General features: G+C 55.5%; 38 protein-coding genes and 1 pseudogene (1 of these 39 cut by a window edge). 24 read left to right on the plus strand and 15 right to left on the minus strand.

Annotation, left to right across the window (positions count from 1 at the left end; all coding sequences use genetic code 11):
• The 5 genes in view from AB1462_RS15710 to npdG are tightly spaced (at most 39 nt apart) and all read right to left on the minus strand, a layout consistent with a single transcriptional unit that may run on beyond the window.
• Positions 1–193 carry the 5' end (the start) of a glucose 1-dehydrogenase gene (locus AB1462_RS15710; protein WP_367247208.1) on the minus strand. The gene continues 554 nt to the left of window position 1, outside the view, so the window shows 193 of its 747 coding nt (coding positions 1–193); its start codon is at positions 191–193; the stop codon falls past the left edge of the window.
• Between the two features lie 39 nt (positions 194–232).
• Positions 233–2,629, minus strand: coding sequence for a 5-amino-6-(D-ribitylamino)uracil--L-tyrosine 4-hydroxyphenyl transferase CofH (gene cofH, locus AB1462_RS15715; protein ID WP_367247210.1), 2,397 nt, complete (start codon positions 2,627–2,629; stop codon positions 233–235).
• Positions 2,617–3,345 (minus strand): 2-phospho-L-lactate guanylyltransferase, encoded by a 729-nt coding sequence (gene cofC / locus AB1462_RS15720; protein ID WP_367247211.1) that lies wholly within the window; start codon positions 3,343–3,345, stop codon positions 2,617–2,619. Before cofC ends, cofH begins: the two co-directional genes overlap by 13 nt.
• The gene (gene cofD, locus AB1462_RS15725; protein WP_367247212.1) at positions 3,329–4,282 is read right to left on the minus strand and encodes a 2-phospho-L-lactate transferase; all 954 of its coding nucleotides are present in this window, start codon (positions 4,280–4,282) and stop codon (positions 3,329–3,331) included. Before cofD ends, cofC begins: the two co-directional genes overlap by 17 nt.
• Before the next feature lie 37 nt (positions 4,283–4,319).
• Positions 4,320–4,988 (minus strand): NADPH-dependent F420 reductase, encoded by a 669-nt coding sequence (gene npdG, locus AB1462_RS15730; protein WP_367247214.1) that lies wholly within the window; start codon positions 4,986–4,988, stop codon positions 4,320–4,322.
• Positions 4,989–5,506: 518 nt separating this feature from the next.
• On the opposite strand from npdG, the gene AB1462_RS15735 reads away from it, so the two are divergent.
• The 7 genes from AB1462_RS15735 to AB1462_RS15765 all read left to right on the plus strand — a co-directional run bounded on the left by AB1462_RS15735 (position 5,507) and on the right by AB1462_RS15765 (position 12,422).
• Positions 5,507–5,902 carry a putative quinol monooxygenase gene (locus AB1462_RS15735; RefSeq protein ID WP_216642217.1) on the plus strand — a complete coding sequence of 132 codons (396 nt, stop codon included), beginning with the start codon at positions 5,507–5,509 and terminating at the stop codon, positions 5,900–5,902.
• Positions 5,903–5,970: 68 nt separating this feature from the next.
• Entirely contained in the window at positions 5,971–6,483 is a 513-nt protein-coding gene (locus AB1462_RS15740; RefSeq protein ID WP_367247216.1) for an SRPBCC family protein, read from the plus strand.
• A gap of 69 nt (positions 6,484–6,552) precedes the next feature.
• A complete protein-coding gene (locus AB1462_RS15745; protein WP_367247218.1) occupies positions 6,553–7,476 on the plus strand; it encodes an LLM class flavin-dependent oxidoreductase in 924 nt (307 codons plus the stop codon).
• A 97-nt stretch (positions 7,477–7,573) separates the two neighbouring features.
• Entirely contained in the window at positions 7,574–8,959 is a 1,386-nt protein-coding gene (locus tag AB1462_RS15750) for a DUF1329 domain-containing protein (protein ID WP_367247219.1), read from the plus strand.
• 144 nt (positions 8,960–9,103) lie between these two features.
• A complete protein-coding gene (locus AB1462_RS15755; RefSeq protein ID WP_367247220.1) occupies positions 9,104–10,513 on the plus strand; it encodes an FAD-dependent oxidoreductase in 1,410 nt (469 codons plus the stop codon).
• Positions 10,514–10,528: 15 nt separating this feature from the next.
• Positions 10,529–10,957: a nuclear transport factor 2 family protein gene (locus AB1462_RS15760; protein ID WP_367247221.1), complete on the plus strand. Its 429-nt coding sequence runs from the start codon at positions 10,529–10,531 to the stop codon at positions 10,955–10,957.
• Between the two features lie 76 nt (positions 10,958–11,033).
• Positions 11,034–12,422: a DUF1329 domain-containing protein gene (locus tag AB1462_RS15765; protein WP_367247223.1), complete on the plus strand. Its 1,389-nt coding sequence runs from the start codon at positions 11,034–11,036 to the stop codon at positions 12,420–12,422.
• 65 nt (positions 12,423–12,487) lie between these two features.
• On the opposite strand, the gene AB1462_RS15770 is transcribed toward AB1462_RS15765, so the two are convergent.
• Complete coding sequence (locus AB1462_RS15770) at positions 12,488–13,393, minus strand: TIGR03619 family F420-dependent LLM class oxidoreductase (RefSeq protein WP_367247224.1); 906 nt, start codon at positions 13,391–13,393, stop codon at positions 12,488–12,490.
• 174 nt (positions 13,394–13,567) lie between these two features.
• On the opposite strand from AB1462_RS15770, the gene AB1462_RS15775 reads away from it, so the two are divergent.
• From AB1462_RS15775 to AB1462_RS15795, 5 genes are all read left to right on the plus strand, one after another.
• Entirely contained in the window at positions 13,568–14,011 is a 444-nt protein-coding gene (locus tag AB1462_RS15775; protein WP_367247226.1) for an SRPBCC family protein, read from the plus strand.
• A gap of 226 nt (positions 14,012–14,237) precedes the next feature.
• The gene (locus AB1462_RS15780; RefSeq protein ID WP_367247228.1) at positions 14,238–14,555 is read left to right on the plus strand and encodes a 2Fe-2S iron-sulfur cluster-binding protein; all 318 of its coding nucleotides are present in this window, start codon (positions 14,238–14,240) and stop codon (positions 14,553–14,555) included.
• 1 nt (position 14,556) lies between these two features.
• Positions 14,557–15,807 (plus strand): NAD(P)/FAD-dependent oxidoreductase, encoded by a 1,251-nt coding sequence (locus AB1462_RS15785; protein ID WP_367247230.1) that lies wholly within the window; start codon positions 14,557–14,559, stop codon positions 15,805–15,807.
• A gap of 70 nt (positions 15,808–15,877) precedes the next feature.
• The gene (locus tag AB1462_RS15790; RefSeq protein ID WP_367247232.1) at positions 15,878–17,119 is read left to right on the plus strand and encodes a cytochrome P450; all 1,242 of its coding nucleotides are present in this window, start codon (positions 15,878–15,880) and stop codon (positions 17,117–17,119) included.
• A gap of 7 nt (positions 17,120–17,126) precedes the next feature.
• Positions 17,127–18,590 carry a phosphotransferase family protein gene (locus AB1462_RS15795; protein WP_367247234.1) on the plus strand — a complete coding sequence of 488 codons (1,464 nt, stop codon included), beginning with the start codon at positions 17,127–17,129 and terminating at the stop codon, positions 18,588–18,590.
• A 620-nt stretch (positions 18,591–19,210) separates the two neighbouring features.
• Here the strand turns inward: AB1462_RS15795 and AB1462_RS15800 are convergent.
• From AB1462_RS15800 to AB1462_RS15830, 7 genes are all read right to left on the minus strand, one after another.
• On the minus strand, positions 19,211–20,677 hold the full coding sequence (locus AB1462_RS15800) for an MFS transporter (protein WP_367247235.1): 1,467 nt from the start codon (positions 20,675–20,677) through the stop codon (positions 19,211–19,213).
• A gap of 120 nt (positions 20,678–20,797) precedes the next feature.
• Positions 20,798–21,979, minus strand: coding sequence for an OprD family porin (locus AB1462_RS15805; protein ID WP_367247237.1), 1,182 nt, complete (start codon positions 21,977–21,979; stop codon positions 20,798–20,800).
• A 296-nt stretch (positions 21,980–22,275) separates the two neighbouring features.
• Complete coding sequence (locus tag AB1462_RS15810; RefSeq protein WP_367247239.1) at positions 22,276–23,127, minus strand: MaoC/PaaZ C-terminal domain-containing protein; 852 nt, start codon at positions 23,125–23,127, stop codon at positions 22,276–22,278.
• 10 nt (positions 23,128–23,137) lie between these two features.
• Positions 23,138–24,049 (minus strand): SDR family NAD(P)-dependent oxidoreductase, encoded by a 912-nt coding sequence (locus tag AB1462_RS15815; RefSeq protein WP_367247241.1) that lies wholly within the window; start codon positions 24,047–24,049, stop codon positions 23,138–23,140.
• A 42-nt stretch (positions 24,050–24,091) separates the two neighbouring features.
• Complete coding sequence (locus AB1462_RS15820) at positions 24,092–25,384, minus strand: acetyl-CoA hydrolase/transferase family protein (RefSeq protein WP_367247242.1); 1,293 nt, start codon at positions 25,382–25,384, stop codon at positions 24,092–24,094.
• Positions 25,384–26,586 (minus strand): acetyl-CoA acetyltransferase, encoded by a 1,203-nt coding sequence (locus AB1462_RS15825; RefSeq protein WP_367247244.1) that lies wholly within the window; start codon positions 26,584–26,586, stop codon positions 25,384–25,386. The genes AB1462_RS15820 and AB1462_RS15825 overlap by 1 nt, the downstream gene beginning before the upstream one ends.
• A 17-nt stretch (positions 26,587–26,603) precedes the next feature.
• Positions 26,604–28,064 (minus strand): 3-oxoacyl-[acyl-carrier-protein] synthase III C-terminal domain-containing protein, encoded by a 1,461-nt coding sequence (locus AB1462_RS15830; protein ID WP_367247246.1) that lies wholly within the window; start codon positions 28,062–28,064, stop codon positions 26,604–26,606.
• 259 nt (positions 28,065–28,323) lie between these two features.
• Here AB1462_RS15830 and AB1462_RS15835 point away from each other — a divergent pair, with 259 nt between their 5' ends.
• The 7 genes from AB1462_RS15835 to AB1462_RS15865 all read left to right on the plus strand — a co-directional run bounded on the left by AB1462_RS15835 (position 28,324) and on the right by AB1462_RS15865 (position 35,268).
• The gene (locus AB1462_RS15835) at positions 28,324–28,785 is read left to right on the plus strand and encodes a MaoC family dehydratase (RefSeq protein WP_367247248.1); all 462 of its coding nucleotides are present in this window, start codon (positions 28,324–28,326) and stop codon (positions 28,783–28,785) included.
• 103 nt (positions 28,786–28,888) lie between these two features.
• On the plus strand, positions 28,889–30,043 hold the full coding sequence (locus AB1462_RS15840; protein ID WP_367247250.1) for an acyl-CoA dehydrogenase family protein: 1,155 nt from the start codon (positions 28,889–28,891) through the stop codon (positions 30,041–30,043).
• Positions 30,040–30,921: a CoA ester lyase gene (locus AB1462_RS15845; protein ID WP_367247252.1), complete on the plus strand. Its 882-nt coding sequence runs from the start codon at positions 30,040–30,042 to the stop codon at positions 30,919–30,921. Before AB1462_RS15840 ends, AB1462_RS15845 begins: the two co-directional genes overlap by 4 nt.
• A 155-nt stretch (positions 30,922–31,076) precedes the next feature.
• Positions 31,077–31,892 carry an enoyl-CoA hydratase/isomerase family protein gene (locus AB1462_RS15850; protein ID WP_367247254.1) on the plus strand — a complete coding sequence of 272 codons (816 nt, stop codon included), beginning with the start codon at positions 31,077–31,079 and terminating at the stop codon, positions 31,890–31,892.
• A 248-nt stretch (positions 31,893–32,140) separates the two neighbouring features.
• The gene (locus tag AB1462_RS15855; protein ID WP_367247255.1) at positions 32,141–33,730 is read left to right on the plus strand and encodes a class I adenylate-forming enzyme family protein; all 1,590 of its coding nucleotides are present in this window, start codon (positions 32,141–32,143) and stop codon (positions 33,728–33,730) included.
• Between the two features lie 108 nt (positions 33,731–33,838).
• On the plus strand, positions 33,839–34,627 hold the full coding sequence (locus tag AB1462_RS15860) for an SDR family oxidoreductase (protein WP_367247257.1): 789 nt from the start codon (positions 33,839–33,841) through the stop codon (positions 34,625–34,627).
• Positions 34,628–34,755: 128 nt separating this feature from the next.
• Entirely contained in the window at positions 34,756–35,268 is a 513-nt protein-coding gene (locus AB1462_RS15865; RefSeq protein ID WP_367247258.1) for an SRPBCC family protein, read from the plus strand.
• Positions 35,269–35,875: 607 nt separating this feature from the next.
• Here AB1462_RS15865 and AB1462_RS15870 read toward each other — a convergent pair.
• Both AB1462_RS15870 and AB1462_RS15875 read right to left on the minus strand, forming a co-directional pair.
• Positions 35,876–36,724 (minus strand): NAD(P)-binding domain-containing protein, encoded by an 849-nt coding sequence (locus tag AB1462_RS15870; RefSeq protein ID WP_367247260.1) that lies wholly within the window; start codon positions 36,722–36,724, stop codon positions 35,876–35,878.
• A gap of 2 nt (positions 36,725–36,726) precedes the next feature.
• Positions 36,727–37,413, minus strand: coding sequence for a TetR/AcrR family transcriptional regulator (locus AB1462_RS15875; RefSeq protein ID WP_367247262.1), 687 nt, complete (start codon positions 37,411–37,413; stop codon positions 36,727–36,729).
• A gap of 441 nt (positions 37,414–37,854) precedes the next feature.
• Between AB1462_RS15875 and AB1462_RS15880 the strand changes: the two genes are divergently transcribed.
• From AB1462_RS15880 to AB1462_RS15900, 5 genes and pseudogenes are all read left to right on the plus strand, one after another.
• The gene (locus AB1462_RS15880; protein ID WP_367247263.1) at positions 37,855–39,528 is read left to right on the plus strand and encodes a DUF1302 domain-containing protein; all 1,674 of its coding nucleotides are present in this window, start codon (positions 37,855–37,857) and stop codon (positions 39,526–39,528) included.
• Between the two features lie 229 nt (positions 39,529–39,757).
• Complete coding sequence (locus AB1462_RS15885; protein WP_367247264.1) at positions 39,758–40,714, plus strand: WD40/YVTN/BNR-like repeat-containing protein; 957 nt, start codon at positions 39,758–39,760, stop codon at positions 40,712–40,714.
• Between the two features lie 48 nt (positions 40,715–40,762).
• Complete coding sequence (locus AB1462_RS15890; protein WP_367247272.1) at positions 40,763–43,189, plus strand: RND family transporter; 2,427 nt, start codon at positions 40,763–40,765, stop codon at positions 43,187–43,189.
• A gap of 118 nt (positions 43,190–43,307) precedes the next feature.
• Complete coding sequence (locus AB1462_RS15895; RefSeq protein WP_367247265.1) at positions 43,308–44,489, plus strand: acetyl-CoA C-acyltransferase family protein; 1,182 nt, start codon at positions 43,308–43,310, stop codon at positions 44,487–44,489.
• A pseudogene (locus AB1462_RS15900) lies at positions 44,476–44,767 on the plus strand (hypothetical protein); the annotation flags it as partial. The gene AB1462_RS15895 and the pseudogene AB1462_RS15900, both read left to right, overlap by 14 nt.

Raw genomic sequence — 44,767 nt, forward strand, 5'->3', positions numbered from 1 at the left:
CATTGGTGACGTCGTGATGCATGTAGCGAGCCTGGTCGCCCAGTGCGGCTGCCGTTGCCTGGCCTTCGGCGTCCAACACGTCGGTGAGCATAACCCTTGCCCCTTGCTCGACCAGTTGGCGTGCGTGAGCTGCGCCCAGGCCCCGCGCTGCGCCCGTGACGATTGCCACTTTCCCGTTCACTCTTCCCATCATAATTTCCTTGTTTTTATATGTGTGGTTCGGACCGCGTTGTCAGATCAGCGCGAACAATGCGATGCGTTGGGATGTCTGGTTTGCGCTCAGGCGTTCGACCGAGGGCGTTTCGTAAAGAGTGGTGCGCTGTCTGGCAACACGCTGATGGCTTTCGATAAGGGCCGACAGTTCATCTCGACTCATTTCCTGGCCATGCACGGCACCCGCGCTGCGGGTTATCGACTCGTTCATCAATGTGCCGCCAACGTCGTTCACGCCAGCGTACAAAGCGGCTTGAACACCGCTCGGGCCAAGTTTTACCCAGGAGGCTTGTACGTTGCGGATATGCGGATGCAACACGAGTCGTGCAACGGCATGCATTAACAGCGCTTCGCGGAAAGTTGGGCCTTTACGAGCTTTGCCGCGGGTGAATAGCGGTGACTCCATATGCACGAACGGCAAGGGTACGAACTCGGTAATACCGGCGGTCTCCGCCGCAAGTTCACGTACGCGCATCAGGTGGCGCGCCACATGCTCCAGCCGCTCCAGGTGGCCGAACATGATGGTCGCGGTGGTGCGGATGCCCAAACCGTGCGCGCAGCGCATCACCTCCAACCATTGTTGCGTGTTGATCTTGTCTGGGCACAGCGTTGCGCGCACCTCGTCATCAAGGATTTCCGCCGCAGTGCCCGGTAAGGTCCCCAGCCCGGCTTCCTTCAGTTGCGATAGATAGTCGTTGAGCGTCAGCCCTAGCGTCTGCGCACCTTGCCAGATCTCCAGTGGCGAAAAGGCATGAATATGGATCAGAGGAGCGGCTGCCTTGACTGTTCTGAGGATGCGCAGATAAGTCTCGCCGGTATACGACGGATGAATGCCTCCCTGCATGCAAACCTCAGTCGCGCCCTGGTCCCAGGCCTCACGCACGCGCTGGGCTATTTCCTCGCTATCGAGGTCGTAGGCCGATCCTCGGTGGCTGCGTTTTCCGCCTTTCGAAAAGGCGCAGAACGAACAACTGAACGTGCATATGTTCGTGTAATTGATGTTGCGATTGACCACGAAGCCTACGCTTTCACCGCATTGTTGCGAACGTAGTTTGTCGGCGCTGTAGCAAACTTGGGTGAAATCTTCGCCGCGTGCCTGTAGCAGGCGCACGATTTCCTTTTCGCTCAAGAGTTGGCCAGCGGTCGCCTGCCGTAGAATCTCAGTAATGTCTGGCGAGACAAGTGCAGGTTGTGGTGCACGCAGGCGGCTGATTTCCGCCGTCGGCGGTTGAAGTGCACCGCCAGCGTTCCAGTTGTCGGTGCGGGCCAGGCCTTCGGCGTCGATGCTGTGCAGGATGGCGACACGCAGGCCAGGGTCAACCCAGCGTGCCGTGTCGGCTGCGTAGCAAGGGTAAATCGTCAACCGTTCCTGCAGATGCTTTCCGGCTGCTCGAGTATCGCGCTCCAGTTGTTCAAGGTGCGGCCATGGTGCTTCGGGATTGACGAAGTCGGCGGTCAGCGGCGAAATCCCGCCCCAGTCGTTGATGCCCGACGCGACGATTTTCTGAAGCCCTTGAGGTGACAGGTTCGGCGGCGCCTGGATGCCCATGTCGCTACCGAACACAACTCTGGCCATGGCGATAGTCCAGCACAAGTCGTCGAGTGAGGGTTCGTGTTTGTCGGCCATGAGGGTGCCAGGCTTGGCGCGGAAGTTCTGCACGATAATTTCCTGCAGATGGCCGTGACGAGCGTGGATGTCACGTAACGCCAGCAGTGCTTCGATACGTTCGAGCCGGGTTTCACCTATTCCGATCAGGATACCCGAGGTCATTGGCACGTTGAGGCGCCCTGCGGCCTCCAGTGTCGCGAGGCGTGGCGCTGGATGTTTGTCCGGGCTGCCGTGGTGAGGCATACCGGGCTCGCAAAGGCGCTCCGACGCCGACTCAAGCATCAAACCCATTGATGCGGCCACCGGCCGAAGTTTGGTCAGCTCCTCCTCTGTCAGGCAGCCAGCGTTAATGTGAGGCAGTAGGCCGGTCTCGCGGTGCACGGTTTCTGCCGCGTGCACGACGTAGTCGATGGTGGAGGCAAATCCGAGGCGAGTCAGGGCTTCGCGTGCCGCTTTGTAACGCAGTTCAGGTTTTTCTCCGAGCGTGAACAGGGCCTCCTTGCAGCCCAGGCGGGCGCCCTGATGGGCAGTCTCGAGCATCTGTTCCAGCGTCAAATAGGCAGAATCGACCGAGGGCGATTGTCGAGAAAAAGTGCAGTAATGACAGACGTCCCTGCACAGCCGTGTCAGTGGTAAAAACACCTTGCGCGAATAAGTCACGACGTTTCGTGATCCGCGATCACGGATGCTGGACGCGACGGCCATCAGTTCGGGCATGTCGTCGTAATCAGCGAGCGCCAAAGCCTGCTCGGACGTAGGCAGAACGCCGGACGCGGCTGCCTGGAGGATCTGTGTCAGTTCATGCATAGCGCAGGCTCCATCGCGTGCATCGATTTGAAAGGGTAGAGCGCAGCAATAACGGCGGTGGTGTGCGGCCCACAGCGCCCAGCCTGCGCGGCAAGGCGCAAGAGCTCAAAGTCGTCTGGTGTATCGATGTCCAAGACTGTTGGAAGCTGCTCAATAGTGGCGATGGTGTGCTCTAGACGGGCGCACTCAGCACGGTGCAAAGCGAAGCTGCCGGCCCCGAACTGATAAGCGAATGATTTCGCATGATTTACCAGGAGAACACTGGTGCCGCCGTCTTTTGAGCGCGCCAATACGGCCCGCCGCGAGGCAGGCAGCGAGTGCCAGGTTTGCATGACGTTTACCAGTGCGGTCGCGTTGAGCAACGGCAAGTCTGAGTGAACGACCATGACGGTATCGGCCCCTTTTGCATGCGCTAATTCTGCTACGCCCACGATTGCAGCATTGAGGCTTGGTATTGTTGCGACTTGTCGGTCCAGCAACGCTAAGGCTCCGTACCGCTTTGCGAGCTCGTCAATCGCCGGTGAGCAGCAATCTGTGAGAATGCAAAGCTGGTCCGCCACGCCTGAAGCGCGGATCGCGCGGAGCACATCGTCGGCCATTGCACACGCCAGTCGTTGGCGGTCATCAGACGTCAGCAAAGAAGAAAGACGTGTTTTGGCTTGAGAAAATGATTTGATAGGCACCACGGCCCAGACGGCTTCAGTGGATGAGTTCATTGCAATACTCCACAACAGACTTGGCCAGCAGGGTTCGATCGTTATCGTCTTTCATCAGGGTCGGCATTGCCCGACAATCGAAGCCTAGGTCGCGTATATCTTGGGCTTGGTCACGATCATGATGATCAATTACCCAGGCCGTCACGGTGCCTCGATAGTGCTCGGCAAGTGCGGCGTTAGTCACCGGCATGCCGAGCTCCTGCATCATTTTTGCTGCCGGGCCTTTGACGGCCTTGCCATCGATAAACGGGGAAACTGCCACTACTGGCACGCTCGACTGTGCGAGAAGTTCGCGCATTCCATGCAGTTCCAGGATAGGGCCGACGCTGACAAATGGATTGGATGGGCACAGGATGACCGCGCGCAGCTCGGGCGAGGCTAGTGCTGCCCGCAAGTCGGCCTGAATTGCAGCCTGTTGGGTCCCGACGAAGCTGAATGAAGTCACACGCGGAGCGCAGCGTTGGCGGACGAAGTAGTCCTGGAAATTCAACGTCCCTGAATCTGTCTCAACAAATGTTGATACTGGATCGTCGGACATTGGAACCACGTGATGTTTGATGCCCAATGCTCGGGTCAGCGCTTGCGTGACTTGCGTCAGCGAAGCGCCTGCGCGCAGCTTTAGCGTGCGCATCACATGGGTGGCAAGATCGCGGTCGCCCAGCGCAAACCATGTTTCGCCATTGAGCTGAGCCAGGGCTTCCATGAAATTCCAGCTTTCACCTTCGATACCCCATCCCTGTGTACGATTCTCGCATCCGGCGAGTGCATAGGTAATCGAGTCGAGGTCTGGACATACCCGCAGACCAAGGTGCTCGAAGTCGTCACCCGTGTTGGCGACAATCAGCAGTTGCTCCGGAGGAAGCTCGCGTGCCAGGCCAAAGGCAAGCTTGGCGCCGCCTACACCCCCTGACAGAGCGACGTACTTGGGCGCAATCATCGAGACATCTCCACATGGGCGTTCATGTACCGACCCTCTACACGCCAGTGAGTCGGATGCCAGAGTGACATTTGAACTGGCGGTTAATGGTGATCAGTAGCGAGGTTAGAGCCTCAGCCGCAGCGGCATTCTGAATCGGCCCCGCCTGGAAACCTCTCGTGCCGCAAGCCTCAACGAGCTTGACTACCGCTGCCCGAGCCTCGGGATCGTTACCACAAACTAAAACGTCACATTCGAGGTCATGCGCAGACTTCAGATGATCGGCTGCGACGTTCTGAAAAGCGGAAACTACTCTCACGCTATCCCCGAGGAAATTCTGCGCGGTCTGGGCCGCGGAACCTGCTGAGGGCAGCTGCACGGTGCCGACTTTGGGCGGCATCAGCGGAACGGTTACGTCGATGAGGATTTTCCCGGCGAGCTGCTCTTTGACTTCTGCAAGAGTGGACTGCTGGTGACTGAACGGGACTGTCAGCACCACGATGTCGGCAGCCGCCGCTGCGCCGGCGTTATCCATGTCGCTGAGCAGTGATGCGTCTACGTAACGCTCGGCAAGGATCGAGCACAGCTCGCTGCAGGTTGCCGTGGCTTTCTGGCGTTCGCGTGAGCCGATGATGACCCGGTATCCGGCAGTGATCCAGCGTAGAGCGAGGCCTGACCCGAGGTCGCCGGTGCCGCCAAGAATCGCCAACAAAGGTTTGGTTTCCATATGTGCTAAGGCTCTTTGGTTGAAGTCAATCGGCAGTGCGCCGGGATCGTTGTAAAGCTGGTGAGTGAATGTGGATTTTCAGCCAGCGGTGCTCCGTACGGCGCGCTATAGAGCGCTTGTAACGCATGAGTTGTCGTGGTGCATGCGCCTGTCACAACCGCAGCAGGCCTGCACGCCAGGTCGGGGGAGGAGCGCTCAACTTCACCTCGTTCTCGGGCTGGCTTTTTTTCATGTCTGCTTAAGTGATTAGTACCATAGCATATTTTACTTGACGTAATGCAATGCCAAAAAACCCTTATAAGGGGCTTTGTCTTGGTTTGGCTTATCGCCCACTAAATAGGCCTATTTACGCACCTTACGGCTCAGTACGCGGCAATGGAGAGCTCCATTAACCTATGAGAATTAAATGTTGTACGCAGGCATACCATATGGTAAGTTTTTTTCAATTTAGCGGATTTCAATATCGTGAATGACTGAGCGGGGACTGTTGTCGCTGCCAGATTGAAAGGAGTATTTCGATGGGTAAGTGGGTACGTGATGCGAACTGTTTTCTCTCGCGCTTCACTGTCGATCCTGCGCGACGCGACGACTTTATTGCTGCGCTCGAGGAGTTGGCGAGAAACGCGGAGCCTTGGTACGAGGAAGGCTGCAATTTCGCTTTCCATGGTTGGGCGCGCAATCCTAATCAGTGGGTGGCGATCGCCTCTTGGAAGTCTGAAGATTTCGTCAATCGGATGCGCCAGACCGATTGGTACAAAGACACTCAGCAACGCATGCTGGATTGCAGTAGCGACGCCATGGTCATGGAGCAGTTCAGCGGTATGAATGTCGATCGCAGCGTTTTCGAGCAGTACCCGGCGGGTAGCTCGCAGGTGCATATGAAGACGAAGACGCTGGATGTGACCTTTCTCTAATGATGGATTCTGAGCTGGCTCCAGGCGTTCTGGGGGCGGTTGATTCTGCGATTCTGGAGGCAAGCCGTATGCGCAAGTTCAAACGAGGCCACGCCGAGGTGCGAGGTATTGTCGACGCTCCGATCGATCAAGTTTGGGAGCTTTTGACCGACTGGGCCGGTCTGCTGCGATGGTGGGTGAAGCCGGAAGATGGCGGCCGTCCCGGGCCGGATCTTGCCAGTGTCGAATTGGTAGGCGGACCCGAGGATGTACCGCGCACGCGAGTCGTTCGTCACGTGACCGGTTCGATGGTCGACGAGACCCTGTTGTTGCAGAACAACGAGACCCGACGCATCTACTACGACATGGTTTACCGCCCGAATCCGGGGGGGGCGGTATTGCGCAGCGAGTTCGAAAATTATCTGGCGACGACCGTGCTCGACACGCTGCCCGATGGTAAGACGCTGATGACATTCAAAGCCGAGTTCGATGTCGTGGAGCCGGCTGATCTCGACCTTATGCGCTCCATCATTGAGCGCACCTGGACCGACGGCATCCTGCAAGGTTACCGACGCTACTTCGCCAAGGCACAGACGGCTTGACACTTTTGTCGTCCTGCCTGTCGTGAAGGCGCAGGACTGTGACCGAATATAAGAATAGGAAGTACTGAAATGGCAAAAATTGGCTTGCTGCTTGATCGATCCACCAATTTCCTGCCCGGCCCGCAGTTAGCGAAGCTCGCCCAGAGTATTGAGCAGCTCGACTTTGAAAGTGTTTGGTTGCTCGATGCGTTTGGTCGGGAACCGTTCATTGCGGCATCATTTATTCTCGCCAATACCACAAAGTTGAAAGTGGGTACGGGTGTCGCGACGGCGTACGGGCGCGATCCGACGTCAGCCGTCCAGGCATTGCAAACGTTGTCCGAGTTGTATCCTGGCCGGTTCTTCATGGGTCTCGGCGCGTCCAATCCTGCCGTGATTGCCAAACGAAAACAGGAGTGGGTAGCTCCACTGCCCAAAATGAAGGCCTATCTCGAGGATATGGCCGAAGTTGGGTTGGCGGCGCTCAAACCAGACGTGACCGCGCCTCTGTACATCGCCGCCCATGCGCCGGGATTGCAAGCACTGGCCGTGGCGCGCACCCAGGGTATCTTGACCTGGATGATGCCGTCCGCTGTCGTGGCGCAAGCGCGTGAGCGTATCGGGGCACAGTTGGACCTTACCGCGCAAATTCTCTGTGTGATGACATCCGACGCCAGCGAGGCCCGGCGGATCGCGCGGGCCTATCTCGCCATGTATTTGGCTCTGCCGTACTACCAAGATGCATTCGAGCATGCCGGATTTGACCGGGCAGAGTGTACCGAGGGCGGAGGAAGTGATCGGTTGATCGACTCGGTGCTTGCCTGGGGCGCACCGGAAGATGTGCTGCGTCGCGTTACCGAGTTCACTGAGGCGGGCGCCACACGTGTGGTGCTCAACGTATTGACGTCGGACCCGGCGAAGACCGGTCCAGATGGAGCGCCTGAAGTGACTGGTGATTGGAATCTCAATCGCCTGCAGGTGCTTGCAACTGCAATCCAGCCTCTCGTTGTGTAGCAAACCGAGGTTTGAACTGTGCTGCAGTTGAAAGACTGCAACATCTGCATCAGAAGTGCCTGAAAACAATAAACATACCTGTAGAGGGAGGCATCAAATGATTCGTAGAGCCCATTACCTGGCGCCGCTCATGCTCGCTATGAGCGTTTCCAGTTTGTCCATCTCTGCTTTTGCTGAAGACGCAAGTCAGCTCGGCGGCCCTGTACTCACGGCATTCGGTGCCGAGAAGGCCGGTAACAAGGAAGGGACGATTCCACCTTACACAGGCGAAGGTTTGAAGACACCGCCCAACTTCGGTAAGGACCCGAAAGATCCTTATCTGCGCCCCAATCCTTTTGCTAACGAGAAGCCGCTTTACTCGATTACCGCGCAAAATGCCGCTCAATATGCCGACAAGCTCGACGGCATCATCGAGGTGTTCAAGACCTATCCTAATTTCCGGATGGACGTTTATCCGACCCATCGCACGACATTTATTCCTCAATATGTACTCGAAAATACGTTGAAGAATGTCACTGACTGCAAGGGGAAAGAAGGGGATACGCTGATCGAGAACTGCTGGGGAGGCACGCCTTTCCCGACACCGAAGAACGGCGCCCAGGTTATGTGGAACCACCTGACAGCTTTCCGTGGTTATGCCTGGCAGAGCTACTCCAACTCCTATGTAGTGGCCACAAATGGCACTGTGACAAATGTTGGTGGCAACAGGATTTGGCAGCAATCGCCTTACTATGATCCGAAAGCGGCATCGCCGGCCGTGGCCAAGACAGTGTACTGGGCGTTTCGGGCTGACGCCGATGCACCCACTCGCAAAGTGGGCGAGAAGCTTGTGATCGTCGATCCGCTCGACGTCAAGAACATTGGTCGCCGCGTCTACCAGTACATTCCTGGCCAGCGCCGCGTAAAACTTTCGCCCGATCTGGCCTATGACATGCCGGCTCCTATGGCTGGCGGTGCAGCTACGACGGACGACGCGATTGTGTTCTCTGGTGCCTTGGATCGCTACGACTTTAAGCTCGTGGGCAAGAAAGAAAAGCTGATCATGGCCAACAATTTCAAGCTCTACGATCATACGGGTTGCGACGACGCCAAGGTCATGACGAAGAACTTCCCCAATCCCGACTGTATTCGCTGGGAACTGCGCCGAGTATGGACGGTGGAAGCCAAGCTTAAGCCCGGCTTCCGGCATGTCTATGCGCGTCGCATGTTCTATTGGGATGAGGATGGCTATGCAATCGGTCTTGCAGAGAACTACGACGCGGCCAACAAGCTTTATCGCGTTGTGAGCTCGCATGGCATTCCATATTACGCCGAAGAAAATGGCGGCGTGATGAACGAGGGCACCGTCAACCTGGATCTGCAAACGGGTGTCTGGGCGTTGATGGGCGCCTATGGGAACGTTGGCTCGGGGACGGTGCCAGCGGCACCAAAACCAGAGCGCTTCTTTGCACCCGAAGATATGTCCGGCTCAGGAATACGCTGAGAGTTTGAGCCAGGCGTGGGTGTGCCTGGCTGCCTCGACCTAGCTGACAAACAGACAATCAAAAGCTGTGCTGTCGGCAATTGCGAATGCTGTCGTGTCGCACATGCGCTCGTGCCTGCGACGCCAACGAGAAGGAGTTAGAACGTGGCAATTGATTTTGACGTGATCGTTGTGGGTGGTGGTGGCGCAGGGCTGGCAGCCGCCTGTCACGCTAGGATGGCTGGTGCGTCCGTCATGGTCATTGAGGCTGACAGCAAGCTGGGCGGGGCAACCGCGTTGGCGGGCGGCGTCGTCTATGCGGCGGGTACTGCAGTTCAGCGTGAAGCCGGGATCAAGGACTCAGCCGAAGCGATGTACCAATACATGATGTCGCTCAATCAATGGTCGATCCGGCCCGCCCTGGCCAAGACCCTGGCGGACAGCGGTGCCTCGATTATCGAATGGCTGATTGAGTTGGGTAATGAGTTTCCACCGAACCTTATTGTTGAGTCGGGGGTGGGAGGCTGTCCACGTGGGCATCAGTGTATTGGTGCTGGGTTCGGAATCATTCAATCGCTGATCAACGCCGCCGGAGCACTTGGCGTCGAGACAGCGTTGGGAGCGCGTGTATCGGACCTGATTTTTGAAGAAGGCCGGGTTTGCGGCGTTCGTTCCGAGGGCATCGAATTGCGCTCCAAAGCAGTGATCGTCACGACGGGTGGGTTCGGCAACAACCCGGAAATGATCAAACGGTTGTGGCCAACCGCTGCGGCCCATGGCAGTCGGCTCTTTTCGATCTACGCGGCCGTGCCTTACAACATGGGCGATGGTATTGCATTGGGTGAGAAGGTCGGCGCGCAACTGACCGGCATCGACAATGGCTTGCTCGTGCCTTCGCCTAATTTTGCGCCGAACCTTGAAGCTTTTCTTCCTGAATGGGCAATGGTCGTCAATCGCGATGGCCACCGCTTCATCCCGGAGGACGCTTCCTATGCCGTGTCGGGCTATTTGCTCAATGAGCAGCCTGAGCTGCGGTGTTTCGCAATCTTTGATGAGCCGGCAATGTTGGAGGCATGCGCCGACGAAAACGTCGTCAAGCACTATATCAACGATCCCGGCTCCGATAGCTGGCGTATTGCAGCCATCCGCAAAAACGTCGAGACCGGGCGTGTGAAGGTGGCTGATTCGATCGAAGAGCTGGCTCGGCGCGCTGACATTTCTCCCGCCGGCCTGGCTGCTTCAATCACTCGCTATAACCGTTACGCCGATCAAGGCGAGGATCCGGAGTTCTTCAAAAAGGCCAAGAGGATCTACCCGATTCGCACCGGGCCATTTTTCGCGGTCGAGATCCGGGCGTCGGCCTTGGTTTCCTGTCATGCCGGGCTCGATATTGATGATCACGGGCGTGTACGAGATCGATTCGGCGAACCCGTCCCAGGACTCTATGCGGGAGGGGAGGTGCTCGGATGCACGTTAGGGCGTCGATACATTGGTGGCGGTATCGGCATCGCCAATGCGCTGACCTTCGGGCGTCTTGCAGGCAAGACTGCTGCGTTGGATGGCGCGGCTGTTTAGTGCCAGGAGCAGAACATGTTAATTGCGGACAAAATCGCCCTCCAAGAGCTCAACCATCGATACGCTCAGTACATCGATTTTCATCAGGTCGATGAGTGGGTGGCGTTGTTCACCGAGGACGCAGTGCTGGATGAGCGCCCCCTTGGTTTCGGTGTGCATGAAGGCCGAGCGGCCATCCGTGCATACGCTGAAATCCTTGCTGCCAGCGTGCTATATGCCGCGCATCTGGTGCCGAACATTTTGGTCGCGGGCGTGGGCTCCGATGAAGCAACCGGTAGTGTGCTGGCGCTGGTTGAAGCAGTGACGCGCGATCAGTGCCGCATGCGCTATCAGATCAGTTACGAGGATTGCTACGTACGCCAGGATGGCGAATGGCTGTTCCGTAAGCGAGTGGTGCGATCCACCGTTCCGCCTGAAATCATGAGCGCCGGTTCTATCTGCTGATTCGTCAACGTTAATTGGGCGCAATCGAACTTGACCGTGAACGCCCGTAATACCCTCCGGTAAAAGAAGGCATTATATGATTTACAACCCCAAATACCTGGCGCCATTCATGCTGGCGATGAGCGTTTCTGCTTGGTCCATTGTCGCGATTGCCGATGACGCAAAACAGCTGGATGGCTCCGTACTTACCCCATTCGGTGCCGAGAGGGCGGGTAACAAGGAGGGCACGATTCCAGCTTATACGGGCGAAGGGTTGAAAATGCCGGCAGGCTTCGGCAAGAATCCAAGAGATCCCTATTCGCGGCCTGACCCCTTTGCCGACGAGAAGCCGCTCTACTCGATTACCGCGCAGAATGTGGCCCAATATGCCGACAAACTCGATGGCCTCGTCGAAATATTCAAGACCTATCCCAATTTTAGGATGGATGTCTATCCAACTCATCGCTCGACGGTTTTTCCCCAGTACATGCTCGACAACACGCTGAAGAACGCCAAAGACTGTAAAAGCGTGGATAACGACACGCTGATCGAAAATTGCTGGGGCGGTATTCCTTTTCCCGTTCCGCAAAATGGCGCTCAGGTTATGTGGAACCACCTGACGGCCTTTCGTGGTCATGCCTGGCAGGGCTATTCCAACTCGTATGTGGTGGCCACTAACGGTACGGTCTCCAACGTCGGAGGAAATCGGCTTTGGCAGCAGTCGCCTTATTACGATCCAAAGGCAACTGCACCAGCCGTCGGCAAGACTGTGTACTGGGCGTTCCGGGCTGACTCCGACGCTCCCACTCGCAAGGTGGGCGAAAAATTGGTAATTGTCGATCCGCTTGACGTAAAGAATCTCGGCCGCCGGGCCTACCAATACATTCCTGGTCAACGCCGGGTGAAATTGTCGCCAGACCTGGCTTATGACACCCCGTCTCCTTCGGGCGGGGGCTCTGCCACAATGGATGACGCGCTTGCATTCTCCGGCGCCTTGGATCGTTACGACTTCAAGCTGGTGGGCAAAAAAGAAAAGCTCATCATGGCCAACAATTTCAAGATCTACGATCGCGCAGGGTGTGACGATGCTCGAATCGTGTCGACGAAGAATTTCCCCAATCCGGACTGTATCCGCTGGGAACTGCGTCGTGTATGGACGGTGGAAGCCAAGCTCAAGCCCGGTTTCCGGCACGTCTATCCACGTCGTATGTTTTATTGGGATGAGGACGGCTATGCGACCGGCCTTGCGGAGAACTACGATGCGGCAAACAAGCTTTATCGCGTAGTCAGCTTGCATGGCGTGCCGTATTACACCGAAGAGGAGGGCGGCATGGTGGCTGAAGGTACCTTCAACTTGGACTTGCAGACGGGTGTCTGGTCCGTTCAAGGCGTCCACGGTAATGCAGGCGCCGGTGCCGCCAAGTCTTCCCCTAAGCCGGATAATTTTTTCTCATCCGAAGGGCTGACAGGAGCAGGTATTCGCTGACTCTGAAATCTCCTGGAGGGGCTATTCAGCCATGCCCGCCCCCATGTTAGGGGGCGGTGCATCCATCAAGCGTCGTGGAAGTGAGGCAGTAGATCCCGTGCAAGCGCATCGACAGTTGAATTGAGCACGTCGGGTTCATGTGAATTCAGTGCATAAATGAAATGAGTCGCACCGGCGGCGGCGTAAGCTGATGCCACCTCGACGATGCGCGTTGCGTCATATCCGTCAATAGTCGAGCGCAATTCGACGTCGGTGACTTCTACGTCATCGAGCGCTAGGTTGAAGCGCATGCACACGTCCAGGGTTGCTGGATCTCGGTCGACTGCTTGGGTGGCGAGACGGAGCTGAGTCAGTTGAGCGCGCAGTTCGTCGGGTGTAAGCCCGGTGGGATGCCATCCATCACCTACTCGAGCTACCCGACTCAAGGCCGCATCGCTCATGCCGCCTATCCAGATTGGTAACCGACGCTCGGCAAAGGGTTTGGGTGAGGTGTGGACGTCGCTGAAGCGCCACTTCAGGCCGGTATGTTCGGCCGCCTCCTGGGTCCATACCGCACGCATTACATCCAGCGCTTCGTCCGTCAGCGCTCCGCGCTTTTCCCAAGGGATGCCCAGCACGTCGAACTCTTCGCGCACGTTGCCAACGCCAACGCCAAGAATCACTCGCCCGCCTGATAACTGGTCGAGGGTTGCGATGTATTTGGCAACGTCGAGAGGATGGTGAAATGGCAAGACGAGTACAGACGTTCCAAGGCCGATGCGCTGTGTGCGCGAGGCGATGGCAGACAGCATCGCCAGCGGATGGAAATAGGGGCGGTCACCTATTCGTGCTCGTACGTAAGCGAGATTGACCAAGTGCTCTGAGGTCCACACCGATGCGAAACCATGGGTTTCAGCGCGCACCGCCAGGTCGACGAGCTTTCCTGCGTCGTGGGCGCCCCAGTTGTTAGGGATCGAGATACCGATTTTCATGACGTGCGACCTTCTGATTTCATGGCTGATCCATACGAGTGGGCAATGTTTGAGGGTGGTATTGCGCTACATATGGTATACAAGCATATAATCTGTTTGCAGTTCTACTGGTGGCCGCGCCGGTTCGTTTACGGACGGGCCGAATGGTAGGGGCGGTGCCCTCGAGGAGATTTTATGAAAGCGACCATCACCGAGATTATTGACGCTCCAATCGACAACGTTTGGGCCATCGTTTCCGACTTTCCTGGCTTGATGCGCTGGCATCCCATGGTGGAGTGTTGCGAAGCAACGGGTCAAGGCGTGGGCGCTTTGCGAACCGTGCATTTTACCGACTGGTGGGCTGTCGAACGATTAGAGGTCCTTGATGCTGAGACTCATGTCTTGGGCTATGCAATCACCGATTGTAGTCGGCCGGAGAATATAGGAGTGACTGGGCGAATTACGCTTTCGCAAGCCGCTCCAGGGCGCACCTGCATAGAGTGGGTCGCTGGCTTGGAAGCTGGTAACGAGCATGCTGAAGTGATCAATGCTGCACTGTTGGCTTATTACCCGATCCGCATCGGGCACCTGCGCACCGCCTTGGATCTGGCGGTGCACATACGCTTTTTTACAAAGTAACGAGTCGGCTGTTTTTCAGGTTTTATACTGAAAAATAGTATGCGTTAGATATTATATGTATAAAAATAAATAGAAGTGCATGACCGGAGCCAAGGCATCCGGTTCAGGAGGCATCATGTCATTCCCCGCTGTTTCGTTTATCGCCTTGGCTGGCGCTCACACCTTTAACAATTCCCTCTGCGCCCGACAGTCGGCCGCCGTCCCCAACGACTAGGAAATTTGCAATATGGCGCAACTTATTGTGACGCGGCGGGACGGCGATGAGGTGATCATCGAGTCTCCGGGTGATCGTTCCGTGATGGAGCTGATTCGCGATCAAGGTATCGATGAATTATTGGCCATGTGTGGTGGGTGCTGCTCATGTGCGACCTGCCATGTGTACGTCGACCCTTCGTTTTTGGACAGGATTGCGCCAATCAGTGAGCAAGAGCACGACCTGCTCGATGGTAACGCTTCGCGCAGCTCGAATTCTCGTTTGTCTTGCCAAATTCCATTCGATGAGACGCTGGATGGTCTGCGGGTGACAGTGGCACCGGAGGAATGACATGAAAAACAGTTACGACGTGCTGATCGTCGGTGCTGGCCATGCGGGTGCTCATACAGCGCTGACGCTGCGCCAGCTTGGTTTCACTGGGAGTATCGGGTTGCTTGGCGAAGAGCCGGATTTGCCTTACGAACGTCCTCCGTTGTCCAAGGAGTTTTTAAGTGGGGACAAAACCTTCGAGCGGTTGCTGATTCGGCCGGAATCATTCTGGCGTGAGCGCGCAGTTGATGTGATAACCGCGTGCCGCGTTGTCGCTATCGATCCAGATGCCCACTCCGTACGAACCAGCGCGGGTACGACACTGAGCTATGGACGATTGGTCTGGGCGACCGGCGGTCGCGCGCGCATGCTTACCTGTCCCGGCGCCCAGGCGAAGGGGGTTCGCAGCCTGCGTACGCGTGCTGACGCGGACTGGATGCGGCGTGAGCTGGCCGATGTGCTGCATGTGGTGATTATCGGCGGCGGCTACATCGGCCTTGAGGTGGCAGCGGCGCTGGCGGCAAAGGGCAAGCACGTGACAGTGCTCGAGGCCCGTGAAAGGGTCTTGGCCCGCGTCGCTGGCGAGGTGCTGTCACGGTTCTATGAAGCTGAGCACCGTGCCCGGGGTGTTGAAGTGAAGCTGGACGCGAAGGTTGAGGCCATCGAAACATCCGGGGGGCGGGCATCAGGCGTTCGACTTGAAGGCGGCGTTATCTTGCCGGCGGAATGGGTCGTCGTCGGGGTCGGCATCATTGCGGCCGTGGAGCCACTGGTTGAGGCGGGTGTCGATTGTGCCGATGGTGTCCTGGTCGACGAATTTGCTCGCACTCGGTTGCCTGACGTCCTGGCCATTGGCGATTGTGCACGTCACGCCAATTCATTCGCCGCGGGAGCGCAGATCCGGGTGGAGTCGGTCCAGAACGCCGTGGACATGGCCACCACCGCGGCACGCACCCTGATGGGCGATCTTCGACCCTATCACGCGGTGCCGTGGTTTTGGTCGACACAATACGACCTGAAGCTGCAGACCGTCGGTCTGTCGACCAATTACGACCAGGAGGTAGTGCGTGGCGACATCGCCACGCGCAGCTTCTCGGTCATCTACTTGCGCCAGGGACGAGTGATTGCCCTGGATTGCGTGAATGCCGCCCGGGACTTTGCACACGGCCGAGCTTTGGTGGCAAACGGCGCGCAGATCGACCCTGCGGTCCTGGCGGATACTCGCGTGTCGCTCAAGGATTCAATGTTGCTAGCGCCTGTCGCACCGGCCTGAGCGATGGATACTCGCAACTGGCCAGAAGTCCGTTCACAGACCCCATTAAACTCGAATATCAGGAGCCACAATGAATAACAATGATCCTGAGCAGCCTGTCAGCTTCACCGACCGTGAAGTCTATGCCTGCCCATTCCCTACCTACGACCGGCTGCGTGAAGAACAGCCTGTGTACCTTGATCCCAAGTCCGGTCACTACATCCTGACGCGATACGACGATGTACGTAAAGCGTTGCTGAAAGTCTCGGCGTTGAGCAACAACACCGGGGTGATGGGGGACCGATGGGCGCCAGAAGCCAATGCTCTTTTCGAGGCGCATGGCTGGTTGCCGATGAATACGTTGGTGTCCAATGATCCACCAGGCCACCGTACCTATCGCACTTTGGTGGACAAGGTATTTACCACGCCAAAAGTGGTGGGTCTGGAGCCACGCATCCAGCAGATTATCGATGCTCTGATTGATGACTTTGCCGGCTGTGCAGAAATTGACTTCCTCGAGGCGTTTGCGGTGCGCTTGCCCATGTACGTCATCGCCGAGCAGCTTGGTGTAGCGAGCGAGGATCGATTGAAATTCAAACGCTGGTCCGATGTGGCCTTGGAAAGCGTGAATCCGGTACTGACACCGGAGCAGCAAACTACCCTGGCCCATGAAATCATCGAAATGCAGCGCTATATGGCGGTTCAGGTCGAGCGAGTGCGAGCTGAGCCCGACGATCTGTTATTGAGTCGCCTGGTCAATCTCGAAACCGATGGGCGTCGGCTCGACATGCGCGAGTTGCAGAGCTTGATTTTGCAGATATTGGTGGCGGGAAACGAGACGACGACAACAACGTTGGCGCTGGGCATGAAGACACTGATCGAGCGCCCGGAGCTTGCCGAGGAAATTTATCGTAATCCGGAGCGTGCCGGGGCGTTTGTCGAGGAGACGTTACGCGTTACCGCGCCGCTTCAAACCTTGTTCCGTCGGGCGGTTGTTGACGTCGAAATTGGCGGCGTAACGATTCCCGCGGGGGCGATGGTCGAGGTGCGATTCGGCGCCGCGAATCGCGATCCGCAGCAGTTTGCCTGCCCGGCACACGTCGATCTGGATCGCTCGAACAGTGCCAGCCATCTGAGCTTCGGTGCCGGCATCCATATGTGTATTGGTAACCAGCTTGCACGGGGTGAGCTACGGCTTGCATTTCAGACGTTGACCCGGCGCCTAAGCGGAATGCGTATGGCACGCGCTGCCGATAGTGTTCGCTGGATCGACAACTATACCGCCTACGGCCCTAACCAGTTATGGATGGCGTTTGACGTGCGCGAGGAGTAATCCTGTCGTGAAAATCCAGAAACACAGGCTCCTGAGCGGCTTGCAGCAGGCGATCGATAAACTGGCGGTGCTGGGCGACCCCCTTCGCGTCAGGGAGCATCACTTGGCCGCGCATGCGATTCTGGCGGAGCTGGTTCGTGGCGACAGGTTGCACGATGTCCGCGACCAGTACGAATGTGGGTATTCTCTAGGGGGACGCCTGGCAATAGCTATAGGGCGGGTAGATGCTTCATCCTTCTGTAAGCTACCGCCCAGAATCTCCCATTCTTATGATCAAGCAGCAACCCGTGCGCTGTTTTATGGTTTGCAGGGCGCCCTGGCTGATCTGGTTGCAGTTTCAGGGTACCCGGTCGGCGGGGGCTCGGAGATCGACGCTGTAGTGCTGAGCTTGATGTGCTGGGAAGCAAGCTTGTATGAGCTTCCTGCATTACCCGAGTCGCCCCGGAGCAGGCAACCTGATATGCAAGCGATACTCGAGCGTTCAGTGCGGAATCAGGGCGGCGCGTTGACTCATGCTCGTTTGCTGCAATGCGGGCACGTGCTCGACAGTTTCGGCAATACGGCGCTGCTCTTTGAGATTGAGGATGCCGACTCGCGTCGGTGGCCCCTGGTGTGTCGGATTCAGAAGGACGACGTTCTCTTGGGCTTGCGGAGCAATGTTGCTGATGAATTCCGATTACTACGGTATCTGCACCAGCAAGGTATGAGGGTTGCCGAGCCCATGTGGTTGGAAAATAAACGTTCGATAGAACAATTGTCCTTTTCAGTATCGCGTCGGCCGACGGGCACTCAACTTGAGTCTTGGGCTGATTTGCAATCACTCAATAACTCTCAGATCCAAGCCCTTGCGTCTGAATTGGCAAAAATCCACGGTGTCCGGCTCCAGGCGAGTGACGGTGTCCTTCAGGACAATTTCATAGATCCGACGGATTCCGAGCCGAGGGCTGGAGTTGCGGCGCAGAGGTATCTTGATCGGTGGGTTGATCTCTGGAAAAGTTCCGATACCGCTCCGTCGTCAATCCTTTTGGCGACGCTGCAATGGCTACGTGTCAACGCGCCTCAATCCGACGATGAGCCGGTGTTGGTACATGGTGATTACTCGCCGAATAACGTTGTGTTCGATGGTGACCTGGTTGCCAATGTGGTCGATTGGTCTCATGCGCACATAGGTGATCGCGCCGAAGACTTGGCCTACTTACTTCCCTCGCTGGGCTCGCACGCGCAGGTTGATTATTTCATGCGCGAGTACGTCGCGGCGGGTGGCCACACGGTATCTCAATTTCAGCTGAAATATTATGCGGTCATGGACCAGTTTAAGACGTTGGTGACAATGCAGGAGGCCCGACTACGCTTTGACATGTCACATGCCGATCCTGAATTTTGCATGCTTGGTTTGCAGTCTATCCAGATGCTCGCTTCGAATGTTAGGACCGCGATATGTGCCGCTGAAGCTGCACGTCATACGATGTAGAAAAGAAGGGGGCATCGCAGGCGCGATGCACCTTCAGGGAGGTGGGCGATGCCGGTTTTTATACGATATCGGCCCAGCCGTTATTGAGCACGATGATCTGGCGCTCAACTGCCGTGGTCCGAAAGCTGACCCCACCGCTTTCTTTCCAAAGCTCGGTCTGCAGGGTTTGGGTTCTCCCGGGTAGCCCGGGGCGGAAAAGCGTAAGCTCAGCGATCGCAGCTTATGCGGATTGTCCCTGCATGTCCCCTGAAGAAGCGCGAGAGTGGCCACGCCCATGATGCAGAGACCATGCAGGATTGGCTTGTCGAAGCCGGCTTACGGATGATTGCGGGCGATGCGTGAATTGGATTGTAATCACCTGACAACCGATAGATCAGACCGGCCTGAGGTAGTGTTGTAAGGCTGATAGTTCTATCCGTCGCGCGTTCGGGCAGGGCGCGTGGTGTGGGGGTGCTCTGCGAAGTACCGCCGCCGCCGCCGTCGCCGCGTAGGACATACGTCGAGAGTAGGCCAGCGGTCGTCGCATTGGCGATCGCTGCATCTCTGCGTGATGTTTTGACCGAACATAGCGCGATACAGGGCGATGAAACACAGGCAAAGATGCTCATGCCGAGCAAATATCAGCGTTTGTATGCCGCATCAACTGCTGGCGAACTCCGCGGCACTTCATAATGCTTATGTCTTCTGGGTAAAGCCAGAACGGCCAATAACATCAAAAAACAGCAGCAGAAAACGAAGCCAAAAACCAATCTATAAGACGCAGATGAGGGATAAGAAACATTCAATCCAGTTTCTGGACTTGACACGATATATGAATTCATTAACAAAATAACCACCAACCCACCCACGCCCGTTGATGCGGCACGTAGAACCTGGAGCATCCCTGTCGCCTCAGAAGTCCGATTCTCTGGTACGGCTTCGACAATCAAGTTGGGTAATGCGGTATAGACAATTTGTAACCCTATCGCTGCTATAAGTATTGCCCCTGATATATACCATAGACCTGAATGATGTAGAAACAATCCGCCCCAGGCAATCATCATGGTCAAAACACCTATCAGCGCAGCATCCCGGGCAGTAAAGCGTGATGCAATCCAACCACTAAAAGGGGAAGAAACTACACTTGCCAATTGCGAAGGCAGCATCATGACACCGGCAACAGTTGCCGTGAGGCCGAGGCCGACTCCTGACCACGACGGTTGCTGGAGAAACATACTGAACACCAGATAAATCTGCAGGCTACCTAACCCCGCTAACACAATACTGACGTTAGCTAACGCCACCTGCCGATTGGCTAGCAGACGAATGTCTAACAATGGCTCCTTGTGTCGAAGCTCATACATCACCCAGGTAAACAACAGTAATGCGCTGATGGCAATCAGTCCTAAGGTTCGCTCATCAAGTAGTCCCCATGCCTTGACATTTGCCAAGGCATACATCACTCCGGCCACCGGCAGGATGAACAATACTCCTCCAGTGAAATCAATAGGCCCGGTCAATCCGGCAGGCTTGGAGGGAGGAATGAATAGCCAGACCAAAACAAAGCCAGCCGCAGCGAGACCGACACTACTGTAGAAAAGAGCTTGCCATGCATAATTATCGACAATATATCCACCGATAACCAGGCCCGCACCCGCAGACACCGAAGCAGCGGCAAGGATGAAGCCAACCATCAAGGGGACCTTGTCGGGCGCGAAGTTCTCACGTACTAACCCAATGCAAAGCGGCAGTGCAGCAGCGGCAATACCTTGCACCGCCCTCCCTGCAATAATCCAATTGAGCGATTCAGACAGGGCGCTGCTCAAAGAGCCTAAAAGCGCAATAACCAATAAAATCAGCAAAACACGACGACGCCCGTATATATCTCCAAGGCGTGCCACTATCGCTGTCACAGATGCTGAAACAAGCAGGAATGCAGTGACCAACCACCCCACCTTAATAGGGTCGCCAAATAATTTTATGAATGTCGGTATTGCCGAGAACACCATTGTATATTCGTACCCAGCTGAACACTCCGCCATGAGTAGCGCGAATAGTATGAGTCCCGATGCATATTTTCCTGATCTGTTGTACATAGTGTCACCCATTTTTTATGAGATTTCGTTGGGGTGTCTGGTTTAATTAGGTATTGGCGCCACGCAATATAAATTTCACCGTGCACTTTTCTGATTGCTCGCCATGTCCGACTTCATAAATCCTGCATCGGGTCACCAGAACTTAAAAGCGTAACCTATGATTATTCGATTCTCGTCGCGATCCACGGTATGGTTGCCGCGGTACTTAATATTGCGCCAGCGCAGGGAAATATCCTTGAATGCTCCGCTTTGCACGACATAGGTCAGATCAGTGTTAAATTCATACTCATTCGCTTGCGCATTACCGACTTTAAAGTTGTCACCTTGCACATATCTGTTCATCAGAGTCAGCCCAGGTACGCCGACGGTGGCGAGGTCAAAACTATATTCGACCTGCCAAGTATCCTCCCCGGCATATAGAAAATGGTGATAGATTCCCCAAGCGCGGGCCCAGGGGACGGTCCCGCCTATGAATGGCATGCCGGTGCGACCGCTCTGGTTCTGATAGCCCGCGCCCAAGGTGTGGCCTTTAAAACCAAGGCTGAACATGCTACCCAAAGTTCGATTGTCGATGCCGCTGTTGTTTTCTTCGTCACTATGGAAATAGCGCGCTTCGGACGTGAAGCGCCAATCACCCGATAACCGCAGCGTGTGGTTCAACTCCACATATTGTTGGTTGTAATTGTCCTCCAATTTTGCGTAATAATAAGTAAGATTGAAACCGGAGCGGAAATCATAGGTGAATCCGGCATAGTTGAACCTTTCGCTTGCTGTGCTGGCCGCCAACCCGCCGCCCTTGGTAAACGCCAACATGGTCATGTCCTCATTGCCCGTGGAATCACGCAGGCGAGTACTACGGAACTGGCCAGCGATCAAGGTGACCTTTTCAAGATCTTTCGATACTATCTGAGCTCCTTCGAAAGTCTGCGGCAGTAGCCGGTTGTCAGCCCTGAAGGCCACTGGCAACACCGGTTCTTGCGTCCCTACGGTAAGCACACTCTTGCCAGCACGAACCTTCGCCGTCAGGCCAAAGGAGCCGAATTCGTCCGCAACGTCCCCTTCCTTACTGACTGGCAGGGCCCCAGTACCGCTGGTGCCACGGCCGGAGTCGAGCTTCACGCCCAGCAGACCCAAAGCGTCGACCCCGATACCAACCGGACCTTCGGTATAGCCGGAGTTGAAGCGCAGCATGAAACCCTGTCCCCACTCTTCCAGTTTGTGTTTGCCACTGGAAGGGTTATCCCGTAAATCCTGATTCACGTAGAAGTTACGGGTCTGCAGGGTCAGGTGACTGTCATTGGCGAAAGAAGCCATGGCTGAGGCTATGGGAACGTAATGCATACCGCCAAAAATTGACGAGACTAACGCGATGTGCCTTGCGTACATTATTAACCCTTTTTTTATTATTATTTCGGTCAGATAGCGACTCTTGCTCTTTGCGGGCAGTATGCGGTTATCAGCAATCTAGTAAAACTAATCGCGAAGTTATTTTTTTAGATCAAATAAGTGCGTAATAACAGAGTGACATGAACGTCATTTTTGATGTGCAAAGGAGCGGTCCTCGTTTGAGGGGCGCTGCGGCAGGGGGCACTGACATGCCCCTGCCTTTTTCAGGCGAGCTCGGCCCAACCATTGTTGAGTACGACGACTTGTCGTTCCACCGCAGTGGTCCGAAAGCTGACCCCGCCGCTTTCTTTCCAAAGCTCAGTCTGCAGGGTTTCTCCCGGATAGACGGGAGCGGAAAAGCGTAGGCTCAGTGATCGCAGCTTTTGCGGATCGTCCCTGCAGGCCCCCTGCAGAAGCGCACGGGTGGCCACGCCCATGGTGCAGAGACCATGCAGGATGGGCTTGTCAAAGCCGGCTTTACGAGCGATCGCGGGCGATGCGTGGATTGGATTGTAATCCCCTGACAACCGATAGATGAGTCCGGCCTGGGGGAGTGTTGTAAGGCTGATAGTTCTATCCGCCGCGCGTTCGGGCAGGGCGCGCGGTGTTGGGGCGCTCTGCGAAGTACCACCGCAGCCACCATCGCCGCGTAGGACATATGTGGAAGTTACAGTGCTTACCACTTCACCGTTTTCTTTGTCGGTGAGGGTCTTGCGCAGGTAGAGCATTGCGCCTTTGCCTGGACCTTTATCCACCACATCGGTCACCTGGTAAGCGCCGGTATAAGTTCTGCCGGGAACAAGGGGGCCGTGGATGGCGAACGATTGTTCGCCATGCAGAATGCGCACCCAATCAATGCCCAGTTCAGGCTCCTTGATCCACGCGCCCGGATGGGCGATGACGTTGACCATGGAGGGAAAGACCTTCAGGCCTTCTTCAAAGGTGAACTGCAGATCTTCGTCAGAGTCGGCCCGCGCACCCACACCGACACCCAATGCGTAGAGCATGCAGTCGCGCGCTGTGATCGTATGTTCGAGGACTGGAAACTTCCAGGCCAACACTTTTTCAAGGTTCATAGCGCTAGCCTCAGACCGGATCCCAGGTGAATACGTCGCGCGACTTGTCCAGCGGATAGAACGAGGCTTCGAACATCGGGAGGGCACGTTCAAGGCAAGTCTTTACGGTCCAGCCTTCGCTGTTGTGAGCCGTGCGGATCGGACGCGGCTGCGAAAACAGGAAAATTTCGTTATTGCGCACGGCAAATATTTGGCCACTCACATGGCTGGCGCCCTCAGTCAACAGCGCTAACGTGAACGGGGCAATCTTGTCAGCCTCAAGGCGCATGTTCACTTCCATCCGGGCTTTACCTTCGGGAGTATCAGCCGGAATGCTGCTGACCATGCGTGTAAATGCGAACGGCGCGATGCAGTTCGAGCGCACATTAAATCTCTCCAAATCAAGTGAAATGGACTTGGAGAGCCCGACAATCCCCATTTTGGCGGACATGTAGTTAGCCTGCGCCAGGTTGCCAATGAGTCCCGAAGTGGAGGTCATGTGGACGTAGGCTCCGCTCTGTTGCGCCTTGAAGTGAGGTGCCGCAGCACGGGACACATTCCACGTACCTTTAAGATGCACCTTGATGACGGCGTCGAATTCCTCCTCGGTCATTTTGTGGAAGAGGACATCACGCAAATTACCTGCGTTGTTCACCACGCCGTCTATGCGACCGTAAAGATCAATAGCCTGTTGGATAATCCGCTGAGCACCGTCCCACTCGGCGACGCTGTCTGTATTGGCCGACGCAGTGCCGCCCAACGCTTCGATTTCAGCAACCACGTTTTGCGCCGGACCGGCATTTGCGCCGGAGCCGTCCATACTCACACCCAAGTCGTTGACGATGACTTTAGCGCCCTGGCGGGCGGCTTCCATCGCGATACCGCGACCCACACCAGCGCCGGCGCCGGTCACGACAATGACTTTATCTTCAAGCAGTTTCATAAACGCACTCCGGACAGTACAGCAATGAGAAAGAAAGTAGCGTCAGAGACGATTGGCGATGGCACGCCATGCGTCTTGCAGATCGCTGCGGTACTCGGGCGCTGCAACCTGGATCAAGGCCTCGGCGCGCTCATGCACGCTCGCACCTTTTAACCGTGCAACGCCGTATTCGGTGACGACGAAATCGACATCTACCCTGGATAGCGTCGTGACTGTTTGCGGACCCAGCATTGGTACGATGCGTGAGCCACGCCTATGGGTGGCGTGCAACGCGATGATGCTGCAACCACCGCGTGACAATCGGCCAGCACGCGCAAAGTCGGGCGCGCCGCCGCATCCGCTAATGGCAGCGCCGCGGGTCATCTCCAGGTTGCATTGACCGAACAGGTCGACCTCGAGCGCCGAATTGACTGTCACGAAGTGGTCGAGTTTGGCCAGCAGGACCGGGTCGTGGGAGATGTCGCAACCAACGACTCGCAACGGGTGGAAGTCACGGATTTTTTCATAGAATGCTCGACTGCCCACCAGTACGCAGGACGTATGCAAGTAATTCATGTCGAGCGCGCCTGCTGCGGCCAATTCAAGCAGCCCGTCCGAGAGCATGCCCGAATGCAGTTTTAAGCCGCGACGGCTGCGTAGCATGCTCATCAGCGCTGTGGGTACTTTGCCCAGCCCCGTCTGTAACACAGCGCCGTCTTCGATCAAGGGGGCAATGTGTCGCGCAATGGCCTCTGTGCCACTGTCGGAAGGTACGTCATAGATCGGAAGCGGTGTATCAACTTCACACACATAGTCCAGTGAGTTGAAAGGAACCGTGTAAGATCCGCGCACTATTGGCGTCTGCAAATTGATCAGGCCGAGGCGTCGTCGTGCCTTGCGTAGAACGGCTGGGGTGAACTCCACAGACGGGCCGAGGGAGCACATGCCGTTTTCGTCAGGCGGCGAAAGTTGGATAACCGCAAGATCGATATCGACCTGTTCAGTAATATGGCGCACGAAGCCTGCGTAGGATATCGGCAGCGCGCGGAAGCGTCCCTCTCGCTGCGCGACCGCCAATTCAGGCTGCATAAACAGCCCCGTCACTTGTCCGGTTGGGTGCATCCCTGCCAGATCAAGCGCATTGATGCCCGGAACGTAACTGGTGAGCAAGCGAGCGTTCCGGGTGAACTCAGGATCGTGTAACAGTTGTTCCATGAACGCCAGTGGTGCCCCGCTGGAACCAGGTACGAACACCCACTCATCAGGCCTTATCAGCGACGGCATCGCCTGTGGGTCGATGAAGCGATTGCGCTGCAAGGATTTGAGGGGGCGGCCCACCTGAATATTGGCTGTCATTAACTGTGCAATCCCAGAATCGACAACGCTGCTATGCCCAGATATGGCACGCCACCCAAGTTGTGAGTCAGGCCAAAACTCGGGCTAGATAGCTGGCGCTCCCCGGCGCGCCCCAACAGCTGCTGATAGACCTCGTAGGCCATGCGCAAGCCCGAAGCGGCAATTGGGTGACCGAAGCACTTGAGACCGCCGTCCACCTGACACGGTACGCCGTTTCCAGTTCGGTCGTAGAAACCGTCCAGAATATCGTGGACGGCCCGGCCCTCATGGGAAATGAACAAGTCTTCCATGGTCACCAGTTCAGTGATGGAGAAGCAATCATGGACCTCTAGCAAAGAAAGCTGATTGCGAGGGTCGGTAATTCCCGCTTCGGTGTAAGCTCGTGCAGCCGCCACTCGCGTGTTACGCACCTGGCTGCCGTCCCATTTGTCGGTGGTCGACTCAATACCCGAGCTGATACTGAGTTGGATGGCCTTGATCGTGACCATGTCCCTCTTACCGAGCGCTCGCGCGATCTCAGGGGTGGTAACGATCGCGCAGGCCGCTCCGTCGCTGACACCACAGCAATCGAATAGACCGAGCGGTTCGGCGATCATTGGTGCATTGAGTATCTGCTCCATGGTCACCGCATTACGCAGGTGTGCTTTTGGGCTCAGTACACCATTCTGATGGCTCTTCCAGGACACATGGGCGAGGGCGCGTTTCAAGTCCTCCTTGGACGTTCCGTGCCGTGAACGATAGCCTGAAGCCAGTTGGGCAAATCCGGCCGGGGCAGAGCCAAGCGGCAGCCATAGGTCATTCAACGTACCCTTGTATGGCGCGGGCAAGCCGCCGTAGCCGGTGTCCTTGAGTTTCTCGGCGCCGATGGCCAGGGCGATATCAACCGCTCCGGATGCCACCGCATAGGCCGCGCCACGCAACGCTTCAGTGCCTGTAGCACACATGTTTTCCATGCGGCTGACAGGGATCCCGTCGAGCCGCAACGCAAGCGCTGTCGGGATTGCCGAGTTGCCGACGTTGACGTTGTCCATGCATGAGCCGCTCCACGCGGCCTCGATCTGCTGACGTTCGATGCCCGCATCGGCCAGCGCTTCCTCGAATGCCTCTGCCATTAGCTCATGTGTGCCGACGTCCCAGCGCTCACCAAAACGCGTGCAACCCATGCCGATAATCGCGACTTTGTCCCTGATACCCGTTGCCATAATATTTTCCAGTTTTGTTATGCCACGAACGGCGTGGCTTTCCAGAAATAGCGCGGATAGCCACGCACCTTGTCGACATCCTTGATGCGGTAGACCATGTGTAACGGGATGCCCACGTCGAGGCCGGCTTCGCCGACGTCGACAATCTCCATTAGAAGTCGGGCGCCGATATCAAACTGCACGAACCCTACATATAAAGGCGGGGAGGGGTGGTATGACAGCCAGTCACCTGTATAGGTCAGCACCTTGGCCGGTTCGTCATACAGTGGGGCTGGCTTGAAGACAGAGGCCGGAGCGTGGCACTCAGGCGCTACGCAATAGGCGAGTTGGGGAAACTGAACGGTGCCACAGCGGGTGCACTGGCCCGCAACAAAGCTCGACAGTTGGTGCGCCGAACGATACTGCTCGGTGAATGCAGTCTTCAGCTGTTTCTCGCCACGCATGCCACTTTCAAATTCGAGGCCGCCGTCATAGGCGAGCAACCGCATATAGCTCTCATGTACTTGTGCATCGGCCAGCGCGGCGCTGACCCCCCGACGCGGCTTGAATGAGTCGATTGCATCTGTCGCGCGCAGCACCAGCACGTCACATCCTTGACCGAATCCGATGATCACGAGGACATCGTTTGGCTTTGCGATTTCAAGCGCCTTGGCGAGCATCAGGCAAGGATGCGCGGTGCCCGCATACCCGCAGGTCTCCATAATTCCATCGCTGATCGCTTCGGGGGAGATGGCGCATTTTTTTGCCACAAATTCGGCAGTGCCTTTCAATGACGACGCCATGATGAAGTGGCTGACTTCAGAGGAAGATACCTTTGCGTCATCCAGTGCGGCCTTGACTACTTCGGGGACTATCTTTGCGTAGCCCTCGTCGCGGATCCAACGCTCCTCCCAGTAATAGTCATGTCTACCGTCAGCGGAACGGAAATGGTCGACGAAAACGTTGGTGCGGCTGGCGCTGCCAACCAGGTGAGCGATAACGTCTTCACTGCCGAGCGTGAAGGCGGCCGCACCAGCTCCGTAGGTCAGCTCCTGGGTGCTGGCCGGTTTGCTGGATGGGTGATCACTGGCGATAAATAGCGCGGGGCCACGGGAGCTCTGCAATGCATCGAGCAGGCCCGACACTCCCGCGCGCTGGGATTGTCCCAGGTCGCGAGTTTGAACATCACCAGGCAATGCCAGCGCGCTGGCGACAAGGCTGGCGCACTGCAAGTCCGCAAACGGCGCTCTCGTAGTGGCCAGTACCAGCGAGCGCAGCGTTGTGCGAGGACGTCCGTGAAGGGCATCGCGAGCAGCCTCGACCGCCATGGTCACGCTGTCTTCGTCCCAACTGCAGAACGCTCGTTGCCCTTTGGCCTGATTACGCAGGCCTGGAGCCATCCAACTGTGTGCAGCGGCGATCGATGTGCGCTGCATGCGCAGTCGTGGGATATATCCGCCGTAGGCGGTGAGGCCGAAGTCTGTGGGGATTGCAGTCACTTGAGAACCCTTCAGGTAGTTGGCATAGGTGTGTCACGAAGCGCCTTGGCCAGAATTATAGTATGAATGCATACGATATGTGCAAGCACATATTTTGATCATTTATCTACCTCTTACCAACATCTGTTGTGCTTTAAGTAGTAGTGGTTCGCGTGGAGGTGTGCTTGCATTATCTTATGCTGGCATATTAAATTGGCTGTGTTAAGGTTCCGAGCACTGTTAATTCATAGACCTTTTTCACGTTGGATGCGAGGTGGCAATGGCTGGTCTGTATTTTGAGCAATTGGCGGTTGGGCAGGTCTTTCAGCACGACATCCGACGCACGGTGACCGAAACTGACAATGTTCTGTTCACCGCGATGACCCACAACCCAGCCGCTATCCACCTTGATGCGGAATATGCGAAGGGCACGGAGTTTGGTCGCCCTCTCATGAACAGCGTTTTCACGCTCGGGCTCGTGGTCGGGGTTTCAGTGGGCGATACCACACTAGGTACGACCGTGGGCAACTTAGGTTGGGACGAGGTTCGCTTTCCGAAGCCGGTTTTTATCGGCGATACGATCCGAGTGGAATCCAAGGTGCTCGACAAGCGTGAAAGCAAGTCGCGTCCGACCAATGGAATCATCGTTTTCGAACACGTGGGCTACAACCAACACGACGAAATGGTGTGTACATGTAAGCGTAGTGCGTTGATGTACCGCCTTCCTTCAGGCGTAAGCTGAAGGGTTTCCTTTCTCGATAGTGGTTGTGTTTCGTACGCAGGCGAGAGTCTGGAATCGATGCGCCTCGTATCGCTGCAAGACTTATAAAAAACTGGAGGCTTCCTTGATCACACGCACGATTTTTGAGACCGAGCACGAACAGTTCCGCGACAGCGTGCGTCGGTTCATTGAGCGCGAAATTACGCCGCACCACGAGCGTTGGGAAGAGCAGGGGATGGTTGATCGTGAGCTTTGGCTTAAGGCCGGTGCTGCGGGGTTGTTGTGTCCCAACTTGCCAGAGGAGTATGGCGGCTGCGGTCCTGATTACCGTTTTAACGTAGTGATCACCGAGGAAATGGCGCGTGCCGGTGCTACCGGCCCGGGCTTCTCGATCCACTCGGATATGGTGGCAACCTATATAGCCACCTTTGGTACTGCAGAGCAGAAGGGCCGCTGGCTTCCAAAAATGGTCAGTGGCGAGGCTATTGGCGCGTTGGGACTGACGGAGCCTTGCGCCGGGAGCGACCTGAAGAATATCCGCTGTCGTGCGGTGCGCGAGGGCGACGAATACGTCATCAGCGGGCAGAAGGTCTACATTTCCAATGGCCAGTTATGCGACATCATTGTGTTGGCTTGCAAAACCGATCCTTCAGCCGGCGCAAAAGGCATGAGCTTTATCCTGGTCGAGGCGGATCGACCAGGTTTCACGCGTGGCCGTAACCTAAAGAAAATAGGACTCAAGGCGCAGGACACCTCGGAATTGTTTTTCGACAATGTGCGGGTTCCTGTTAGTAACCTTCTTGGGCAGGAGGGGACAGCTTTCGCAATGGCCATGAGCAAGCTCGCCGAGGAGCGGCTGACAATTGCCGTGTCCGCGATCACGGCGTCCGAAGCTGCGCTGCAGTGGACCGTCGACTATACGCGCGAGCGAAAAGCGTTCGGTCAGTCGATCAGTGATTTCCAGAACACGCGTTTCAAGTTGGGCGAGCTCAGTGCCGAGGTCCTGGCCAAACGGGTTTTCGTGGATCGCTGCATTGAACTTCTCTTAGAGAAGAAATTAGATGCAGTTGACGCGGCGGCGGCCAAGATGCTGTGCACCGAGTTGCAATGCAAACTGGTGGATGAGTGTTTGCAGTTCTTTGGTGGCTACGGATATATGCTCGAATACCCCATTGCCCGCGCCTACGTCGATGCGCGTGTTCGTCGCATTGCTGGTGGATCCTCGGAAATAATGCGCGAGATATTGGGGCGGCGCTTGTTCTCGGAGCGTTCTAAATGAGTCGCACACCCTCGCGTTCATTTCTGTTCGTGCCGGGCGACAGCGAGCGCAAGCTGCTGAAGGCCGAGACCTCTGGCGCTGACGCCTTGATACTCGATCTTGAGGATTCGGTGGCGTCAAACCGAACTGCCCTGGCTCGTGAGCAGGTGCTCGCTTATTTGCACGCGCATCGCCAACGCGAATCTCAAATATGGGTGCGCATCAATCCGTTGATCACGCCGGCGGCGCTGCTCGATCTTGCGGTTGTGGCTGGTGCGCCAGACGGCTTGGTGCTACCCAAAGTCGATTCGGCGGCGGACGTAGTCAGGCTCGCCAATATGCTGGATGCCTTAGAGGTACGCGACGGTCTTTCCTCAGGCAGTATCGCTATCCTGCCGGTGGTTACTGAGACACCAGCCTCGCTGTTCTCGGCTGGCTCCTATTCAGGTTGTTCATCCCGGTTGGCGGGGCTGACTTGGGGGGCTGAGGACATCACTGCCGCTCTGGGGGGCAGCAGCAATCGTGAACTGGATGGCGAGTACAACCACGTCTGCACGTTGGCTCGAACCTTGTGTCTGGCTGGCGCGGCGGCGGCGGGGGTGCAACCGATTGACACCATTTGGGCGGACTTTGCCAATATTGATGGTCTTGTCGAGGAGGCACGACAGGCGCGACAGCGCGGTTTCACCGGTAAATTGGCCATACACCCGTCCCAGGTGGAGGCGATTAATTTTGCCTTTACCCCTAGTGCCGAAGAGATTGCCTGGTCCCTGCGGGTTGTGAATGCATTTGAGGAGAGCCCGGGGCTTGGCACTCTTGCTCTTGATGGGAAAATGCTCGACATGCCCCATCTCAAACAGGCCCGCCGAATACTGGCGACAGCGCACAAGCTGGCGTGAACCGGCATGCACGGGGGGCATAAAGCAAGGCTAGTCTGTAAGTAGAAGCCATTTGCAGGAGGCGTTCCGGTCGTGGGCTGTCCGTAGGCTCGATAAAACAATAATCAAATTAGTTTGCGGCGCTTTTGTCGAAGGCGTCGCAATGGAGATCTGCTATGACCGAACATGTGATCGAGCGTGCCGTGGAGGGTGTGCTGGAGTTCCGGCTCAATCGACCTGAAAAATTCAATGCGCTCAGCCCGGCGATGTTGCACTCGCTGGCTGAGGCGGTGGAGCGCTTTGCGCAAGACTCAGCGTTGCGCGTGATGCTGATATCAGCCAATGGAGCGTATTTTTCCTCAGGTGTCGAGGTCACTGCCGAGATTACCCCGCCGGACAATGGCAGCACACTGGATAATCGTCGCTGGTTCCTCGACACCTATCATCGGCTCTTCGATGAGCTTGAGTGCATTGAAAAACCCATCGTTGTTGCGCACCAGGGAGATTGCCTTGGTGGCGCGCTAGAGCTCAGCCTTTCGTGCGATTTCCGTCTGGCTGCACGCAATGCGCACTATCGACTACCTGAAATCGATTTTGGCACGCTGCCCGGCTCCGGTGGTGTGAGTCGGCTCACTCGCATTGCAGGTCCTCACTGGGCACGCTGGCTAGTGATGGCGGGGGAGAGTGTGACCGCTGAAGAAGCTGTCACGATGGGGTTCGTGCACCGAGTGTTTGACGACGTTGTTTTCGAGCGTGAAGTGCAGGCTTTCTGCCGAAAACTTGCAGGGCAACCCCGAGAGATGCTCGCTGCTGCAAAGCTCTCCATTGAACTCGTGCAGGATTTGGATCGGTCGCAAGGCCGGCAAATCGAGCGCTTGGCTAACAGCATGTTGCTCTCCGGCGCGGAGCACAAGGCGAAGCTACAGGGATTCCTGGATCGACAGGCCGCGAAGCGACGCCAGCGCCTGAATGGTGGCGAGGCGCTGCCGTGATTCGGACGACGTTGGTGATATCGAATATGGCTGGTGCGATCAGATAGAGCGAATAAATAGTATGCTTAAAATCTAATAGATTTTTTTCAGATCCGTTTATTTTCAGCTTGTTTTCGCTATATCTGCATAATTTTTGTTTTATATTGTATGCATTGATACTATATTTTAATGCTCGGCACCCTGAATTGCCTGAAGGGCTAGCATAGGTCGCCGGCACTGTCATAAACCCTTTCTTCAGAAGAAATACTATGGCCCAGGGCACCTCTCATTTCATCGCTGAGACCAATGTCGATTTCCTTTCATTGTCGATTGGCGACTTGTTACGCGACGCCGCGCATCAGCGACCGGACTCAACTGCACTGATTATTCCCGCTGATGTGTATGGTCGTCCGGAGCGGCAATGGACATATCGCGAATTGGAGAGAGAGGCTAAGCGAGTTGCAGCGGCCTTGCTGTGCAGCTGCAAACCGGGTGACCGGATTGCAACCTGGGCCGGTGCCAGCTCCAACTTGGTGATGTTGCATTTGGGGGCCGCGTTGGCTGGCGTTGTACTGGTCACGCTCAATCCGGCTTGCCGCGGGGAGGAGCTCAAATATTTACTTAATCAGGGGGATGTTCGTGGCGTCTTTCTCGATCGAGTATTCCGCAACATGGACAATACCGCTGTCCTTGAAGCGGTACGGTCGCTGCTGCCGAAGCTCGAGTTGGTTGTCTACCTGGATGAGTGGGAAACGTTTATCGATGAAGCGGAAGAAGCGCCAGAGCTGCCTTTGGTCCAGCCTGACGCACCCGCACTGATTATCTTCACGTCTGGAACGACAGGAAAACCCAAAGGGGCGTTGCTCGGTCATGCGGGCGTGGCTAACAACGCGCGCTTCACTCAGGCTCGAATCGGCATGCCCGAGGGGTCGGTGTGGCTCAATCCGCTGCCGATGTTCCATGTCGGAGGCAGTGTCACGATGACGCTCGGCTGTATTGCGAATTTTGGCACTCAAGTGCTACTACCCGAGTTTAGCCCCGAAGCTATGCTGGACGCCCTGCAGCGTTACCAGGTGAATATGACCATGGCTGTGCCGACGATGGTTCTCGCGATGACGCAATGCGAGCAGTTCGAGCACACGGACCTGTCCCGCCTGCAAGTACTGGTCACCGGGGGAACCGTCATAGCCCCGGATCTGATACGCCTGATACGCGAGCGCTTCCACTGTGAACCTATGATCGTTTTTGGTCAGACCGAGGCGGGAGGAGCCATGTGCTTGTCACGCCGAGGCGACAGTATTGAGCTGCTCACACAAAGCGTTGGCGCACCGCTACCGCTTTCAGAAGCGAAGATCATTGATCTCGAGGGGCGTCTGGTGCCGTTAGGTGTTGTGGGAGAGATCTGCGTAAAGACCCGGTGTCGAATGCTCGAGTACTTTCGAATGCCTGAGAAGACACAACAAGCGGTTGATGGCGATGGTTGGGTGCATACCGGCGACCTGGGTATCCTGCAAGAAGATGGCTATGTGCAAATAACCGGCCGCCTGAAGGACATGATTATCCGAGGTGGAGAGAACATCTATCCTCGCGAAATCGAAGATTTATTGGCCGCACATCCCGCCGTGCAACAGTCGGCGGTGTTCGGAGTGCCCGATGAAAAGTGGGGCGAACAGGTGGCCGTCGCGATTGTGTTGAAGTCAGGTTATTCGTGCAATTCCGAAGAGCTTGGCCTGTTTCTTGACGGTCAGATCGCGCGACACAAAATGCCGCGGGTCTGGCACTTTCTGGACACTTTACCGGTTACGTCCACGGGTAAGGTGCAAAAGTTCGTGCTTCGAGAGCAACTGCTTCTTGGGTAAACCTTGGCCCGGATCTGCCGCGCGTGCGGCGGTCGAAATGATGCGAGCGTCCTGCCACTAACCCGTGCAGGCGGTGTGCTGAACTCACGACTGATTAGGAAGTGTTCGATGGAACTAGGCATTCGCGGGCGCAAAGCCATCATCAATGGTGGTAGCGCAGGGCTTGGGTACGGCGCCGCGTTGGCGTTGGCGCATGAGGGCGTGGATCTTTATATCTCTGCGCGAAATGAGGGGCGTTTGAACGAGGCTTGCGAATCGATCCGCCGTGCTACTGGAGCGAAAGTCGAGGCTGTCATCGCTGATCATGCCTCGGTGGAAGGGCGGCAGCGGATTCTTGAGCGCTGCCCTGAGCCCGATATTTTGATAGGTACCTGCTCGCCACCTCCGTTCATAGAGGACTTTCGCTCGATCTCTGAGGAGGACTGGCGTAGCAACTTTGAGATCACGCTGATTTCGCCGATTGAATTTATGCGATCAGTGGTCGATGGCATGGTCGAGCGGCGGTGGGGACGTATTGTCAATATCGCCACGGCGGCTGCCAAATTTCCACACCCTTGGCGCATCCTTTCTGGTGCTCCGCGTGCTGCGTTGACGAATTATTCAGTGGCTGTTGCGCGCCAAGTTGCGAAGTACAACGTTACGATCAATACGCTGCTGCCAGCGATGCACGATACCGATGGTATCCGCGCAATTTACGGGGCTAAGGCCGCTGAGAACGGTACCAACGTGGACATTGAAATTGCCGAGGCTGTGCGTTCGATCCCAATACCTGCGGGCAGATTTGGATCGGCAATAGATTTCGGGATGATGACCGCGATGTTTTGCAGCGAGCAATCAAACTATGTCACTGGGCAGAGTCTTGTCATCGATGGCGGGGTTACTAACTCTCTGTTTTGAGTTGCGCTGATAAGTCAGCAGAAAACGAGTGTAGCCATCCCATATTTTTATCAATGTGAACGGCGCACTGCGGCTGGATGCACGAAGGTGCGTTCGCTTTTTCATAAGGTGAGATGGAGATATTCGATATGACGGCGATTCAGAGAGGTAGAGCCCAACGTGACGGTATTATCGAGGCCGATATTGATAATACTTGGGCATTGTTAACCGATTGGGGAAACATGGACTGGTGGGGAAACGACCTTGAACAAGGAGCCATGACTGCTGGGCGGATATACCTTGAAGGAGAGAAAGGTCAGATTCCGCGTACCAAGGTCATCGAGCGTGAAAGTGGAGACGAGCCTGGGGTTGCTCATGTGAATCGGGAAGTCTTGATCCACGAGGACTCTGTGGCCCATCGCTTGTACTACACAGGCTCCAACGGGCTATTGCTTGGTGTTAATAATTACTTGGCAAGCTGGACACTTGATGCTCTGGAGGGAGGGCGCTGCCATATGACGATCAATGCGCAATTTGACGTGTTGGAGTCAGGTCAGTTGGAGGAGGCGCGCGGAATTTTCGAGGCTGTCTATGAGCTGATCTTCAAGGGCGTCAGTGGTTACTTGGTCAAGCGCGGCGGTATCTATATTCCTGCAGAATGAGCCCTAGGCGGGAGTTACAGCCAGGTTGGCGGATTGGTATTTCACCGTTCCGCCAATCTGGCAGGAATGCCTATGGGGTCGATGTACACGGCATCCAAGACTGCACTTCAATAGTTGAAGATGGCGAAGTGGTATGCAACGTGTCCTTCGTCTGAACAGGTCCCTAAGTCGCCAGCACAGTATTTTTTATCTCCGCCAGACAGCCGCCTGTAGAGGCGGCGTATCAGCGAGCCCTGAATCAACGTAAAGAGGCGAAGCTTACGGGAGGCGTGAAGCAGTAGGCGGGTCTCTCATCGCAAGTCTTTTTGGCCAGGAGCCTTGCGTTGGTCATGCTTTGGTCGAGCAGCATAACAGTTGTAATTATTAAGAGTACTAGCACGGGAACCATTATTGTTGTTTTCATTTTTCACCCACTCGTGAGTTCTTAAGTCTCAAGTCCAGGATCGTCACTGCCCCCATAAGAAGCGATGTACGGGCTCGTCTGGGCGCGTCAGTTTATTGGTTTTGCTTGCATACTGTACGGAAGCATATCAAATATTGCCATGATTTTTTCACCTCATAGCCTATAAATGATCTGCAGTCGGATGAGCTGGCATGGCGGAGTCACTCAGGCTTCATGAAACAGCTGGTGAATGCTTGAATAGCTCGCCGTGTCGCCGCTGGGCTGGCTGCCGGCGTGGCGCGAATAGAGGTTGCGAGTCATCATTCCAAGGGGCGTAAATGCCTGGATGTCCTGAGCACATTCCATTGCGATAGCCAGATCATCAAGCAGCGGGCCCACGAGCAAACCGCTGGATGCGGTTACTGCGTTTTCCTCGCGCTTGGCTTTGAATGCGCTAAGGCTCACGCGGTCCGCAGCTCCGTGCTGCATGATCGAGGCGAGGACTAGTGGATCCAGGCCGCTCCTGGTGCCTAACGCCAGCGATTCTGCTGTAGCGGCCATCACAATCGCTTGCCGGACATTGCTGCAGATTCGCGCGGTTTGACCGCTTCCGCTGTCGCCTGCATGAAATATCTGCCGGCCCATGCATAGTAGTAATGGGTTGGCGAGCGCGAATGACGCTCTTGAAGCTCCGACAAGGAAACTCAAGCGACCAGCCTGTGCTTCTTCAAGATTTCCTTGATAGGGGGCGTCCAGCCATCTGAGATCACGCTCCTGTGCGACGAAGGCAATCAACTCAGCCGTTTTAGGTGAGATGAATGAGCAATCGATCATCATCAGGTGGTGGGGGGCGCGGGTAATCAGGCTCTGGGGCGAAAGATAGAGTTTTCTCACCTGATCCTCGCAAGGCAAGAGGCTGATAACGACCTCCGACCGGCTGATTTCCTTGATGGTTGACGGAGCAAGTGCCTGGCCTTCCAGAGAGTAAACCAGAACTTTATGTCCGGAACTTTGTAGTTTTCTAACGAGGACCTTTCCGATTTCTGTCGTTCCGATGAAAGCAATTTTGGCCATGACTAAGGGGTCTCGATCGACTGTCGATGTTTTTTGGGGGGCGACAGGGGAGGGCATTTGATCTCTTCCAATGTGCCGGCGATGGAGGTTCGTACGATGCTGGTCATCAATCGGGAGCGGCTGGCGGGATCGAGTTGATCTGGGGCAAACCAGGAGGGCAGATTGTTGAGCAGCGATACGCTACTTCTGGCCAGAGCCCTCAGTTGTGGCGAAATATCCACGCAGGCGCACTCGGCGAGCAATTGCGCTACCCGATTTTCATAGGTGGCTCGCAGCTGTTGAATTGCCTTGGTCTGTTCCTCATCAAGGCAGTGCATTTCTCGTTCGGCCACCAAAAAATACAAAGCCATCTTGCTATGCAGCTCAATGTGTATCGCGAGTAGCTTATGCAGTCGATCTCGGGCGCAGGCTCGTGCGGGTGAGGCGCGGGCAAGGCCCTTTACCAGGCAGGTGTACAGCTCCTCTATCAGTTCGAAGAGAAGCACTTGTTTGCTTTCTATATGGTTGTAGAGCGAACCCGGGGAAAGCCCGATGTGGGCGGCAAGTTCTCGCATGCTGGTCTGGCCGAATCCACGGCTGGCAAAGAGCTCCAAGGCTTTTACCCGGGTCTGGTGTGGGCGCGTGAGATAGGGCTGGAGTGGTCGTTGCAATGATTCGTCAACCCCCGACGCACTTGGTTGTATGGCCATGATGATACCTCGACTCCTCAGTCTTTCCGGTGCGTGTGTGATGCGATCAGGCTCGCATGCATTACAAATGCATAAAGTATTGTAACATATCAAATTCATGGCGATGAGACGGAATGAAGTCTTTTCAGAATTTTTTGAGTAATAGAAGAATGTTTGGGATCAACGGTCGTGGGGATGACTCCACCGATGATGCCCAATGAATACGGGGCTTAGATTCATCTTGAGCGGGTGATAGATGCTGATTTTGCGGTTTCGTGGAGAGGGGAAGCGATACATGCAGATTTCACGTTGGCAATAGAAAGCTGCTCTCGGAATAATCGTATCCTTGCATATCAGAAATCGTATGGTAGCATGCGTTAACAGCCTGCCACTGGCCTGGTCAGCTATTCGCCAAGGCGGCCAACGTTGCAACAAAAACAAAAATAACCAAGGGGCACACGCATGAACGATCTCAAGAGAAGAGGTAGCGGGCCAGCTTTACTGGCGGTATCGGTAGCAGCGTTATCGGGAGCGGGCTTTACCGCGGCGGCTCCTATTGATGTCGGGAATCCAGATATCCAGCTACGCTGGGATAATACGCTTCGATACAATATAGGCATGCGTGCGCAGGGCAAGGAAAAGGCGTTGTCGCAGAGTGCTGCCCAGCAAATTGGTGACAACAAGTTCGATCGTGGCGATGTTGTTACCAACCGCCTGGACATTCTTTCTGAGATGGACCTTGTCTATAAAGACCGGTACGGCGCGCGCGTGTCAGCGGCCGGTTGGTATGACCAGGCCTATGATGACAAAGCCGAAGGCCTGCCGGCCTACCAGGCTGCGGGTATTCCTGCTGCCTACTCCAATAATAAATACACGGGTAGCGTGAAGCGTTATTACATGGGGCCGTCAGGGGAAATCCTCGACGCTTTTATCTTCGGTGGTTTTGATCTTGGCAGTACGCCAGTGAATTTCAAGCTGGGTCGACATAATCTCTACTGGGGGGAGTCGCTCTTTTCATTCGTTCACGGCGTCTCCTATGCCCAGGGGCCCGTAGATATCCGCAAAGCGACTGCTACACCAGGTATCGAGGCGAAGGAACTGTTTTTGCCCCTGAATCAGCTTTCTCTGCAGACTCAGCTCAACGATGACGTATCGATGGCAGCCTATTACCAGTTTGAGTGGGACTCGAACCGCTTACCTGAGGGGGGGACATATTTCGGAGCCGCCGACTTCCTATTCTCCGGCAATACGACTTTCCCGATTGCGCCAGGATTCGGCGTGCCCTTCGAAGGTGATCAACATAAGCCAAAAAATAGCGGGGCTTGGGGTGTTAATACCAAGTGGAGTTCTGACCTGTTGGGGGGCAACGTGGGTGTTTACTATCGCGAATTCAGCGACACGATGCCTAACGTGGTGGGTGTCTACGACGCGAATGGCGTGCCTACCAGTTTTTACAATAAATACGCCGAGAATGTCCGCCTTTACGGCATGAGCCTTTCCAAGCAGGTGGGGACTTTGGCTGTGGGCGCTGAGCTGGTACGCAGGGAGAACACTGCACTGAGTACGATCGGTGGTTCGCCTGATTTCGCGCGCGGTAATACATGGCATGGTCTCGTGAACGCCATCGCCTATCTGGGCGGAACACCGCTCTGGGATTCGGCGGTATTGCAGGCAGAGCTGACTTACAGTCGACTCGATAAGGTCACCAAAAACAGCGATTACTATAACGAAAAAGGTAATCCAGGTTGCCCCTCTCAGAATGGCGGTAAAGGTGGGGCCAAGGACGGTTGCTCCACTCGCGATGCGCTCGGTTTTCAGATGGCGTTTACCCCGACCTGGTACCAGGCTTTCGAAGGTGTGGATTTGACCTTGCCGATCACATATGGAAGAGGGTTGTACGGAACTTCGCCTGTAGCCGGCGGTGGTAATGAAGGTGCCGGTACTTTCAGTGTCGGGGTGGGGGCAGACTATATGGCTCGTTACAAAGTCGATCTGGCTTACAACGGTTTTTTCGGTCCTATCACCACGAACTTCAATCCAGTGGTTGGCCAGAATACGGTGGCCACCTCCAGTGGTACCACGCCTTTGCTGCGTGATCGGGGTTGGGTTTCGCTCACGTTTAAGACCAGCTTTTAATCCTTGCTGACGATTGAGTGGCTGCATTCCGTTAACGGGTGCAGTTCATTCAAACAGCTTCTGCCAAAAGACCGTTTAGGGTGGAGCACTACCGATGATTCGAGATAGCGATTCTCTGGCGTTGGGGCTGACGTTATCGCGCCGCAGTTTCCTAAGCGCTGCAATAATCGGCGCATGCGCTGCGTCACCTCTGGCCGTCGCGTTCACGAGCCCTCTGCAAGAGTCGGCGATGCCCAGCCATTTGAGTGTGCACAGTCCATTATTGGACGTGGTGTGTATCAATAGCCGGATCGTTGCAGTTGGAATTCGCGGGACTGTCCTGTTTTCCGATGACCATGGGGAAAATTGGACGCAGGCGAAGGTGCCCCTCAGTACGGATCTTGTGGCGATGGCTTTCTCCGGAACCGAACAAGGTTGGGCTGTGGGACATGGAGGGGTTGTGTTACACAGCGAAGATGGTGGCCGGTCTTGGAGCAAACAACTTGATGGCGCTGCGGCTTCAAAGTTGGCTATCGAATATTATGAAGCAAACCCATCATCACTTCCCGACGCCCAGCAGTTTTTGGAGCGCGAGCGCTCGCTTGCGATTGAAGGTGAAACTCAGCCGTTTATGGATGTCTTCTTCATCGATAAGCGTCGTGGGTATGTAGTAGGCACCTTCAACCGAATTTTCATGACTGAAGATGGTGGACGGAACTGGCGTCCCCTGATGCACCTTACCGAAAACCCTGGTGAACTACATTTTTACTCAGTCGCCGGGTTTGCCGACCAACTTTATCTGGCGGGAGAACAGGGGAAAGTCTGGCGTCATGACCCCGTAAGCGACCGTTTTGTCGCTATGGACACTTCCTATACCGGCACTCTTTTTGGTGTTCTACCCAGCGCAATTAATTTGCTCTTTGCTTACGGCATGCGGGGAAGTTTGTACCGCAGCGTTGATCGTGGAACCACTTGGGAAAAAGTTGATACTCCGCTTCAAAGTGGCATAACCACAGCGTTAGCGATGGCTGAAGACCGTTTTTTGATTGCGGATCAATCCGGTGCGGTTGCGTTAAGCGTGGATGGCGGCCGGCATTTCAAGAAACTTAACGTAGCTAAGCCTATGGCTTATGCAGGCGCTTCGGTTTTATCTAATAGCGCGGTGGTCATGGTCGGCGCCTTGGGCGTGCGTATTGAGACGGTTTAAAGGCCCTCACGAGCCGCATCCAGACGAGCAGGATTCAAAATGAACTCGATGAGCGAACACAACCAATATGGGGCAATGGAGGTCATTGCCGACCCGCGAGCGTTCGATGAACGTTCGGGCAACTTACTGGAACGGCTGGTATTCAACAATCGGCTCTGGGTCATTCTGGCGTGCCTCGCCGTAACGATTTTTTGCACATGGCAACTGCGTACGTTAGAGGTGGGTGCCAACTTCGAGAAAATGCTGCCTAGCGGTCACCCTTATATTGCCAATTATCTGGAGAACCGTAGCCAGTTACGAGGACTGAGTGACTCGGTTCGCGTTGTTATCGAAAATCCGGAAGGAGATGTCTTCGACCCGGAGTTTTTGCGGACGATGGCAAAAATCAACGATGAGATATTTTTGATTCCAGGGATCGACCGTGCTTGGATGAAGTCGATCTGGACCCCCGTGGTTCGCTGGACGGAGGTGACCGAAGAAGGTTTTGTCGGTGGGCCAGTCACTCCCAATAATTTTGATGGTTCTCAGAAGTCGATTGATGCACTGCGTTTGAATATCGCGCGAGCGGGTGTGGTTGGCAGCCTGGTCGCCAATGACTACAAGTCCAGCATGATTGTGATTCCCCTCCTGGCCGTAGACAGTGATGGCAAGCCTCTCGATTATCATGCGATATCGTCGGCTCTGGAAAATATTCGCAGCAAATATCAGGGCGACGGAGTAGTAAATATCCACATTATTGGCTTTGCAAAGTTGGCCGGCGATCTTATCGACGGTCTCTTTAAAGTCATGATGTTTTTTGTCGCTGCGGCCATCATCGCTGCGGTGATTATTTATCTGTTTATCCGATGCGTACGCAGTACGGTTTTGGTTCTGTTGTGCTCGCTGGTGGCGGTGGTGTGGCAGCTAGGCTTCGTGGCTACTTTAGGTAAACCTCTAGATCCGTTTTCGATACTGGTACCTTTTTTAGTGTTTGCTATCGGGGTTTCCCATGGCGCGCAAAAAATGAATGGCATCATGCAGGATATCGGGCGAGGAACTCATAAATGGGTTGCCGCACGTTATACCTTTCGGCGTTTGTTTCTCGCCGGGCTGACCGCGCTGTTGGCCGATGCCGTGGGGTTCGGGGTGCTGATGATCATTGATATTCCGGTAATTCGGGAGCTGGCGCTTTCCGCGAGCCTGGGGGTGGGTGTACTTATTTTCACTAACCTAATTTTGTTGCCGGTCTTGCTCTCTTATTCTGGCGTTACCGTTGCAGCTGCCCAGCGTAGCTTGAAGGAAGAAGGAGAAGAAGGCGCGGGCCGCGGCTTTGGCCGAGTCTGGGATCTGCTTGATCGATTCACGGAGCGTCGTTGGGCAATTGGCGCGATAACTGTGGCTGTGATTCTGGCGGCTTTTGGTTTGCTAGGCAGCCTGAAGCTGCAAGTGGGAGACCTGGATGCGGGGGCTTCCGAGTTGCGAGCAGATTCGCGTTACAACCAGGACAATGCCTTTATTACCGCGAACTATGGCGTATCCAGTGATGTTTTCGCAGTGATGATCAAAACTCCGTCGGATCAATGCAGTACCTATGCCACCCTGACTGAAGCAGATCGCCTAGCATGGACGCTGGCGCAGGTGCCCGGGGTACAACAGACGATATCCTTGGTAGACACTGTCCGCAGCTATACCTCAGGTGCATTCGAAGGTAATCCGAAATGGATGACCGTCAGCGACAACGCAGGATTGATTGCACCGCAGATCACCAATGCATTGACCTGGAACTCTGAACTGCTCAATGCCGATTGTTCGCTGATACCGGTCCTGGCTTACCTTTCCGATCACAAGGCCGCGACACTCGAGCGAGTGGTAAACGCCGCCAGCAGTTTTGCGCAGGCTCATGATTCACCTGATCGGAAATTTTTGCTGGCGGCGGGTAATGCGGGTGTCGAGGCCGCGACCAATATCGTTGTACGTGAAGCCAATCGCACTATGTTGCTGTGTGTTTATGCAGCCGTCGCGTTGCTCTGCGCTATTACGTTTCGTAGCTGGCAGGCGGTAGTGGTAGCTATTTTGCCGCTGATGTTGACGTCCATTCTGGCCGAAGCCTTGATGGTCCAACTTAACATCGGCATGAAAGTCGCCACTTTGCCTGTGATCGCTTTGGGGGTCGGTATTGGTGTCGACTATGCGCTTTACCTGCTGAGCGTTCAGTTGGCGCAGCAACGAGCGGGGCTCTCTCTGCGTGACGCATACAAAAAGGCGGTGCAGTTCACTGGCAAGGTAGTAGGGCTGGTCGGGGTGACTCTTGCCGCTGGTGTCGTAACCTGGGCTTGGTCACCCATCAAGTTTCAAGCTGATATGGGGATTTTGCTGACGTTTATGTTCATCTGGAACATGTTGGGCGCTTTGATTTTGATACCTGCTCTGTCTCATTTTCTTTTGAGACAGCGCTCTAACACCACGAAGTTTTCGAGTGAGTTAATAAAAGCATAACGCTGAACAAGCACCCGATAGCGTGATCGTCCCGGCGTCTTGTTGCCGTTAGCGTGAGGGGGGTTGCGCTCTAATTAATTACCAAATGGGTTGGTGCTTCGTTGGGCAGGAGCAATATATGAATCGTGAAGTTGTGGTCTTGAGTGCGGTCCGCACTGCCATAGGTAGCTTCGGCGGAAGTCTGAAGGATGTTCCTTTAAGAAATTTGGCAACGACGGTTGTTCGGGAAGCGTTGCTGCGGTCTGGCGTGGATGCAGAACGAGTAGGTCATGTCGTCATGGGAAATGTCATTCCTACCGGACCTGAGGATGCTTACCTTAGTCGGATTGCAGGCGTTGACGCCGGTATTCCTTTTCAAGTACCGGCATTTAACGTCAATCGTCTTTGTGGGTCCGGGTTGCAGGCCATTGTGTCTGCTGCGCAATCCATTTTACTGGGTGATTGTGATTTTGCTGTTGCGGGTGGCGCCGAGTCCATGAGCCGCGGGCCCTATATCCAGTCGTCTGTACGTTGGGGAGCACGGTTGGGCGATGTACAGTCCTTTGATTACACGTTGGGCGTTCTGCATGATCCGTGGAAACAGAATCATATGGGCATCACCGCTGAGAATGTTGCGCAACGATTTGGCATTACTCGAGAAATGCAGGACGCGTTGGCGCTTGAAAGTCAGCGTCGAGCCGCTCAGGCGATTGAAGAAGGGCGCTTCGCTGGGCAGATAGTGCCGGTGGAGATTAAAACGCGAAAGGAAACGCTGAGCTTCTGTATAGATGAACATGTGCGCATTGGTGTGACCAGGGAACAATTGGCGCGTATGCCACCGGTCTTCAAACCTGACGGACTGGTCACGGCTGGTAATGCGTCTGGCATCAATGACGGAGCCAGCGCTCTGGTTTTGGCGGAGGCCAGTGCAGCTCAAACTCTGGGTCTGAAGCCGCTGGTGAGGTTGATAGGTTACGCCCATGCGGGGGTCGATCCTGACTACATGGGCATAGGCCCGCTAGCGGCGACGCGATTGTTGTTGCAACGAACTGGATTGAATATATCCGATCTGGATGTGATCGAGGCGAACGAAGCATTTGCTGCTCAAGCTTGTGCGGTCATTCAAGAGTTGGGGTTGGACCCACAGAAGGTCAATCCAAACGGTTCTGGCATATCGCTGGGCCACCCGGTCGGCGCCACTGGCGCGATCATTGCCACGAAGGCTATCCACGAGTTGCAGCGAGTCGGAGGGCGTTACGCCCTGGTGACCCTTTGCATTGGTGGTGGGCAAGGGATTTCGGCGATTTTTGAGCGGCTTTGATTGGCCAGCGTCGGCCATAGGCAGCTCGGAAAACAGAGCAACGTTATTAAGTGAAGCGCCGGGCATGACGACCCTGGGTCAGTTCTGTTGTGCAGCTACATCTTGTTTCCTGATTCTGCGACCGATCCATTCAATAGCATTGGAGAAAAAAGTGCACATTGGTGTTCCTCTCGAAACCCAGACCGGTGAAACGCGGGTGGCTGCCACCCCGGAAACCATCAAGAAGCTGATCGGCCAGGGCCATAAGGTCACTGTTCAAAGCGGAGCCGGTATCAAAG

Origin of the sequence: Pseudomonas sp. SB113, from assembly GCF_040754745.1 — a bacterium.
Lineage (GTDB): Bacteria > Pseudomonadota > Gammaproteobacteria > Pseudomonadales > Pseudomonadaceae > Aquipseudomonas > Aquipseudomonas grimontii.

Excerpts from the sequence above, each read along its gene's own strand:
- AB1462_RS15850 (WP_367247254.1), top strand. The coding sequence starts at position 31,077 with ATGACCGAACATGTGATCGAGCGTGCCGTGGAGGGTGTGCTGGAGTTC.
- AB1462_RS15750 (WP_367247219.1), top strand. The coding sequence starts at position 7,574 with ATGATTCGTAGAGCCCATTACCTGGCGCCGCTCATGCTCGCTATGAGC.
- AB1462_RS15870 (WP_367247260.1), bottom strand. The coding sequence starts at position 36,724 with ATGGCCAAAATTGCTTTCATCGGAACGACAGAAATCGGAAAGGTCCTC.
- AB1462_RS15875 (WP_367247262.1), bottom strand. The coding sequence starts at position 37,413 with ATGGCCATACAACCAAGTGCGTCGGGGGTTGACGAATCATTGCAACGA.
- AB1462_RS15805 (WP_367247237.1), bottom strand. The coding sequence starts at position 21,979 with ATGGCTTCTTTCGCCAATGACAGTCACCTGACCCTGCAGACCCGTAAC.
- cofH (WP_367247210.1), bottom strand. The coding sequence starts at position 2,629 with ATGCATGAACTGACACAGATCCTCCAGGCAGCCGCGTCCGGCGTTCTG.
- AB1462_RS15760 (WP_367247221.1), top strand. The coding sequence starts at position 10,529 with ATGTTAATTGCGGACAAAATCGCCCTCCAAGAGCTCAACCATCGATAC.
- AB1462_RS15800 (WP_367247235.1), bottom strand. The coding sequence starts at position 20,677 with ATGGGTGACACTATGTACAACAGATCAGGAAAATATGCATCGGGACTC.
- cofD (WP_367247212.1), bottom strand. The coding sequence starts at position 4,282 with ATGATTGCGCCCAAGTACGTCGCTCTGTCAGGGGGTGTAGGCGGCGCC.
- AB1462_RS15780 (WP_367247228.1), top strand. The coding sequence starts at position 14,238 with ATGGCGCAACTTATTGTGACGCGGCGGGACGGCGATGAGGTGATCATC.
- npdG (WP_367247214.1), bottom strand. The coding sequence starts at position 4,988 with ATGGAAACCAAACCTTTGTTGGCGATTCTTGGCGGCACCGGCGACCTC.
- AB1462_RS15740 (WP_367247216.1), top strand. The coding sequence starts at position 5,971 with ATGCGCAAGTTCAAACGAGGCCACGCCGAGGTGCGAGGTATTGTCGAC.
- AB1462_RS15885 (WP_367247264.1), top strand. The coding sequence starts at position 39,758 with ATGCCCAGCCATTTGAGTGTGCACAGTCCATTATTGGACGTGGTGTGT.
- AB1462_RS15820 (WP_367247242.1), bottom strand. The coding sequence starts at position 25,384 with ATGACAGCCAATATTCAGGTGGGCCGCCCCCTCAAATCCTTGCAGCGC.
- AB1462_RS15860 (WP_367247257.1), top strand. The coding sequence starts at position 33,839 with ATGGAACTAGGCATTCGCGGGCGCAAAGCCATCATCAATGGTGGTAGC.
- AB1462_RS15775 (WP_367247226.1), top strand. The coding sequence starts at position 13,568 with ATGAAAGCGACCATCACCGAGATTATTGACGCTCCAATCGACAACGTT.
- AB1462_RS15810 (WP_367247239.1), bottom strand. The coding sequence starts at position 23,127 with ATGAACCTTGAAAAAGTGTTGGCCTGGAAGTTTCCAGTCCTCGAACAT.
- AB1462_RS15845 (WP_367247252.1), top strand. The coding sequence starts at position 30,040 with ATGAGTCGCACACCCTCGCGTTCATTTCTGTTCGTGCCGGGCGACAGC.
- AB1462_RS15735 (WP_216642217.1), top strand. The coding sequence starts at position 5,507 with ATGGGTAAGTGGGTACGTGATGCGAACTGTTTTCTCTCGCGCTTCACT.
- AB1462_RS15825 (WP_367247244.1), bottom strand. The coding sequence starts at position 26,586 with ATGGCAACGGGTATCAGGGACAAAGTCGCGATTATCGGCATGGGTTGC.
- AB1462_RS15890 (WP_367247272.1), top strand. The coding sequence starts at position 40,763 with ATGAGCGAACACAACCAATATGGGGCAATGGAGGTCATTGCCGACCCG.
- AB1462_RS15815 (WP_367247241.1), bottom strand. The coding sequence starts at position 24,049 with ATGAAACTGCTTGAAGATAAAGTCATTGTCGTGACCGGCGCCGGCGCT.
- AB1462_RS15835 (WP_367247248.1), top strand. The coding sequence starts at position 28,324 with ATGGCTGGTCTGTATTTTGAGCAATTGGCGGTTGGGCAGGTCTTTCAG.
- AB1462_RS15880 (WP_367247263.1), top strand. The coding sequence starts at position 37,855 with ATGAACGATCTCAAGAGAAGAGGTAGCGGGCCAGCTTTACTGGCGGTA.
- AB1462_RS15785 (WP_367247230.1), top strand. The coding sequence starts at position 14,557 with ATGAAAAACAGTTACGACGTGCTGATCGTCGGTGCTGGCCATGCGGGT.
- AB1462_RS15745 (WP_367247218.1), top strand. The coding sequence starts at position 6,553 with ATGGCAAAAATTGGCTTGCTGCTTGATCGATCCACCAATTTCCTGCCC.
- AB1462_RS15895 (WP_367247265.1), top strand. The coding sequence starts at position 43,308 with ATGAATCGTGAAGTTGTGGTCTTGAGTGCGGTCCGCACTGCCATAGGT.
- cofC (WP_367247211.1), bottom strand. The coding sequence starts at position 3,345 with ATGAACTCATCCACTGAAGCCGTCTGGGCCGTGGTGCCTATCAAATCA.
- AB1462_RS15790 (WP_367247232.1), top strand. The coding sequence starts at position 15,878 with ATGAATAACAATGATCCTGAGCAGCCTGTCAGCTTCACCGACCGTGAA.
- AB1462_RS15765 (WP_367247223.1), top strand. The coding sequence starts at position 11,034 with ATGATTTACAACCCCAAATACCTGGCGCCATTCATGCTGGCGATGAGC.
- AB1462_RS15865 (WP_367247258.1), top strand. The coding sequence starts at position 34,756 with ATGACGGCGATTCAGAGAGGTAGAGCCCAACGTGACGGTATTATCGAG.
- AB1462_RS15770 (WP_367247224.1), bottom strand. The coding sequence starts at position 13,393 with ATGAAAATCGGTATCTCGATCCCTAACAACTGGGGCGCCCACGACGCA.
- AB1462_RS15855 (WP_367247255.1), top strand. The coding sequence starts at position 32,141 with ATGGCCCAGGGCACCTCTCATTTCATCGCTGAGACCAATGTCGATTTC.